This window comes from Pradoshia sp. Z5_111 (assembly GCF_058267535.1).
In genome coordinates, this window is the sequence record NZ_JBZCPQ010000004.1 from 346,028 (window position 1) to 395,735 (window position 49,708).

Here is a 49,708-nt window from a genome sequence, read left to right on the forward strand (position 1 = left end):
GTAATTTGATGGTTATCACTCAGCTTTGAGGCTGTCAATAATCCAATTGCTCCTCCCCCTATTATCCCAATCCTCATGTTTTCCTCCAAGTGATCTTTTGCAATAATTTTAACATTAGCAATGTATGATGGAAAGATAACTACACCTAGTTTTGAATTAACATCATTTCGGCTGAATTATTTATGGATTCACTTCTATTTCTTTTTCGATTTACCGAAAGCATACATCGTCCAAGTACTCATTCATTCATCCAACCAAACGTAGCCTTTAGATAATTAAAAATTATGATTTTTCTATACATTTAGCTATAATGGAAATATAAGTATAAACTTTTCACATACATTTAAGGGGGCTATGAAGTGAGTGTAAAGGTCGAGAAATTACGCGTTAACTACCGCACGCTTGAAGAATTCAAGAAATTTAAGGAATATGGTTTGCAAGAATTATCCATGCTTGAAGATTTGCAGGCAAATCTTATAGAAGATAATAGCGAATCACCTTTTTACGGTATCTATTTTGGGGATAAATTAGTTGCCAGGATGAGTCTTTATAAAATCGATGCCAGGTTTGATAAATATTTTGACCCTCCACAGGATTACTATGAAATATGGAAGCTTGAAGTTTTACCGGATTATCAAAAAAAGGGATACGGCTCCATGCTCGTTCAGTTCTCCAAAGATCTTGGCCTACCAATCAAAACAAACCCAAGAGTCCATTCCCGTACTTTTTGGGAAAAACAGGGCTTCGAACCCGTAGAGTATGATATGGAAAGAGATTTAGGGGAGAACCCACTGATTTGGCAGCCTAATAATGATAAATAAATCTACTTTAAGCTTTCCAGCGAGAAAGCTTTTTCTTTTCATTTAACATTAATAGAAGCACACCTTTTAAAAAGGCATGCTCCTATAACAATCCTCATTTTTCCTCCGATAATTGACGTGCCCGATTCAGTAAATCAAGCAATCCACGGTAATCCTTCTCCATCTGTTTAAATCGTATTTCTACTGTATCTCTCTCTTGAACTAAATAATCGGCATGCTTTTTTAACTCTGAATATTCCAGCAGTAATTCCTCAGGCGAACGGAATGATCGTTCTTCCAACCTACTCTTTAAACTGGTTAAATAGGTAATAACTGTATCTAAAGAAAGATTAAGCTCAGCATCACCCTTTATTCCGACCAAGATTTCTTGATCCTCACGATGTGGCTGCTCCGCCTCCAATTCCGCAGTCCCTATCGATTTTTTAAGATCTTTACGTACCTTTTTAGCCAGCTCTATCCCTTCCGAATATTGTTTACGGACATAAGAATTCCATCTAAAGCCACACGCAGCCGGAGTTCTCGACAACCCTTTTCCAACCTCTTCAAATGCTTTTAATTGCGTGCTTCCCTCACGGATATGCCGTAATACGACCTCCGCCAAATATACATCCTCATCCTGCGACCATCCATCCTGTCTCGAACCTGTCATCCTCTATTCCCCCCAATAAGCATTCATAATATTTATTCATATGCGTCTGGTAGGAAAGATAGAATAAACAAGATTCTATTAACATGATAATCGGCTTCTTATTGAGACTTTTTCTGAAATTGTTGCACAGTCTGCATATGGATTGGTAATACCCATAAATCAGAACATCGTTTAATCTCTTCTTGCATCCGTTTATACAGATCAGATGCTTTCCTTTTGCGGATAGTTATACTTTTATATGCCATCAATGCCTCAATATCATTTTTAATAATAGGCTCAATAACGCTTAAAATGGTTTTCTCGTCTATTTCTGACACAATACCATTTACAAATCCATTTGAGTACGCTTCTTCTTCAGAAAACTTCCGCCCCGACATCAACCATTCCAGCCCCTTAGATTCTGCTACCTTTTCAAGCAAAAGAGCTCCACCTCCCCACCCAGTGGTTATTCCCTGCCCAATTTGAATAAAGCCCATCAAAGTTCCTTTTTTTACATATCGAAAATCACATGCTGTAGCCAGTTCTAATCCACCGCCCACAGCCGGCCCATTTAAAAAAGCCAAAACGGGCTTCGGCAAAGTAGCTATTTTATATAAAATTTCTCCCATACGCGATAACATGTGATAAGCGTTCTTTTGATCATCAAGAAGATGAAAAACCTTTAGATCACCACCCGAACTAAAAACATTACCGGCTCCAGTTATCACCATGGCCTTACTGTCATCATCCGTTTTCACATGTTCGATAGCCTCTTCCAATAAATCCATAACCTCAAAATTTATGGCGTTCCTAACATGCGGCCGGTTTAGCGTAACAAGCAAATACCCCTCTTTTTTCTCCACAATCACTTCTTTCACCGCGAATCCCCCTTAAAAACAAAAAGAACACAGGTTTCCCTGTGTTCTCTCAAGTTGATTATTTATTTACAACTTCTTTTCCTTTGTATGTTCCACATGCTTTACAGATACGGTGGGATAATTTCATTTCACCGCAGTTTGGGCATTCAACCATACCAGGGACTTGAAGTTTGAAATGCGTACGACGCAATCTCTTTCTAGTTTTCGAAGTTCTTCTGAAAGGTACAGCCATGTTTTACACCTCCTTAAAAAACGATGGTTCTATGGAAGACTTATGTAGTCTTTCATTTTTCACTGTTATCATCATTGTTGTCAAAAAAATGGGCCAACTTTGCCAGTCTTGGGTCAACCTTTTTAACTTGCTGGTCCTCTAAGATTAATTCCCAGTCATCTCCAGCTAGCGGAGCAGCACCTACAGGATGATCCGTATCACAGAATACCTGCAATGGAATCTCCGTGAGAATTATTTCTTTGATTACTGGCGTAAGATCCACTACATCTCCCTCAGCCACATGATATTCTCCATCCTCAATCTCCATACCTTCATATTGATTAAAAAGATAAGTCTCTGTTGTTTGAACATCGATTGGGAATGGGACATCAACTAAGGTTCTTGAACATGGTAATGTTAATGTACCTGATATTTTCAGATGAAAAGTAACTCGATTAGAACTCAAGTCAGCTTTCCCAAATACACGAATTGGTGAAATATCACGAATTTGTGGATCCGCCTTTTTCAGTTCAGAAAGATCTGCTGTCTCATCTACATTAAAACCATTGTCGCGAAATTTTTGCAGTTGTGGAATTGTCCATTTCATATTATATCACCTCAAGGCAACAAAGGTAATTATAGCTTTGGTAAATTCATTTGTCAATGTTTTTTCTTTACAGCCATATGCGATACCCTCATGCAAATTTTAAGCGCTTATTTAACTATTTTACCCGAAAAGTTTCATTTTGAAAACAGAATTAATCTCGTATAAGATTATGGCATGCTTGCTTCCTGATTCCTCCATCATATACTATTAAAAAAACAACCATTTATCAGGAGGTGTACAATATGAATGCCCTGGGACTTGTAGTAGAATATAATCCTTTTCATAATGGACATTTATATCATTTACAACAAGCCAAAGCTATTACAAAAGCTGATGTGACTATAGGCGTAATGAGCGGAAATTTCCTTCAGCGAGGGGAGCCAGCCCTGGTGGATAAATGGACAAGGGCTTCCATGGCCTTAAAGGCTGGTATTGATCTAATCATCGAGCTTCCATTTGTTCATGCCGTCCAAAAGGCAGAATATTTCTCCGAAGCAGCTATCTTATTATTAGAAGAAGTTGGCTGTCAGTCTGTTTGTTTTGGGAGCGAGCAAGGAGAAATAGAACCCTTTATAGATACATATTCAATTATTCAGGAAAATTCTAAGGAAATCGATCAATGGATACAGCACTATAGCAAGGAGGGATACAGCTACCCCAAGGCTGCTTCTCTGGCCTTTTCGGAATTACAAGCGCGTCATCCTTCTATGCTTTCTTTAGACCAGCCAAATAATATCCTTGGGTATCACTATGTATCCGCAATTTTAAAACACAAATTATCCATCGAGCCAGTGACCATTAAACGAACCGGTTCGGGGTATCACGATCCAACTCTCATGCCAGGCACAATAGCCAGTGCAACTGGTATACGGAAAGAACTAATGGAAAGCGGTAAACTGGATGCTATCTCATCCTTTGTTCCGGATACAACATTTGCCCATCTCCAAGCTTATACAACTGAGCAGCGCACGTTACATAATTGGGAGCTGTATTGGCCATTTTTAAAAGTTAAATTAATCACGACGCCCGCAGAATCTCTTGCCAAAATTTACGAAATGAAAGAAGGTTTAGAGAACCGACTAATTGAAGCCGCTGAACGCGCCAGTAATTTCATGGAATTTATGTCATTAATTAAAACGAAGCGATATACCTGGACTCGGCTGCAAAGAATACTAACCTATACGCTATTAAATTTCACAAAAGATGAAATGCCAAAAGACCTGACTCCACCTTATATACGCGTGTTGGGCTTTACAGCTGCCGGGCAGCACTATTTAAAAAGTATAAAAAAAGAAAAGGGAAATCAAATCGTATCACGCCTAGCAGCCTGTAAAAATCCATTAATAAATATTGATAAGCGAGCTGCCATTGTTCATGCTGCCGCTCTTCCCCCTGCTATTGCTATGAAAGCTCAAAAACGTGAATATATGTCACCCATCGTCTTAGCTGATTGAAAAAACGAAGCCATTGATTCACTGTCCGAATCAATGGCTTCTTCTTTAAAACCAACTTCTCTTATTTCATGCTTTTTAAATAATCCAGTGCATCATCAACTGTGTCCACAGGAACAATAATCATATCTGTTCCAATCTCTTCTGCTGTTTTTACAGCTAATTTATAATCTGATTCCTCAGCACCTTGTTGATTAGGGGCAAAAAACACTTCCGCATCCGCATTATCAGCTGCTACAATTTTCTGATCAATACCACCGATAGGACCGACTGTTCCATCATCAGAAATGGTACCTGTTCCTGCTATTTTCTTCCCTTTCGTATAATCCTCTTCCGTTAATTGATTAAAGATTTCCAAAGTAAACATTAACCCAGCAGAAGGTCCTCCAATGCTATCTGCGTCGATCTCGATTTCTCGGTCCGTTTCAACACTTCGATCTTCGACCAAGGTAATGCCCACACCAACCTTTCCAGTTTCCTCCAGCATCTCCAATTGCAGTGTCTTAACAATATTTTTATTATCACGCTTAATATCTAATTTTACTTGGTCTCCAGCTTTTTTCGAGGAAATATAGTCTATGAAAAATTCACTTGACTCGATTCCACTTCCATCGACTTTAATAATTCGATCTCCCGGCTTCAATACTCCATCTGCAGGTTTACCCTTGGCAATCTGCAGCACGTATATTCCTTCTACTTTCACTTTGGCTTCATAGCCTGCTTTTTTATACCCGTTCAGGATTGCAGATGTTTGGGAATCATCCATTAGTTTTAATTGTCTAACCGTATATTCTTCATCGGTTTCATCCTGGCTTCTGATTTCTTCCAGTTCATATATTTTATGATAATCTGCTATTTTAGCCCATGCATATGTATAAATATTCGCTCTGCCCATTCGGATTGTTGTCAGCATAAAAGAGCCGTCCGCTTCACTTCCATCTTCAACCTCTACAAATTGCTCCAGTGTCTCCGCCGACCCAGGGGTGGAAACATAATAAGGCAATTTATAAAATGCAGCCAGAAATGCCAACAATAAAACTGCGATCCCGATTTTGCCTATATTAAGTTTACGGTTATGCTTCATCTTTTTTCTCCTTCCAATGCTGTATGACCTGTTTAATCTCCGGCAGTCTTTTTCTTGCTTCTTGCTCCCCAATCATAATAATTTCCTGAATGTTTGTAAATGCCAATGAACTAAAAGACTCAACAGGGGGCTGAATCATTACATCAGCGTTAATCCCTTTAATTTTGACAATTTCCATTTGCAGTATATCTAAACTTTTAAAAATAACATCGTATATAGACCCAATATCTGCATCTCCTTTTGTTGCGGAAACATTGCTTGCAATCACGATATCCGCTCCCATTTCTTTCACAACCGAAACAGGGACCCGATCCATTAATCCTCCATCCACAAGCAATTTACCATTGATTCTTTTAGGTACGAAAATGCCGGGTATTGATATACTGGCTCTTACCGCTTCATATACAGGACCTTCCGTAAAAATAACTCTCTCTCCTTTTTCTATATCCGTTGCCACTATCGCTAAAGGAATTGAGAGATCCTCTATATTTTGATTTTTTGTAAATAATCGAATGTATTCCTCAATCTTTTTCCCAGCTACAAATCCTAATCTCGGTACAGTCAGATCCATAAAGTATTTTCTTTTAAATTGCAATGAAACTTTTTGTAACAGGTCTAAGTCTGATCCACTTGCATAAAAACTGCCTATTAAAGCCCCCATACTGCTCCCGGCTATGTAATCGATGTTTATACCTTCACTATTTAGCACTTTTAATAAACCAATATGTGCAAATCCCCTTGCACCGCCAGAGCCAAGCGCTAATCCAATTTTAGGTTCCATTTCTTTTGACTCTCCTTTATCCGTACTGATTCCAAGCATGCTCCTTTAACAGGAGTATTAGTTCTAAATTATTTTCCTATGAGTATATTTTGATATTGGGGACAACCCAGCCATCTGAAAAAACTTCTATTCATTTTACTAAATATATTTTAGCACCAGATTATTTACCACGCTTAAATTCAATAAGGGAAGGGATATAAATTGGATAAATCAATCTTAAAATCAATGCTTTTTGCATTAATTGCAGTTATTATGGCAGCTGCATTGATCTTGATGCCACAGGAAGCCTTCGAAGCCTCTGTTCGAGGGTTGAATATTTGGCTTGAAATTGTCTTTCCTTCCTTATTGCCTTTTTTAATTATTGCAGAAATGTTGATTGCATTTGGTGTAGTAAAACTACTGGGTGTCTTTTTAGAGCCTCTCATGCGGCCATTATTTAAGGTACCAGGTGCAGGAGGGTTTGTATGGGCAATGGGACTTGCATCTGGTAATCCATCTGGAGCAAAACTAACAGCCAGACTAAGAGATGAAGGTCAGCTATCGAGAATAGAGGCTGAACGATTAGTGTCGTTTACAAGTTCATCAAATCCATTATTTATTTTCGGTGCTGTATCTATCGGTTTTTTTAATAATGCTAAACTTGGAATACTATTAGGGTTAACCCATTATGCAGCGAATATTTTTGTTGGTTTAGTAATGAGGTTTTACGGGAGAAATGAAGAGAAAAACAAACTTGACCGCAGCAAAAAAGATACAACTATTTTCCCGATCATGACAGCTTTAAAAAGCATGCACCGCACCCGTCTAAATGACCAGCGGCCATTTGGAAAAATTTTAGGAGATGCAGTTAATTCCTCCATACAAACACTTTTGATGATTGGAGGATTTATCATCATTTTTTCCGTGATTAACAAGCTATTGTTTCACTTACATATTACCGGCTTCTTTGCATCCATTTTCAGCAGCCTGTTTCATACACTTCACCTGCCGTCCACTTTAAGCATTCCTTTTATTTCGGGGTTATTTGAAATCACGTTGGGATCACAATTAACAAGCCAAGCTGGTGGTGCAACATTATTGACACAAGCAATCATTGTAAGTGCTCTACTCGCATTTGGAGGATTCAGTATACAAGCTCAAGTTGCCAGCATCTTAGCTGAAACGGATATACGCTTTAAACCTTTCTTCCTCGCACGCATTATTCATACGTTTTTTGCTGCGATTCTTACAGTGATCTTATGGAAACCCGTATACTTGCGGTTATCTACTTCTGAAAATACATCAATTACCGAATTTGTTTTTTCAATGGAAACGCAGGGATTATCCAGCACTATCCTGAATTTCTTCCTTAACTACGGTGCATTAATTACTATTCTTTCTTTGGCCGGCTACACCCTTTTATTATACATACAGTATAAGAAATCCATATAAAAAGCCAATTCCTATTAAAGTAGGATTGGCTTCTTTTTAACAGTAAATTGATAGATTGAGCATATTTTATTCAGACATCTTTATTCTCAGCCGTTTTTGTACACATTCAGGAACAAGCTCTGAAACATCTCCACCGTACTTCGCTACTTCTTTAACGATCGAGGAGCTCAAAAAGGAATATTGATTATTTGTCATGATAAAAAATGTTTCAATTTGATCGTTCAATAACCGATTCATAGATGTGATTTGCATCTCATACTCGAAGTCAGAAACAGCTCTCAACCCTCGGATGACTGCATTAGCATTTCTTGCCTTAGCATAATCCACGAGCAACCCCTGAAAACTGTCCACTTTCACATTTGGTATATGAGCAGTTGCTTCTTCAATGATTTGCACTCTTTCCTCCACCGTAAATAAAGATTTTTTAGCAGAGTTATGAAGGACACCGACATATATTTCGTCAAATATGCGTGCTCCTCTTTGAATAATATCAAGATGTCCGTATGTTATAGGATCAAAACTTCCAGGACATACAGCTATTTTCTTCACCATTCTCCCCCCCATTTCTTCATAGATATTTAACGTTCGAAAAAGGACACAGCAGTAATACCATACTTTTCAACACGGAACTTAGTAAAATCGCCAATTTTTTCAGGCAATGTTAATTCTTCTCCATGTTCACATATTATCATACCGTCTTCTTCCAATAATTCCGCACTTTCAATTTCTTCAATAAGAGCAGGTATCATCGTAGCTATTTTATAGGGAGGATCCATAAAAATGAGATCAAATTGAGCTTTTCTCTTTCCAAGAGCTTTTAGTGATCTCAGTGCATCACTCCTATGAACCTCAGCTTGATTTTCGAATTTACATGCACTGATATTCATTTTGATAATTTGAATAGCTTTTGAGTCTTTATCAACAAAAACTCCTTTTTCCATTCCTCTGCTCAAGGCTTCAAGCCCAAGGGATCCGCTTCCCGAAAATAAATCCAGGACCGCTCCACCTTCAAAATATGGTCCTACAATATTAAATAAAGATTCTTTTACTTTGTCCGTAGTTGGCCGAGTTGTCATGCCTGGAACAGCCTTTAATGGCCTTCCCTTACAAGTACCTGAAATGACTCGCATAATCTGTCACCAAATTTCATATGTATTCAACTTTCTAAAATATCCTACCATAAAATCTTGATTTCACAAATAGAAATCAAATTTCTGCTAACAATGAATAGTTCAGTTCGATTTGGTCATACTACTAACAACAACATCTTCAGAGGTGTTGTTGCCAACCGCGGAGAAGACTTACGTTTCCCCATAAGTTCTTCCTCCGGTTTCTCCTCTCCCTTTGCCTTCTGCGTTTGTAAAAGCGCGTAGAAGGAAGCCCTGGCGCCCTTGTGTGCCAGGGCTTTTCTTTTGGGTGAATTAACTGCCACCTATTTCCACAGTGAATAAGTTTCAAAAATAACTAATTTAATTAAAAGACCAGTTGATGCGAACACTTATTGGGATACAGTAATATTCCTGATGTACTTGACCGGATTATGATACACTTATCAATATCCGATTTACAGGAGGAAATACAAGAATGAATCAACGTTTTATAGAATTAGGACCCGGATATTCTGACCTTTATGAGCTATTGGAATTAGCAAAGGCTAATCAATATCGAATCAATCATTTTTTAAGCTTACAGTCAGATGGACCCAGCGGTAAAGTCATGTCGTTTGTATTGATTATGAAAAAATCAAGCTATGGCGATTTCATCCCAATTTATATTTGCAGAGAAGGAATACCTGTCCTAGATAATAAGCCAAGCAAGCGTTATGAACTATTTGACCAGGCAGCTAAGGAGCAAGGTAAAGAAATTATAACGTTGGAAGTCAGACATTCATCTACTTTTGCTGATCCTGACCTTTATTATCAGTATTTAATAGGTATTCTGCGCATGAATCGTTTTTTACCCCCATGGCAATAAAGAAAAACCGGACCCATCAGGATCCGGTTTTTCTTTAAATACCTATTCTATATTCTTCCTTTTCTTTTTCATGCTTTTTACTCTCAAATTCAGTTTTAATAAAAGGTTTTTGAGAAAATTCAACTTTTTTGACAAAAGCATAGGAAGATAATTTTTCTGAAACTGCTTCTATTTCGTCCATATTTACATATAATACGGCATATTTTAATTTGCGGGAAACATAATGCAGATTGCCTGTTTTACGCAGAGTTTTCACTTGTTTTAGACTATGTAGCCAAACAATCAGGCTTTGCCTTTCTACAAACATATACATACCCCTTTAGGATGCAATTTATATTTAGTGTACCATATTACTAAAAGGTGTATCAATATTTAGAGAGAATGGTATGTAAGATCTACTGAACAAATCGGAGAGATTTGCATCCAACTGAATTATATCCTTGGCAAGACTGCCTTATCAGAATTTATAACAAAAATGATTGGAGTACTTTAAATGAAACAGCATAGTTATATCTAAGTACGCAATAGAAAAGATACCAGCTCCACTTTCCTATGGAGGATCGAATAGGTTTATCATACACCCTTAATACTTGTTTCTAAAAAAACGTTTATTTTAGTTTTACAGAATTCTAATGTCGGCCATATACACAAAAAGACAACCCCATTTGATTCTGGGATTGCCCTTTTTTTATCTCGTTCCCGTTAGGAACATCCACAACTTCCCCCGCTGCCACAACCTCCGCTACAGGAGGATTCAAAAAACGGATTTCCTGTCGGGACTTTTATATGAGGGGATACTGAATGACCAATCAGCATACTAATTTCATCAAGTATTTGCTGTAAGTTTGTTTCAGCCAGTTTATATTCAATAATAGATGGATGAAGGTCCATTTCCCTTTTAGCCTCACGAATTGCTTTAGAGACAGTTCGATAATCCGGATGGTATCTTCCGAAACGCTGTACTTCCTCGTAAGCATCCTTTAAAGAATTAAACGCTTGAATTTTTTTCTGGGCCATTTGATCCTTCTTCATCTGATGTAAACTTAAAAAGTATTGCTTAGCTATATCTGAGTTCATTATATCTTTAGCCAATTGTTCAGCTTGGTCAATGATTTCAACCGTTTCAATAGTAGCAAGCATAAAAATACTCACCTCCAACCTTATCATACCACGTAATATCCAAGGATGCTATAACTTAGAAATATTATCCACCTATAAAAGTAGCAATTATGGCTTGTCCCCTATTACTTTGGTAAGTAGAAGAAGTAATTCGCAACTAAACCTCCCTTACTTCATCTACTCTTACAGAATGTCCTCATTTCTTTAAACAACGTTATTCACCATTATTCATTGATTGAAACATTGAAACCATCATTGAAGCCATTTGAACGCTGTTTGAAAGCTGATGAACCCGATCCGGAATCGTTTTTTTAAAAAAGTACTTAGCTTCAGTATCAAATTTCGAAAAATCCTGTGGATTTCTGCACAAACGTCTGTACCAGATTGGTTGTTGCCTCAAAAAACTCAGTAAATCTTCATCTGCCTCAATTAATTCATAGATATCTTGTCTCAAACTCTCACTCCTATCTACCTAATCTTGCCGAAATTTGAAAGGATGATTATTCTGGACGGGAGGTGGTGCACTTTCTGATTGTCCGGAAGATTGAAATTGAGAGATGACTCCCTGAACCACTCCTAAAACCTGACTAAAATTCCCAATTTGTTTTTGGATTTGATCAGGGTCCATTTTTTTAAGTTGATTAAAAAGCTGTGAAATAAACTCGCCCTTATCTGTTTTTTCAGTTTCTTCCTTCATATTTTTTTCCTCTTTATATTCATTCCACACTTCATCCTGATCACCAAGCAAAGACCAATCTTCATAAATTTCCTGCCATGTTTTCTTACCCATCCTTACATCTTTTACGATTTTCGGATTACTCTTAAGAAAAAGCTTAAAATTCTGGACAGAAGGATGCAATTTGGAATCATCCATTTAATTTCACCTCACCACATGACATACGCCTAGGGTAGTATATGTTTCGATAGATAGATAAGTGATGCATATTTCCAAAGAATTCCGTGCATAGACTTCATTTATATAAATAATATTTACACACAAAAAAAGAGCACTGAGGAGAAATACTTTCCTTCAGTGCTCTTTTTTGTATCATTTAATCAGTTAACGCAACAAAGTTTTGTGTATAGTATCTTTTATATACTCCCACACCAAGGTGCGTAAAATCTTCATTTAACATTATATCTCTGTGCCCTTTACTATTTAACCATCCTTCAACAGCCGCAATTGCATCTGTATACTGAGCAGCTATGTTTTCGCCAGCTGAATAGTAAGAAACACCGCCTTCCTTCAGACGATCACCAACATCTTTATCATCGGGTGATACATGATCAAAATACTCATTCACCATCATGTCTTCGCTATGTTTAAATGCCACAGCAGAAATTTTTTCATCAAATTCAAGGGTACCTAAGTCAAAACGTGTTCGAATGATGTTTGTCAAATCAAGAATTTGCTGCTGACTTCCTTCTTCAACCAGCTTCCATTCTTCATCCGTTAACTCTTCAGGTTCATGTAATTCTCCACGGTATGTCAGCTCATATGGCTTATGCATAATCAATGTCTTTGCATCCATAAACCGCACGCCTGATACCTGACCGAGAATTTTATCCAAATAAACCTGAGCATACATATCTCCAAACTTGATTAGAGGGCGATAATGAAGATCTTCTTCCGACAACTCAAAACGATATTCAGTGCCTTTCCAGTTCATTTCAATATAACTATTCATATTCAATTCCTTATATAAGGACTCCACTGTTTGATCAATAAAGAATGGATATAAATTAACATCTTCTGCTGAACTGTATAGGGTTACAATTTTTTTATCCTTTTCGTTTACGCCAAATTGTATATACTTACTTAATGTATCATTATAGATCCACCAATTATATCCATAAGCTGAAGGATCAATACGATCAGGCTCCCCGTATTCATCCAGTAACTGATTACTAGTTTTACCAATCCATTTAGATACACCCTGTTCAGGTCTGGATTCATTATCTGTTAACTCTCTAATCTTATCAGAAGTTTCCATGGTATTTTCATTAACGGAATTTTGATCAATGATAGCTGTATTTTCTTTGACATCATCTTTAACCGTAACATAGATGCCGAAGATTATTATTAAAATTAAACTAAAGAAAACCCTAAAGACCAATTTCAGAGGTGGTCCCTCCTGTCATTCTTACTTTATATTTTTTTATTATACCATTAGAATTCAAACAAACCTATCACTTAGATGTAAACAATGAAAAATAAGTATAATATAAACATTTTGAATAGCAAATTGAACGAATTTACCTTTCTGCCTCTATAAAAGAACAATTTATTGCAGATAAGGTAAATTAATACTAAAATTAAAATGAGAATTTCCAAAACTTGTTTCATACTGAAAAAGGCATTTTCTAAAAGGGGATAGGAGGAAATAAGATGAGATTTGAAAATACAGGACTTGAAAAATACCAAGTGAACCTAAACAGACTGGATGAGGTCATGAGTGAGAACGGTTTAGTCAGAGCCGAACAATGGGATTACGAACGCGTTTCCTACGACAAGAAATATGAATTAAGGGATGGTACTTTCTATTTACGCGTCTTTGGATATGCGGTCGAAGGTGACGTGGGTGCACATCGCGCAACCATACAACTCATGACACCAGTCCTTGGGAAGCATTATTATCCACATGGTGTCGAATATGGAGAAACAGAGAAATTTCCAACATCTCTTCAAAAACAATGCGAGACAGTTCTTGCGGCAGTGAAAGCTGAACTCGATATATTTGTAGAAGTGGAATAAAGGTTAACAAATAAGCCTGCAGATTGTGTGATTTCCGCAGGCTTATGTTATTTTTCTTTTCATTAAATAATAGTCTCCCTCCACTCTCTCTGCTTTAAAACCGTACTTTTTTAAGGTCTCCTTATAATAAGAACGCTTATCTCCTATTTCTGTTTGGATCATTTGGGCAATTCCTATTTTATGAATATAATAGAAAAAGCCCTCCATAACTTCAGAAACAAACTCTTTTTCTGTCTGAGCATCTGTAAAGCTTAAAGAAAAGGTTAAGTTTTCACCTTCTCCCTCCAACTCCAATTCTCCAATGAATTTTTGGCTTTGCAAATCAATAATAAAACAGATCCACCAACCTGCATCCCCACCTTCCAATTCATATAATTCTATTAAAAGAGGAAGTATACATTTCACTCGGTCAGATGGGAAAGATTCAGGAACAATTACCGGCGATACCATTTTGAAATCATATGGGTACAAAATAAGAGACTTTGCCAATGAGATGGAACAGGGGAAGATAAGAATGCGATTAGTTCTAATTTGTTTCATTACCGCACCTCCGATTAATTGCCTCTAAATAAAACCTATGATAAACATCAGCCATTCCTGAGAAAATATTTAACTACACCATTTTTACGACTCATGTAAAAGAAAGAAACGAAAAAAGGTCATCTCTAATTCTATGAGACGACCCGTTTTACCTATGCAACTTTTATTTTTTATGAACCAATAATCGCTTTAAACACACTTGTTGTTTTACCACCTTCGTATATTACATAAAGCAATAAATATACAGTGACACCAGCAACCGCGTTCACCATCCAAATGACACTTGTAGGCGGAGCAATTTTTCGATGTTTCTCAATCTTCCCTTTAAAACCATAATACAGACTGATAATCCCCATTACGGCTCCAATTGTAGCCAATGTAATATGTGAGATTAAAAAGATTGTATAGTAAATTTTTATTGAATCAGGTCCTCCAAATGCCGTGTTCCCTATAAATAACGTTCTGCTTGCATAAATAATAAAGAACACAATTGCAAAAATAGCTGCCCAAAACATTAATTTTTCGTGGACCTTTATATTCCCTTTTTTTACTTGCCATACTCCAAAGCCTACAAGGATTGCGCTGATTACGATACAAGCCGTGCTGATCGTAGGCAGGACTGGTAATGAACTGCTCATAATGGTGGAACCTCACTTTACTTATTCTGTTAACTCTATAATTGTAAAATATTAAATTTTAAAACTCAAATTATAATACAGTATTCACTAAAGTTTCACTTTTATTAATTAGTTCCCTAAGTGCGGATTCGCTTCCATAAAACGTTCTGTCTCTGCATCCGCCTGTTTGGTATCTTCTTTAAACCAAGTGAAGAAAGTTGTAGCCAGGATAATTCCATATACTATTTCTTGAATTATTTTCATAATGACACCGCCTGTTTGCTGATCTTCAACAGCCGGCATATTGATAAACATTTGAGGACTGCTTAAGTCCAATGCGGATAAGGTACCGGCAGGAACACACAGTTTCATTGCCTCCATCCACACAGCTGGATCTGCATAAGTTGCATACATGGGATCTTTAGAAAAGATGATAAGCGCACAGGCCGGTGTAATTAATATTCCATTGGCAAAAATATAGCCAATTTTCTTTAATCCTGATAATCTTTGGCTTTCTTCAATTTTATTAACTAGATGCCACCACATGAACAGCGAGGAAATAAACAATACCACAGTGAAAAGCCCATGAAGCAACATATTGACTTTGACGATATCAAAAATGGATGGAACATGGTAAAAAGAAAACAGCCCATTAAAGAAAATCAAAGTGATTAATGGTTGTGTAATCATTAAAAACCATTTTTTAAATACGAACTTTTTTAGTAACCAATCAGGCAATCCCAATAGAAAAAATGGCGGAATTACTAAAAATAAAAAAGCCATTTGAACCATATGAACTGTGAAAGAAAGATGTCCCAACAAATCTATTGGCGAACCCTTTATCATGTATAAAAGAATCATAGCTATCGAGAAGTATACAGCTTCTTTCTTTTTAAATTGGTCACCTGCTTTAAAATAGGTGATATAAAAATAGAAGGCTATGATCAATAGTGTCACGAGGAACAGGTAAGGACTCCACAGGGCCCTAAATCCAAATATATCTAATTCCATTTATCTCACCTCATAATTAGTTTTCCTGCCCAGAAATTCACAAGAAAATATCGAATAACCCAGAAATCATATAGTTCTAGTTTCTAAAAAAAATCGGCTTAACAAGTTAAGCCGATTCCATCTTTAAATCCACACAATTAATACAAATGCAAGGATAGTAGTCACACCGATCAGTAACCCGGTATACATAAATCCTGCCATCGTTCCATGACCTTCTTTATTCATATGCATGAAATAATAGAGCTGAAAAATGACTTGGATTACTGCAAGCAACAAGATGAATGGTAAAACGAACCACTTGGAAAATCCATCATAACCTACTGCAAAGAACGCAATTAAGGTAAGAAAGATCATCATAATAAATGTAATAACCTGCATCTTCATATCTTCCGCATTTTTCTTACGTCTATATTTAAGAGCTTCCTTACTAAGATGTGTTTTAGGTTGATTTTCCATTTAACATCACCCCACCATTCCCATTAAGTAAACGACTGTAAATATGAATACCCATACAACATCGATAAAATGCCAGTACAGACTCGCAACATAAAATTTCGGTGCATTATACAGATTTAAGCCACGTTTCGAATTACGGAGCATTAAGGTAATAATCCACAATAATCCAAAGGTAACATGGGCACCATGGAAGCCGACTAATGTGTAAAAGGCGGATCCAAATGCAGAACCTGTAAATGTATGATGGTATTCATGCACATAATGATTAAATTCGTAAATCTCTAAGCCCAGGAAAGCAGCCCCTAATAAAACAGTGATTAACAGCCAAAACTGCATTTGTTTAAAATCATAGTTTCTCATATGATACATCGCATAGACACTGGTTAATGAGCTGGTTAACAGCAGCATAGTAGCAATAAACGCCAGTGGCATATCAAATAAATCTTTGGCTAGAGTCATTTCCTTATTAGGTGGTACACTATCTTTCAAAGCTAAGTATGTTGCAAATAATGAAGCAAAAAGCACTGTCTCTGCAGCGAGGAAAAGCCAAAAACCTAAAAATTTATGCTTTCCGTCATCTGTGTGTTTCTCAGGGTGAGATGGCCATGTTTCTGGTGTGAATTTTTGCCCTGCATTCATTACACCTCAACCCCCTTATCATTTTTAGCATTAGGAGATACCAAATCTTCTTTGTGGATATGATATCCATGATCATCTTTAACAGAACGGATGAGCATCGCTGTAAAGGTAATTAACAAACCAATCACCATTACCGGAACTGTCCATTCTTTATCCGTTGCATTATAAAGCGCCCCAAATGCAGCAACAAACAATCCAAAAGAAATAATAACAGGAAGAATTGAATTGTTAGGCATATGGATATCACCAAGAGGTTCAGCCGGTGTCATCGCATTTCTGCCTTCCATTTTTTCAAGCCACCATGCATCATATCCTCTTACTAATGGTAATCTTTCAAAGTTGTATTCAGGAGCCGGTGAAGAAATTGCCCACTCAAGTGTACGTCCGTCTTGCCATGGGTCATTACCGACTTTAACATTTTTAACTGAAGTAACTACGATATTAACCAATAATATAATGACTGCTACAGCCATCATGAATGCACCGACAGTAGATATTAAGTTGCCATTATCCCATCCCTGTCCGTCCAAATAAGTGAAAACACGTCTAGGCATTCCCATTAATCCAAGGAAATGTTGAACAAAGAATGTTAAATGGAATCCGATTAGGAATAACCAGAATGTGATTTTACCCATGAATTCATTCAATACTGTACCGAATATTTTTGGCCAGTAAAAATGTGTACCTGCCAACAAGGCCAGCACTACTCCACCGACGATAACATAGTGGAAATGGGCAACAACGAAATAGCTATCATGATACTGATAGTCAGCCGGAGCTGCGGCATTCATAATTCCCGTTACTCCACCCATTACAAAAGATGGAATAAATGCAACGGCGTATAACATAGGGGTCGTAAACGTAATCTGACCACCCCACATCGTGAAAATCCAGTTGAAGATCTTTATACCAGTCGGAACAGCTATCGCCATTGTTGCTACTGCAAATATCGCATTTGCGACCGGTCCAAGACCAACCGTAAACATATGGTGAGCCCATACCATGAAGCCTAGGAAACCGATTAAAATGGTTGCAAAGACCATAGATGAATATCCAAATAATCTCTTTCTTGAGAATGTTGGAATAATTTCAGAGAATATTCCGAATGCCGGAAGAACCAAAATATATACTTCCGGATGTCCAAAGATCCAGAATAAATGTTCCCAAATAATTGTATTTCCACCCAAAGCCGTTACAAAGAAACTGGAACCAAACATACGGTCAAACATCATTAGTGTCAAACCAACTGTAAGCGGCGGGAAAGCAAATAGAATTAAGGCAGATGCCACAAATGTTGTCCACGTGAAAAGCGGCATACGCATAAACGTCATTCCAGGTGCTCTCATATTAATAATCGTGGCCAGGAAGTTAATTCCCCCTATTAACGAGCCCATACCTGATATCTGAAGTCCAAGTATGTAAAAATCTATACCGTGACTTTCAGAAGCCAACGATAGAGTTGCATAAGATGTCCATCCTGCATCAGGCGCTCCGCCCATAAACCAGGATAAGTTTAAAAAGACTCCTCCAAAGAAAAACAACCAAAAACCTAATGAATTTAAAAATGGAAATGCTACGTCTCTAGCACCGATTTGCAGCGGCATAATCGCATTCATAAATCCAAGCAATAAAGGCATGGCGGCAAGGAAAATCATGGTTGTTCCATGCATGGTAATAATTTGGTTAAACATTCCACCGCTGATAAAATCATTCTCTGGCTTTACAAGCTGAATTCGTATAAACATTGCCTCAAGCCCACCCAGCAAGAAGAAAAATCCACCTGCAAAGATATAGAGCTTGGCAATTTTCTTATGGTCAACAGTCGTTAAATAATCCCAAACGACACTAAGAAACCCCTTTTTTTGAGCAATAGTACTCACGTTTTAACCTCCCCTTTGAAAACTAGCAAACTCTTATTTTTGCGATAAGGTTTCCAGGTACTTAGTAAGCGCATCGATTTGTGAATCAGAAAGCTCTCCGTAAGTGTCAGTCATTTTGTTTCCTTCTTTAACTGACTCCGGATCCTTAAGCCACTTCTTCACATTTTCTTCATTATTTTCCAAATAACCCGCTACTACTTCACGATCAGCAAAGTTTGATAGATTAGGTGCTAATCGAGCCTGCTCCGGTCGCTGATCATTGGAATCGATCGCATGACAACCGATACAGCTTTTATTGAAAATTTCCTGGCCTTCCCTTGCTGTTGCATCAGTAAGTTTTACTTCCGTGTGCTTTGTTTCTTTCATGCTGGCTACCCATTGGTCAAATTCATCCCTTGGCAAAGCTTTCACTTTGAAATCCATTAATGCATGGGAAGCCCCACATAATTCAGCACATTTTCCATAAAAAATCCTGCCGGCTTCTTCACTTTTTCCATCATCAAACTCAAGCCAGAAGCTATTTTCTCCCTCTGTATTCGTATCAAGCTTACCCCCAGCTGAAGGAATCCAGAAGGAATGCTTTACATCTGACGCTGTTAAATTAAAGTAAACCTTTTCATCAGTTGGAACAACAAGTTCTTGCCCTGTCATGATACCTTCGCCAGGATATTCAAACTCCCACCAGTAATAATTAGCCCTTACATTTACAGTTAAGGCTGTAGGATTCCCATCCTTATCCTTTTCATCCTTGGCAGATACATCTGCAAAATCAAATGTATAATAAATCGTTGGAACTGCAAGGATGATTAATAAAACAATCGGGATAACCGTCCAAAGTATTTCTAATTTGTGGTTACCCTCAATTTGCTTAGGGATTGAATTATCTCCCTTTTTACGACGAAATTTTAAAATTGCAAGTACAAAAAGAATAACAACAACAATGATTACCAATACCATAATGGCAGTACTGAGTATCATTAAATCATACTGTTTCTTCGCTACCTCACCTGCTGGATCCAATGCTGATAGATACGGCTTTCCACAACCCGAAAGTATTAGCATCAAAACAGCAATTAAGGATGCAATGCGCCATTTTTTCATAGCAAATAATTACCCCTCTTTCGTAAAAAATTTCTTCTTTCCAAAGGAACATCTTATATATTGAATTTCTTTAAGAAAGAACCCCCAATGTTAAAAACGATTAATTAAAGAAACAATGACCATTGCCACAAAAGAAATAGTCATATAGTTTAATGAATAAATGAACATCTTATTGGCCCACTTTAAATCTTCTTCTTTGGAAAACTCCTTTTTTAATGAGAATCCCTTTAAAGTTAATATAAGCCACCCTATATTAAGAATTGTTGCCAAAACTACAAAAGAAACCCCGATTGGTTTCAGTATAAATGGAATTGGAAACAATAATGCTACCCATATAAGCATATGAATCTTCGTTTCTTTAAATCCTTTTACTACAGGCAGCATAGGAATTCCAGCCGCTCTGTATTCCTCCGTCCGCTTCATAGCCAATGCGTAGAAATGTGGAGGCTGCCAGACGAACATTAATAAAAATAATCCCCAGGCAATAGGATGTAATCCTGGATCAACGGCGGCCCACCCGATTAGTGGCGGTATAGCACCCGAAAAACTGCCGATTACAGTATTTGAGACAAACCGTCTTTTGGACCACATTGTATACAGCAATACATAGGCCAATACCCCAATTAACCCCATAAAAGCTGCCATTGGAGTAGCCATTAATAGAATCAATAATCCAGTTACCACAAGTGCCAGACCCATATACAAAACTTTTATAGGGTTCACCTTACCAGTAACTGTTGGGCGCTTCTTTGTACGAGACATAAACACGTCGATATCCCGATCTATGTAATTGTTTAAGCTGCCAGCGCCTGCTATTATTAGTGCTGACCCTACAATACCATATAGAACGAGATCAAGATTTCCAAGGAAACTCTGGTCAGTAAAATACAGACCGAGCCAAATACCTGCAAAAACAGTAATTAAATTTGAATTGACGATGCCTACCTTTACTAATACCAAAAAGTCCTTAAATGCTGTACTGTTCATATCTTTCTCCACGTCTAGTCCCTTCTGGTTTTCATACGAGGTCTGCGATGCCGGTTTAGGTTTCATGCTGTTACCTCCTATCTGAATAGTAGATTTCCAAACTTTTAGTTTCAAGCGATATATTCACAATTTATAACAGTGATATTTATATAGAAAAATTTGCCTAATATATATTTAAACACAGATTACACTTCTATTGTGAAAATAATTTGTCCATTTTTTGTCATAAGTGTGACCTAATCATTATATAGTGGTAATTTTATCCTGTAAATATATTTTTGTAACATTGTAAGTATGAAAACCTTATTTAACCAATTAAATCCCCTCTCTATTTCTAACAAACTCTTCTTTAAGTTTCAACTATAAACAATTACATGAATTTTCAATTATCACTAAATAAATAATTTCTTTGACTATTTAGAAACTTTTCTTTGAAATTATTGTAAAAATTATTTATGATATGTTAGTAATGATTATCAAACTTTGTAATATTTACCTCATTATACGGTTCCATTTATTAGGAAACAAATGTTTAAGCTTACTATTTTATAAAAACAAAGCAGGTGTTAGATTTACATGCAAAAATCTTTGAAATGGTTTGCCGTTATGACTTCCTTTGTCATGCTTGTGATCTTAATCGGCGGTGCGCTCGTCACAAAAACAGATTCGGGTTTAGGATGCGGACGCTCCTGGCCACTTTGCAACGGAGAATTGATTCCCACAGATATCACGCCCGCACTACTAATCGAATTCGCACATCGTCTTTTTACCGGCCTTGGATCCTTCATGGTAGTTGGATTAGCAATCTGGTCATGGAAAGCCATTGGACATATTAGAGAAACCAAATTTCTTGCTCTCCTGTCTATTGCATTTCTAATCATTCAGGCATTGCTGGGAGCTGCCGCCGTCGTTTGGAGTCATTCTGATTTCGTGCTGGCTTTGCATTTTGGGATATCACTCATCTCTTTTGCCGCCGTTCTACTTTTAACTTTACTTATTTTTGAAGTTGATAAAAAGTTCGATGCGGAGAAGCTGATAATCCCGAGGAAAATGTCTATTCACATTATCGCTCTATTTATTTATTCCTATATTGTTATCTATACCGGTGCGCTGGTGCGTCACGCAGAAGCAAGTCTCGTCTGTCCGGAATGGCCCCTTTGTTTTAATGATGGTACTATAGTCCCTCATAATATGTATCAGTTCATTCAAATGGGGCATCGTGCTGCTGCAGGCCTCATATTTATCTGGATTTTATATATTTTCGTCTATACTTGGCGCAATTATCGCCATATAAAAGTTTTATACTGGGGATGGACGCTCTCCCTTATTCTTGTCAGTTTACAGGTTATAGCAGGTGCTTTTATCATTTATACCCGTTTAAACCTGTATGTAGCCCTCTTACACGCCATATTGATTTCTTGTTTATTTGGAGTTTTTTCCTATTTTATCCTACTTGTAACGAGATCACGGAAAAACAAAGCTGCAGAAGCCTTGAATCCATCTGATAGGAAAACAAGCTGATTAGACTGTATAAAATCATCCTTTTGCATCACATTATACAAACCAGGGAAATAATCCAGAACATAAAAAGGAACGTGAGTTAAAAATCCACGCTCCTTTTTACTGTGTTTTAGTTTTATTTATCAAGCACAATCAACAAATCGCCCGTCTGTATGGCGTCTCCATCATTAACATAAATCTCTTTGATAACTCCGTCAAATGGTGCCTGAACGGTTGTTTCCATTTTCATTGCCTCCGTTATGATTAAATGGTCTCCTTTTTTGACTTTTTGTCCATGAGACACTAATACCTTCATCACGGTTCCAGGCATTGTTGCACCAATATGGTATGGATTGGAAACGTCCTGCTTTGGTTTCGACTGAATAAGGGTTTTAACACTTTCGTCCTTAACTACCACTTCTCGAGCCTGTCCATTTAGTTCAAAATAAACCATTCTTGTGCCATCTATACGTGGCTCACTAATTGAAATTAGCTTTATAATTAAGGTTTTTCCCTTTTCAATTTCCACTTCTATTTCCTCTCCGATGGAAAGTCCATAGTGGAACGTTGGTGTATTTAACTTTGTTATATTGCCATACTCACTATTCGAGTACACATAATCAAGGAAGACTTTTGGATAAAGTGCATAAGCGAGTGCATCAAACATCGTAACTGGACGTTTGATTTTCTCAAACAACTCTTCCTTTATTTTCTCAAAATCCACGTCCTCAAGCAATTCACCTGGGCGAACTGTAATAGGAGATCTATTTTTCAGGATCACCTTTTGAAGTTCTTTAGGGAAACCACCATATGGCTGACCCAAATATCCGCTGAACAATTCAATAACTGAATCAGGGAAATCGATTAAATGGCCTTTCTCCAACACACTGCTTTCTGTCAAATCATTTTGTACCATAAATAAAGCCATATCGCCTACTACCTTGGACGAAGGAGTTACTTTGATAATATCACCAAACATCATACTAACTCGATGGTACATATCTTTAACTTCATCCCAGCGTTCACCTAAACCAACTGCTTTCGCTTGCTGCTGAAGGTTGGAGTATTGACCACCTGGCATTTCGTGTACATAGATTTCTGTATGGGGAGACTTCATGCCACTTTCAAAGTCAGCATAGTAACTTCTGACCCCTTCCCAATACTCTGATAACTCTTCAACTGGCTTAATATCGATTTGCGGCTGTCTCTCATGACCCTCTAATGCATAATAAAGAGAATTCAAGCTTGGTTGTGAGGTAAGTCCAGCCATTGATCCAAGAGCCGTATCAACGATATCCACACCGGCATCAATCGCTCGTGCATACTGATAGATTCCATTCCCGCTCGTATCATGTGTATGAAGATGGATCGGTATGTCAACTGCATCTTTCAACTCTGAAATCAGTCGATAGGCTGCTTCCGGCTTCAATAAGCCTGCCATATCTTTAATAGCTAATAGATGTGCTCCCTGTGCCTCTAGCTCTTTAGCAAGATTTCTATAGTATTGTACATCATATTTTTGCCTGCTTAGATCGAGTATATCACCTGTATAGCAAATCGTTGCCTCGGCAATTTTTCCTGATTGGCGAACATAGTCAATTGTCTTCTCCATTCCCTTAACCCAGTTAAGGCTATCAAAAATACGGAATACATCTATTCCCGCACAGGCAGATTTTCCAACAAATTCCCGGATAACATTATCAGGATAATTCTTATAGCCAACTGCATTAGATGAGCGCAGGAGCATCTGGAATAATACATTAGGGATTTCCTGTCTAAGCAATAATAATCTTTCCCATGGATCTTCCTTTAAGAACCGGTAGGCTACATCAAATGTTGCCCCGCCCCACATTTCAAGTGAAAACAGATTCGGCATAAGCTTTGAGGTTGGTGCAGCAATCTCTTGTAAATCCTTCGTTCTGACTCTGGTAGCTAAAAGTGATTGGTGTGCATCCCTGAATGTAGTATCTGTAATCAACACATTTTTTTGCTCTTTAACCCATTTAGCCAGTCCCTCAGGTCCCAATTGATCCAATAATTGCTTGGTTCCTGTCTTAGGCACTAGAAAATCATGAATTTGGGGAACTTTTGGTTTTTCGAAAACTGGTTTCTCCTTAACACCTATGCCCGGGAACCCATTGACAGTCACATTAGCGATATAATTCAGCATTTTGGTTCCACGGTCTTTCCGGTTAGAGAAAACAAAAAGCTCAGGTGTTGTATCGATGAATGATGTATCGTATTCTCCTGCAATAAATTTTTTATGCTTTACCACATTTTCAAGGAAAGGAATATTTGTTTTAATTCCTCTGACACGGAATTCTCTTAAATTACGCAGCATTTTTATAGCTGCCTGATCGAATCTGGTAGCATGAGTGGATACTTTAACAAGCAAGGAATCATAATACGGTGTAATAACCGATCCATGAAAAGCATTACCAGCATCCAGACGAACACCAAATCCTCCGCTAGAGCGATAAACTGCAATTCGGCCTGTATCCGGCATAAAATTATTTAAGGGATCTTCCGTCGTCACCCTTGCCTGAATGGCATATCCATTAATATGTATATGATCTTGTTCAGGTATATTTAAAGAAGCACCGTGTAAACTGTGTCCCTCAGCTATGTTAATTTGAGATTGAACAATATCAATACCCGTAATCATCTCGGTGATTGTATGTTCAACCTGGACACGAGGGTTTACCTCGATAAAGAAAAATTCGTCTCCAGAAACAAGGAATTCTACCGTACCTGCATTTACATACTCTACATTCTTCATTAACTGAACGGCAGCGTCACATATCCTTTCTCGTAAGGAATCTGTAAGTGACACACAGGGTGCTACCTCGACTACTTTTTGGTGACGGCGTTGCACAGAGCAGTCCCTTTCATACAAATGAACAATATTTCCGTTTTGATCACCCAGTATTTGAACTTCAATATGCTTGGGGTTCTCAATAAATTTTTCTACGTAAACTTCATCATTGCCAAAAGCCGCTTTTGCCTCTGATTTTGCTCGATTATAGGCTTCTTCTACTTCCTCTGGATCACGAACAATGCGCATTCCCCTGCCGCCGCCTCCAAGTGAAGCTTTAATAATAATCGGGTAACCATTAATTTCTCCAAACTTCGTAACTTCCTCCAAACCAGAAACCGGTCCTTCACTTCCTGGAATAATGGGGATACCTGCTATTTTCGCTTGCTCTTTTGCCTTAACTTTATCTCCAAACATATCGAGATGAGTTGTTTTTGGACCAATAAAAATAAGTCCCTCTTCTTCACATCGTTTTGCAAATTCGATATTTTCAGAGAGGAAACCGTATCCAGGATGTATAGCATCTACATCACTCATCTTAGCAATCTCAATAATTCCTTCAATATCAAGATAGGCATCAATCGGCTTTTTGCCAGTACCAACTAAATAGGCTTCATCTGCTTTATATCGATGATAGGATTTATAATCCTCTTTTGAATAAATAGCAACAGTTTTAATATCCAATTCACTACAAGCACGAAAAATACGGATGGCAATTTCTCCGCGGTTGGCAGCCAATACTTTTCTTATTTTTCTCATCCTGAGCACCTCACAGCTTCCCGAAAATTATGACAATATAGTAATTTGTTGTAAAAATAATGAGTAAGAAGATTATTCTTACTCATTATTTTTAGCAGCTTATCCCTGGAATGTCTCCCCTTTTTCAACTGGTTCCTTTTTGTAGGCTGCATCATATCTCGTCATCATAGAGACATTGACGAGTAATCCGACAGATATCAAAAGAATAATTAAGGAAGAACCACCATAACTGATAAATGGTAAAGTAACCCCAGTAATCGGTATTAAACCAGCTACTCCTCCTAAATTAACCATAGCCTGAATTCCAATCATACTGGAAATACCTACTGCTAGCATACTCCCAAATGGATCATTCGATTTTATCGCGGTATGAATCCCTTTTAATACAATCGTAGCCAAGCATATAATAACAAATCCTACCCCAATAAGTCCTAACTCTTCAGAAATAACAGACATTATAAAGTCAGTGTGCGGTTCAGGCAGATACCCATATTTCTGCGTGCTTTGTCCAAATCCCACACCGGTAATGCCGCCATTGCCGATTGCCACATAAGAATTGACCAACTGATATCCTTCATATTTCTCACTGGAAAACGGGTCTAAAAATCCAACGAAACGTTCAAGCCTTTTTGGAGTAAAAATCTTGTCTTTAAAAAGGAAAATGATCGGTGTCGCAACAAGAATAGCTCCGAACAAAATCGATAGCAGTTTACCTAAACTCTTAAAATTCATACCAGAGCATAAGATAATCGTACAAGAACTCATAAAAAGAATGAATGCCGTCCCGATATCCGGCTGCAAAACAATCAATAAACAGATAACTAACAAGAATAATAGTGGTGGTACGACACCCTTATTAAAGACATTGATATATTTTTGTTTATTCGAATAGACTGCTGATAAGTATATAATCATACCTAACTTAATAAACTCTGATGGCTGCAAACTCCCTAGCGCTCCAAGCTTAAACCAGCTCTCTGCATTTCCGGCGGTGTGGCCAATAAAATTTAAAGCAACGAGAGAGATAATCGAGCCTAGTACGATGATCACCAAAAACTTTTTATTTTTAAAAACCGGATAAGGTATAGCAGCTACAACGAAAAACAGGATAAACCCGATGATTAGATGCCTAAATTGTTTTATGTAGAAAAAATCGCTCGGAAGTCCAAATCTTGACACAGCCGTAACCATACTGGCGCTATAGACCATTACAAGACCAAAGATACTTATAGCGATAATGACAGCGATGAGAGTAAAATCATACGATTTTAAAATACGTTTTATCATATAGGTCTCCTTGAATAAATTTCATTTTTAAAAATATGCTTGTTTAAAAATTATATAAAGAAAAACAAAAAAACTCAAACAACATCGGCATCGTTTGAGTTTCGACTGCTACTTATTTTCTTAAGGAAGCATCATGAAGAGCAGAAAGTTCTTGTTCAAGGAATCCCAATAGCTCTTTACCGTCTTTCTCTTCTATTAATCCCAATCGAACGGCAAAGTCAATTTCTCTGGAGAGACCAAACATTTGGGTATCTAAAACTTCTTCATATAACGGACACTGAGGCATAGTCAAATTGTCCATTTGCACCTTTATTAGTTTAAATATTTTATCAGCGTCAGCCTTTAACAATGCGTAGGCCTTTTCTTGATGATTGACAAGGATATCAGATGTCAATGTGCAACCCCCCATTATGGCCCAATGAACCAATCTATTATAAAATTCTACCCTTAAAATCGTAAAATTGCAAGAAAAGGTAATGTCAAGGAGTTTAGTTTTTTCTAAAAAAAGATAACCTTCCTGCAGCGAATTACTGTACATACTCATTCAGCAGCTATAAGATTAAAATTGGAAAGGAGAGTCAATTATGAAAGATATTCTACAAATAAAAGGGAATGTAAAATTCCCGATTTATCTCGACCCTGGCACTTGGATTTTTGATGACAGGAAATTCGATCTTGATGCTTGGCATCCAGAAAACAATCAGGAAGAAAATCTAGAACACGAGACTTATTTAAAACAGGTATCATCTCAATGGGATAAAGAAATCATTGAAGGGGCATCCCCACCGCCAAATAAACCTGTAATAAAAACGAAGAAACAGCAGCTTACTGAAAACAGTTTCGGGATTGTATTAAAGCCTTTTTTCTTGAACACTGAACCTGACAGTACTTCTGCCACTATTATTGTACATACGGAAAATTCTGATTTAGCATTCTCTTTTGAGGAAGCGCTTCAACTCGTCGCTGGCTTTTCTATTAAAGGGCGACCAATCAAATCGGATGAGGGTGGACCTATTCATATTTACCACGGAGATGGCTCCAACCGGCAAGCACCCATAAAAAACGTAACAGGTTTTACAATTCAATAAAGAGTTCAGGAGCCGTATATACACCTATATGGCCCCTGATAGCTACGATCTACTAAACACAAACACTTTAAATGATTTGGAGCAGAAAGTATCCAACACATTCCCGTTAGGATAATTAAGATAGAAGAAAAACTCACTCATAATAAATCTGCCGCTAATTGAGCTAATCCGGAACGTTCTCCCTTCACTAAATTCACATGACCTGCGATGGCTTCATTCTTAAATTTTTCCAAAACATATGTCAATCCGTTGTTCCATTCATCCAAATAAGGATGATCGATCTGAGCAGGATCTCCCAGTAAAATAATCTTACTGCGCTCACCCACACGTGTCAGTATGGTTTTCACTTCATGTTTAGTAAGATTCTGAGCTTCATCCATGATAATAAAGCTATCCGGTAAGCTGCGCCCTCTTATATATGTTAAGGCCTCCACCTCTATTGAATTAATACCAGCCAAAATAGAGTCCAATTCACCTGGCTTTTTTGTGTTAAATAAAAATTCGAGATTGTCATAGATTGGCTGCATCCACGGACGTAGTTTTTCTTCTTTTTCACCAGGCAAGAAACCCAAATCTTTCCCCATGGGTACAATTGGCCTTGCAACAAGCAATTTATTATACTCTCCCAGATCCTCCGTTTGAAGCAGACCTGACGCCAGTGCTAAGAGCGTTTTCCCTGTACCTGCTTTCCCAGTTAATGTGACTAACTGGATATCACTTCTTAATAATAATTCAATTGCCATATGCTGCTGCACATTTCGTGGCTTTATACCCCATACATGCTCCTGATTATATCGAAGCTTTTTTATCCTTTTTTCATGTCCGCTAATAATTCCTAAAGCAGAAAGTGATGTGATTTCTGTACATTTCATAATGACGAATTGATTTAAATATATTCCCTCTGCTATGTCTGCAGGAATTGGTATCTCTCCCTTGGAATAGAATTCATTTATCTCAGCTCGGGATACAAATATCTCGATAAAGCCAGCGTACATCTGATCCTCATTGATAACTCGGTCACTCAAAAAGTCCTCTGCTAAAAGTCCAAGTACATCAGCCTTTACCCGCATTAGAATATCTTTACTTACTAATATTACGCTCCGCCCATGTTCTTTCGCCTGTTCTTCCAGCGATAGATTTTTTGCAATCGCCAATATACGATTGTCATTTGTTTTTTCAGCAAAGTATTCTGCGACATTGTGGGGGGAGCGATGATTCATCTCTATTTTCAACATCCCACCATTCGATAAAGGAATTTTATGATGAAGCTTACCTTTTGTGCGCAGCTGATCAATCAGCCTTGAAACATAGCGAGCGTTTTTCCCTACTTCGTCCAAGTTCCGTTTTTTTGAATCAAGTTCCTCCAATACTACTGCTGGGATGATGACCTCATTATCCTGGAATGAAAAAATCGACATTGGATCCTGCAATAATACATTTGTATCTAGAACATAAATTTTTCTCAAAATATATCCTCCTGTGTCATAATTTCATTTACTATCCAGAGCTTTGCAATACCCTGATTCGAGTTATTGCAAATACATTATCTAATAAGCACGAATCGTATTTTTTCAATTTTAATCAATAATAGCCGGATAGAATTTTGTTTTAATGGATGGACAAATCTGATGCTCAAATATATGTATTTACATACAAAAATAGAAGAAAATAACCCATTTCCTTTGAATTGTTTTATTCTTTTCAGTTTTATGAAATTTTAATCATTCATCTTATCCGTTTCACATACCATGACCATTCCATAACCATGTATGAAGAATTCTTATATGGTATAATGACTATACATGCAATAGATTGGGGTGTCCTTTAATGCGAGTTAAATGTGTGATCTGTGATAAAATCGAATCAATTAATGATGAAACACTAATGGCTAAACGACTTAGAAATCGTCCAATTCATACATATATGTGTCAGGAATGCAATAAACGTATAGAAGAACGAACAATTGCACGAAAAAGCACTGGGAATTTCAGATTATATCGAGCGGCTAAAGAAGAGGATACATGGTAAAAGCATTGACCTGAAAAAAATGGGCTGTTTACATGTAATCTAAAAAAAAAAACAGAGAAGAATGAGATTACTCATCTTCTCTGTTTTTTTATGATGGATAATTACGGTAATGATCCGGATTCTGGAGGATTTGATTAAGCATAACCTCAATCATATCCTCCGGAAACCTGAATTCATTTATGGCCCCCTCATTTTTATAGGAGACTATATACCAACCGTCACTTTTTTTATAGCGATAGTCTGATATTCCAAACTTTTCCTGCAAGGTATGTTCGAACCAGAGGACTGTTTCATTTGCTGCGGTATCTTCAGGTCGATGATCAATGACAACTTTTATCGTTAACCAATTATAGATCGCATCCTGAACAGAGTTCATTTGCACACCCCTTATTCCGCATTTACCTCGTTTTTCATTTCCTTACGGAGTCTATATTTATAAATCCCCAGAAAAGCAGTAGCCACTAACAGAACTTCTGCCACGGGCAAAAATAGTGCCAAAAACGTCAAAAAGCTACATCCAAAGGCCATAATGGCATAGACTACTATACTTTTCCCAAGACTTAATTTTCTGGCAAACCCCAGTTTATATACTATTCCGCAAAGTATTACAATCGTCAAATAGAGAGCCCACACCCCTATTTGTGAATATTGTGGGTCTCCTATTCGAAACAAGTCTGCAAAGAACGGCAGGTTATTTGTAATATCCACTTAAAACGCTCCCTCTCCCCAAAGGTAAAAGTTATTCAGCGAATTTCTTTTTCTTAGCTGCTTTTTCACGTTCGTTTTTATCCAAAATCTTTTTACGTAAACGAATGGATTCTGGTGTTACTTCACAGTATTCATCATCATTTAAATATTCCAATGCCTCTTCAAGTGACATGATTCTCGGCTTTTTCATCGTAACTGTATTATCTTTTGTAGCGGAACGAACGTTTGTTTGTTGTTTAGCACGAACAATATTGACAGTTAAGTCATTTTCACGATTATGTTCCCCAACAATCATACCTTCATAAATTTCAGTACCTGGCTCTACGAAAATAACGCCGCGGTCTTCAATTTGAATGATACCGTATTGAGTAGCTTTACCTGTCTCGATGGATACAAGAACACCTTGTCTTCTTCCGCCAACCTGACCTGCCTGCATAGGCTGATAGGAATCAAATGTATGGTTCAAAATACCATACCCACGTGTTAATGTTAAGAATTCAGTTGTATACCCGATTAATCCACGGGAAGGAACATTAAATACTAGACGTACTTGTCCGCTTCCGTTATTGACCATATCAAGCATTTCGCCTTTTCTTTCACCTAATGATTCCATGATTGCACCTGTATATTCCTCAGGAATGTCAACTTGAACGCGTTCCACAGGTTCACATTTAACACCATCAATAACACGGATGATTACTTCAGGCTTAGACACTTGAAGTTCATATCCTTCACGGCGCATATTTTCGATAAGAATGGATAAATGTAATTCTCCGCGTCCGGAAACAATCCAGGCATCCGGAGAATCAGTAGGATCCACACGTAAACTTACATCTGTTTGGAGCTGGCTCATTAAACGCTCTTCGATTTTACGTGATGTTACCCATTTACCTTCTCTTCCTGCAAATGGACTGTTGTTTACTACAAATGTCATTTGTAATGTAGGCTCGTCTATACGCAGAACTGGAAGCGGCTCCTGAACATCAACTGGGCAAACTGTTTCCCCTACGTTAATGTCTTCCATACCGCTGACAGCAATCAAATCGCCCGGTAATGCTTCTTCTACTTCCACACGCTTTAATCCCTGGAAGCCGAATATTTTAGTTACGCGGAAATTTTTCGCGGTTCCATCAAGTTTCATTAAAGATACTTGTTGTCCAACTTTCATTGTGCCACGGAAAACACGGCCAATTCCAATTCTTCCTAAATAATCACTATAATCCAGCAAAGCAACCTGGAATTGCAGAGGTTCTTCACGATTGTCTACAGGTGATGGAATATTTTCTACGATTGATTCAAATAAACACTCCATATTTTCTTCCTGATCAGCCACATCAGGGCTTAAAGAAGCGGTACCGTTAATCGCTGAAGCGTAAACAACCGGGAATTCCAATTGTTCTTCAGTAGCACCCAATTCAATAAACAAATCAATTACTTCATCAATTACTTCCTCAGGACGAGCAAAGTCACGGTCAATTTTGTTAACAACAACGATTGGCGTAAGTTTTTGTTCTAATGCTTTTTTCAGTACAAAACGGGTTTGCGGCATACAACCTTCATACGCATCAACGATTAAAAGAACACCGTCTACCATTTTCATGATACGTTCTACTTCTCCGCCGAAGTCTGCGTGTCCAGGTGTATCCAATATGTTAATACGTGTATCCTTATAGTTAACGGCAGTATTTTTCGCTAAAATTGTAATACCGCGCTCTCTTTCAAGATCATTGGAATCCATTGCTCTTTCAGCAACTTGTTCATTAGAACGGAATGTACCTGCTTGTTTTAACAATTGATCGACCAAAGTAGTTTTACCATGGTCAACGTGAGCGATAATCGCTATATTTTTGACGTCATTTCTGTATTGCAAACTATTTCAACTCCCAGATTTTATGCTTATCGAAACCAACCTTGTCATTATAACATACTGAAACTAGAAAGCTGCATTCGTATTGTGTACAATGAATATGAAGATTGGGGTGATTACATATGAATATTAAATTTATATTTATGCTGCTAGCAGTTCTCGCAGTAACAAGTTTATGCGGAATTGCTATATCCATCGCTGAAGGAAGTGCGGTGGCCATTGCCCTATGCCTGTTAGCTTTTATCGGCATTATGGGTAGCGGCTTTACACTAAAAAAGCGTTGGCGAGAAAAACTTTAGACTATTCTTTTAACTAAACAATTTTACCGCAATATCCTAATTTAAGCAATAAAAAAGCATCAGATACTGATGCTTTTTCTCTTTTATAGCCATTAGGATGATAAATACTGCTCGAGAATCACTCCATGTAAAGCTGGCGAAGCCACCAGGAATGAGCTCTTCCTAAGATAATGGATCGGGTTGCCTTGCAAATCTGTCACTTTTCCACCCAGTTCTTCAATAATCACGGCTCCACCCGCAAAATCCCATGGCGCCAATCTCATGGATATATAAGCGTTCATTCGTCCAGTAGCAACATAGGCAATTTCAATGGCTGCAGATCCATAGGACCTGGTCCCTCTAATATCTTTGACAAGTCTTCCCGTCAAATTCTTATCAATTTTTTTATTGTCCGTCAGCCAAATTGGATTTAAGCCTACAATAGATTCAGGAAGTGGAACTTCCTTTATCTTAGGAATCTCCTTATCATTGAGAAAAGCTCCTTTTCCCTTTATACTGTGATACAGTTCATCATGGACTACATCATATATTAGCCCAATCTTTCCAATACCATTTTCTATTATACCTATTGATATCGCAAAATTTCTTTGCTGGTGCACAAAATTCATTGTTCCGTCTATAGGATCTATAATCCAAACGACTCCATCCAATGACTGTAAATCATGGCCAGAGCCTTCTTCACCGAGAATTTGATGAGTAGGAAAGTGTTCAGATATTCTTTCTTTGAAGAATTGCTCTATTTCCATATCCATATTAGTGACTAAATCATTTACATTTGATTTTGTGTTAATATCTAAAATCGATTCAAATGAGTTAATAATCTTTACCCCTGCTTCTTTAATCCATTGAACCGCCATATCATGAATGTTGGACCAATCTGCCATTTTTCCCACCTCAATTAAAATCTTTTCATTAGTATGTATATTAATTCCAGTTTAATTCTAAGACAATCAAATAACAAGAAAAGACGAACATCATGAACGAGAACATGCAGTTCGTCTTAATCAATCAAAAAAAACATATAATAATATCCATTATTAAAGTGCTTTTAAGCGTAAAAGTTCTTTTCTTATTCTTTCTAGTTTTTGCTTAGAACGATTTTTTTGTTTTTCATCATCCTGTTGAATAGCTTCATATAAGGTAGCCAATTCATAATCCAGTTCCATCCGGAGAACTGCTTTTCTATGTTTCTCGACTTCTTGTGCTTTCAATTTGTGATTAACTACCTGTTTCATAAAAATCCTCTCCTTGCATTTATTTTAAGAAAATTCAGAAATTTAATTGTACTTTGTACTATAGTATGTTATTTCGGGATTATTGCAACCAAAATAGACAAGGGCCTAGTTACATATGCATAATATTATTTGGCCCCTCCATTCTTATGCTAAAATAAGATAGAATAGGAGGTAATAAATATGGTTATAAAAGGTTTCACAAATGAAGACTTTAATGTATTTACAATAGATGGTCTCGACCAACGAATGGATGCAATCAAAACCTTAATCCGTCCCAAATTTGAAACATTAAGTCAGATTTTCACAGAAGAATTATCTGTTTTAACACAAGATCCAATGTATCCCCATATTGCAAAGCATGCTCGTCGTACGATTAACCCGCCGAATGATACATGGATATCTTTTTCATCCAATCCACGCGGTTACAAAATGCAGCCACATTTTCAAATTGGTCTGTGGGAAACCCATTTATTTATTTGGTATGCAGTTATTTATGAAGCCAAAGATAAAGCGCAAAAGGGACAACGATTGGCTAGCCAAACTGAAACGATAAAAAATCTTATCCCATCTGATTACGTGTGGTCTATTGATCACATGAAGCCTGAAGTTATTCCCCACAGTACATTATCAAACGAAGACTTAAACGGTATGTTTAATCGTTTACAAACAGTCAAGAAAGCTGAATTATTATGCGGCTATCAAATTCCACGCGAGGAAGCTGTTCAGCTTTCCGGTGATCAATTAGTTGAAATTATTCATGATGTATTTGTACATTTAATACCCCTGTACAATGTCTAATAAACTCGAAAAAAACATCACCCCCTTTAGCACTATGCTAAAGGGGATAATGTTCTTTATCGGCTTATTTTTATAAATCCTTCATTAGCACTGTTTTTTGCTCGCTTAATTACTTGATAGGAAGAGTAGCCACTCACTTCTTCAAACTCATTGCACAGTTTCTTTTCCTCAGACTTAGAAGGAACAATTCGTTTAAATTCATTGTAAAGATTCATTAACTGTTCCCTTTCTATCCCGTTCTCATAAGCTTTCTCGATTCCTTGAAAAAAAGATATGACCTTTACGATCTCATCAGTGGACCATTCATAATCAATCGGATATTGATAATCCATATGTATCACCTCTTATGTTGTAATTGCTTTCCAGCGTTCTCTTATAACTTCTGCTTCCGCTAGCATTCTACTGAACAATTGCTCTACTGTTGGCTCATCCTTAATTATACCAACAACTTGTCCAGCCCAACCAAAACCAGCTTCTGAATCTCCATTATATATAAATGCTTTGTTTCTTTCACCACTAATATAATCTTTTAAATCCTCATATGTACAATTATTATTCTCCATTCCAAGGATAATATCCGTATACGGATTATGAATGGCTCGTCCTGGAGCACCCAAGCTCTTTTTAATCACTACTGTGTCCTTTTCAGAGCTATCTATGATTGCTTGCTTATAAGCGGCATGAGCATGTATACATTCTTTCGTAGTAATAAATCTTGTCCCCATTTCTATACCTTCAGCACCCAGGGCCAGCGCTGCCATTAAACCTCTTCCATCACCGATTCCTCCAGCAGCAATAACAGGGATGGAAACATGATCGACTGTCTGAGGTACCAGAACCATTGTACTCAACTCATCTCTTCCTATATGGCCTCCACCTTCATGACCAACCACCATAACTGCGTCTGCTCCAAGTTCTTCAGCTTTCATAGCATGCCTTACCCCTGCAGTCAATACGAGTGTTTTTACTCCAGTACCCTTAAACATCTCTAAAAATTCCTTCGGGTTTCCCCCTGTAACAGAAACAACTTTAACTCCTTTGGAAAGTACCACTTGAACAAATTCTTTATAGGATTTTCCGTGGTTACCAATTGCAAAATTAACTCCAAACGGAGAAGAAGTCATAGAACGGACCTTATCAATTTCATTAGCTAAATCCTCAGGACTGCTCAATGACATAGCTGTAATTTGGCCAAGTCCACCTGCTTTTGAAACGGCTGCTGCCAAGTCAGCATAGGCTAGATATGCCAGACCCCCTTGAATTATTGGCAGCTCTATGCCGAGCAATTCTGTTACACGTGTTTTCCACATAAAACACCCTCCTTTGTCGTTATGATTGCTCTCACACAACTGCATTATTTGATTCGCTTCTTAATTAGGAAGTGATGCCAATCATTTGTGTATCATTAATTTATCATATAAAGAATAGATAAAGAATACACCGTGTTCATGCGAGTAAATTTAAAAAAGACAACCCCTGTTAATTGAAGGTTGTCATCGCTAATGTTTACTTTTTATAGTTTTCAAGATTAAATGATTATAGTTTTTGAAATGAACCGGTTTTGGTCTAGTGACTATTCTTGATCACAACTGTGGCAATCAGTGCATGTTGCATACAATACTGTTACTTTTTCATCTTCAAAATGATCGATTGTATTGTTGCATCCTGTACATACGATTGTACCCATTCATTTCATCTCCTTTTTTAAATGTAAACACCTTCCAAGAAAGCGTTTTAATTCCATAAACTAATAATAGTATAACTCATTATATATTTCAAGCCTAAATTGTATGTCACATTAAAATATTTTTCGTTTAATTGTGTATAATATATTATTAATATGACAATTGGACACTCTTATCCTTCATATGTATCAGTAAGTGTAATATCAATATATAAACGGTTATATCGGCTATTATTCTAATAATTTTATCCATGAATTCCTCCATTACCGAAATTAAACTCATTTACAAAACAAGTAAAGCGTTTTCACTTTCACTTGTTATCCATTTTCAGGTAATGATAAACTAATTAAAATGAATTCATTCAGGGAGGTTCCTATGACTTTATCAACGTTCATAAAAATGAAGGGATCCATAAAAGATGACATTACTATTGAGGACATTAAACAATTAATCAATCATTATAGACAATCAATCTCACATACATCCGAACAATTAGCATGGGATTATAGTAAAACTGCATTTCCTTATATTTTGAAAGAAACAGACGAAGGGAAACATAATTGGTTTTATTTATACTCAGAGGAAAAGGACTATCACATGATAGGCATTGGAGTGGATTATGAATATATACAAACCCCTGATGAAAATGATCAAAGAGTCCCTTATATCCAAATCAGTTTATCTCAACACTCTACAATTGGTGATAAATCGAAGGCTAATGAGTTTGCAAAATTTTTATCAAAGAAATTAAAAGGGGAGCTTCATTTATTTAACGGGAGAATCATCCATTATAATCTAAAAAAGTAGAGCCTCTTTATATTGGTATTTTAGACGGCTTATAACCTTTATGTATCTAATCGTGATGATCTAGCTACTTAGTAGATATAGCTGTCTTAAAAGTCTTAAAATCATGAATCATCTATCCAGCAAATTAGTTGGACAAATCTGATTTTGCCGTTCGTTCCATTGCGCGCTTCAGCCACTCGCTTTCCGCGGGGAGGAAGGCTTTAGCCTCCGTTACTTCCCGCAGGAGTCGGTGGCTTCCGCTCCATTCCACTAAGTTTAATATACAGAAGTAACCAATCTATTTAAAACAAATAAAAATCCGACCTATTAGGCGAAATATTTATTAAAATATCACCTAATAGGTCGGATTTATCATTGACTGAAATACTTATATCCCAGCATCAGAACTTTTTCATTAAAAAGACTTTATTTCACGAGGATTTATCACCCTATACCCCATTGCACGTAATCCTTCAACTAATTCCGGCATTGCCTCATTAGTCCATTTACGGTCATGCATAAGCAGGTTTGCTCCCGGATACAATTCTTTGCTAGTGAGCATAATTTTCACTAAAGCGTCCTTATCTTGGTACTGTTTTTCCCAATCGTATCCTATTGTCCAATTCATTAACTGCATTTTTTCTTCTTTGGCTATTTGTTTGGAGAACTCTGTATTTTGCCCATATGGAGCTCTAAAAAACCTGGGCTTTTCCCCGGTAATATCTTCCACCATGTCATTCACTTTAATGATTTCTTCTCTTTGCGTCTCTTCATCCAATTCTGGCAGGACGGCATGGCTGTATGTATGGTTACCGATTTCAAATCCCATATCATAGATTTTCTTTAATATCTTTTTTTGCGCATCCGACTCCAAAAAATGCCCGTTAACAAAAAATATAGCAGAGGCATTCATTTCTTTTAATTTTTTAGCCATTGCTAAACTATATTGATCCGGCGCATCATCGATGGTTAATAGAGCTACTTTTTTCTCACCATCTTCTATAGGTTCAATTTTCCAATTTGTTAGATTGACCTGATAGTTTTGTGAAATCTCTTCTATCGGCTTCGCTGCTGTTTCTTTAGGTACCTCTTTGTTAATTTCAGCTTTATTAGGCTTTGTTCCCTGATTCGATTGTGTCTGTTCTACACTTTTCTCAGGTGTATCTTCTTTCGCCTTCTCTTCTTCTCCGCAACCAGATAGCAACAGAACCATAGATGTAAGCAACGCTATAGCATATCTCATGAAATTCCACCTTTCGACAACCTTATCCTATATTTTACCACTTTACCGACAAAATAAAACACCCCTATCCAAAAAGGAAAGGGGTGTAAAAATAATTATTTATTTAATAATGTGGATTGGACTTCCCATCGCAACTTCTGCTGCTTCCATTGTGATTTCTCCCAATGTAGGGTGAGCATGAATAGTCATAGCGATGTCTTCAGCAGTCATTCCAGCTTCAATTGCAAGGCCAAGCTCTGCAATCATATCAGAAGCACCAGGTCCAGCAATTTGAGAACCGATTACTAATCCGTCTTCTTTGCGTGTAATTAACTTCATAAATCCTTCGGCAGAATTTAATGCTAAAGCACGTCCGTTTGCTGCAAATGGGAATTTAGCAGCAACGATCTCTAAGCCTTCTTCTTTTGCTTGAGCTTCAGTATAACCAACTGTTGCAAGTTCCGGTTCAGAGAATACAACTGCAGGAATACCAAGATAATCAATCTCAGCTGCATGTCCTGAAATAACTTCAGCAGCGATTTTACCTTCATAAGAAGCCTTATGAGCTAATTGAGGGCCAGAGATGATATCACCAATCGCAAAAATGTTACTTACAGATGTACGGCATTGTTTATCGGTTTTGATAAAGCCTCTTTCATCTAATTCAATTCCGACTTGCTCTAAACCAATTTCATCAGTATTAGGCTTTCTTCCAACTGTTACTAATAGATATTCAGCTTCTACTTTTTTCTCTTCGCCTTTTTCTTCGTAAGTAACAATTACGCCATTTTTAGTTTCTTCCACGCCTTTAGCTTTAACTTTTGTGAAGATATCTACATCTTTCTTCTTCAAGTTACGTTTAACGATAGAAGACATTGGTTTTTCGAAAGCAGCCAAGATTTCGTCCATACCTTCTAGAATGGTTACTTTAGTACCAAAGTTAGCATATACAGAACCAAGCTCAACTCCAATTACTCCACCACCGATAATAGCCATGCTTGCAGGGATATGATCAAGGTTTAAAGCACCAGTGGAATGAATGACACGATCAGAATATTTAAATGTCGGTAATTCAATCGGTCTAGAGCCTGTTGCGATAATAGCGTTTTTAAATGTATATGTTTGAGCGCTATTTTCAGTCATAACACGGATGTTATTAGCGTCTACAAAGTAAGCTTCACCTTTAACGATGTCCACTTTATTACCTTTAAGTAATCCGCCAACGCCACTTGTTAATTTTTCTACTACAGTACCTTTCCAGGCTTGAACTTTAGAGAAGTCTACTTTTACGTTTTCAGCAGTGATACCAAGATCTTCAGAATGTTTGGCATCATGATAACGGTGACCTGCAGTGATTAAGGCTTTGGAAGGAATACATCCAACATTTAAACATACGCCTCCAAGGTCTCCTTTTTCAACGATTGTTACTTTTTGTCCAAGTTGCGCAGCACGGATTGCTGCCACGTAACCTCCTGGACCAGAACCGATTACTATAGTATCTGTTTCAATTGGAAAATCCCCAACTACCATGTCTTATCCCTCCATCAATAATAATTCTGGATCATTTAATAAACGTTTAATGTGATTTAATGCATTTTGACCAGTAGCTCCATCAATCATACGGTGGTCAAAGCTTAAAGATAATGATAATACAGGAGCAGCTACAATTTCACCATCACGAACGATTGGTTTTTCTGCAATACGTCCGATTCCAAGAATCGCAACTTCTGGGTGGTTAATAACTGGTGTGAACCATTGTCCACCGGCAGAACCAATATTTGAAATTGTGCAAGAAGCACCCTTCATTTCATTAGGAGCTAATTTACCATCACGAGCTTTTCCAGCAAGTGTGTTGATTTCATTAGAGATAGCAAACATAGATTTACGATCTGCATCTTTAACTACAGGTACAAGAAGTCCTTTTTCAGTATCAGCTGCGATACCGATATTGTAGTAATGTTTATGGATGATTTCTTGTGTAGCATCATCAAGGGATGTATTTAATGCTGGATACTCTCTTAATGCGCTCGTCAAAGCTTTTACAACATAAGGAAGGAATGTTAGCTTAATTCCTTTTTCAGCTGCAACTTCTTTGAATTTCTTTCTATGAGCAACCAATTTAGTCACATCTACTTCGTCCATCAATGTAACGTGTGGAGCTGTATGTTTAGAGTTAACCATCGCTTTAGAAATAGCTTTACGAATTCCACTCATTTTTTCACGAGTTTCAGGATATTCTCCTGCAGGAATAGCAGCTGCAGCTGGTTTAGCATCTTCTTTGGCAGCAGGAGCTTCTTGTACTGACGCACTTTCTTGTCCACCATTCATAAATGCTTGGATATCTTCTTTTAATACACGGCCATTTTTGCCTGTGCCTGTAACCTTGTGGATATCCACACCGTTTTCTCTAGCAAATTTTCTAACAGATGGCATAGCGATTACACGTTCACTTGCAGTTTCTTCTGCTTGTGGTTGTGAACCTGCACCTGTTGGAGTATCTGAGTTAGCTGGAGCAGCTGCATCTTTCTTAAGATCTTGTCCGCTTTCTAACGTAGATTGAACTTGAGCTTCAGTTTTTTCTTCACCATGCTCATCACCTTTAAATTGTACATCTTCATAGCCTGGTGCATCAAAAGTTACAAGTACATCACCGACTACTGCTACAGTACCTTCTTCAACTAATACTTCTTGAACAGTACCTTCTACTGGAGATGGAATTTCAACAACAGATTTGTCGTTTTGCACTTCACAAAGTACGTCATCTTCCTGTACTTTATCACCTGGTTTAATAAACCATTTTACTATTTCGCCTTCATGTATACCTTCGCCGATATCCGGGAGTTTAAATTTAAAAGCCATAGCTTTTCATCCTCCTCTTTCTTTTCAGTTTTTAAAGTTATGTTGTGTTAGTCAGAAAATGCTACTAAAGCATCCCCTGTTATGTTAAAATTCTAAAACTTTTTTTGCAGTTTCAAGTACATCTTTATGATTTGGCAACCATATAGGCTCTGCTTGAGAGAATGCAAATACTGTATCAGGTGCAGTTACACGCAATACTGGTGCTTCCAGGCTTAGAATTGCACGGTCGTTGATTTCTGCAACAACTTGAGCAGCAATACCTGCTTGTTTTTGTGCTTCTTGTACAACAATTGCACGTCCAGTTTTCTCAACAGATGCAATAATTGTATCAATATCAAGCGGACTGATTGTTCTTAAATCGATTACTTCTGCAGATACACCTTCTTTTTCAAGTTGCTCTGCAGCTTTAAGTGATTCCTGAACCATTGCGCCATAAGTAATAATAGAAAGATCAGTACCTTCACGTTTCACGTCAGCTTTACCTAATGGAATTGTATATTCTCCTTCAGGTACTTCTTGACGGAAAGAACGGTATAATTTCATGTGTTCTAAGAAGATTACCGGATCGTTATCACGGATAGCAGAGATTAACAAACCTTTTGCATCATAAGGTGTAGATGGAATAACCACTTTTACACCTGGTGTTTGAGCCATTAAACCTTCAAGGCTGTCTGCGTGCATCTCTGGTGTATGTACACCACCACCAAATGGTGAACGGATTGTAATTGGTGAAGTATAAGTACCACCGGAGCGATATCTCATACGAGCCATTTGACCAGCAATAGAGTCCATAACTTCGAATACAAAGCCGAAGAATTGGATTTCAGGAACAGGACGGAATCCTTGCAATCCAAGTCCAATTGCCAATCCACCAATACCAGATTCAGCTAAAGGGGTATCAAAGATGCGGTCTTCTCCAAACTCCTTTTGTAATCCTTCAGTAGCACGGAAGACACCACCGTTTACTCCTACGTCCTCACCAAAAACGAGAACTTTAGGATCATTACGCATTTCAGTACGTAATGCATCAGTGATGGCTTGAATCATCGTCATTTGGGCCATGGCTTATTTCGACTCCTTTTCTTTGTAAATTTCATATTGTTCTTCTAGGTTGTATGGAAGCTCTTCATACATATTCATAATTAAATCAGTTACTTTTTGTTTTGGAGTATTATCCGCTTCTTTAATAGCAACTTTGATATCTTCTTTTGCTTGTTCAATTACTTCATTTTCTTTCTCTTCGCTCCATAGTCCTTTTCCTTCTAGGAATTTACGGAAACGAACAAGTGGATCTTTTTTCTCCCACTCGTTATCAAGGTCAGCTGTACGGTAACGTGTTGGGTCATCACCAGCCATTGTATGTGGACCATAACGATAAGTTAAAGTTTCAATTAAAGTAGGACCTTCTCCATTGATTGCTCTTTCGCGTGCCTCTTTAACTGCTGTGTAAACAGCCAATGGATCCATACCGTCTACCTGAATACCTGGGATACCGGCAGCCATTGCTTTTTGAGCGATTGTTTTAGCAGCTGATTGTTTTTCAACCGGTGTAGAAATCGCAAAGCGGTTATTTTGAACGATAAAGATTGCAGGAGCTTTAAATGCACCAGCAAAGTTAATTCCTTCGTAGAAATCACCTTGGGAAGCACCGCCGTCACCTGTGTATGTGATTGCAACAGATTTTGCTCCATTTTTCTTCATACCAAGAGCTACACCTGCACATTGGATATATTGTGCACCAATAATGATTTGTGGGGAGATCACATTAACATCTGCAGGAATTTGATTTCCAGCAAAATGTCCACGGGAGAACAAGAATGCTTGTGTCAATGGAAGACCATGCCAAATCATTTGTGGTACATCTCGGTAACCAGGTAAAATGAAATCTTCTTTTTCCAAAGCAAATTGAGATGCCAATTGTGAAGCTTCTTGTCCAGCTGTCGGAGCATAGAAACCAAGACGACCTTGTCTATTTAAAGAGATTGAGCGTTGATCAAGAATACGAGTGTAAACCATTCTTCTCATTAATTCTTGAAGCTGTTCATCGCTTAAATCAGGCATAGCTGATTTATTTACGACTTCTCCCTCTTCATTTAAAATTTGCAACGTCTTGAACTGGTCGCTTACGCTTTCCAACTGCTTCTCTGCCTCAAAAAGGACTTTTTGTTGTTTAGAAGCCATAGGATTCACATCTTCCTTTCTATAAATGGTTAAATATCCATCTTTAAATTATCATAATGCCAGTTTTCCATACCTAAACCATTAGATAACTGTATTAGTTTTCTCTGGATAAAAAAGTAGTACAACTGTATCAACGGTTTCAGTTTACACGATTTAAATAATTGCCGTCAATTTATATGTTTCGAGTATGTAAACATTTTCACAAACTTTCAACAAAAACAAACTGTTATACAGTAATATTTTTTTATACTAATACAGATTGTAGAAAAAGCGCTTACAAAGATGAACTTTCTGTATTTATAATCCCCTATAGTAATATAGACAAAACAAATAACTGTATTGAACAGACAATCCAAAAAGTATAAAAACTAAATAACCATTTTAAAATTATAATAAAACTAATCATACCCGATGTTTCTAAAAAATCAATTAGCTTTGATTACTTAACAAAACATACCAAAACGTATCAAAATGATTTAACGCCAACCTAGAACTTCTATAAAAAAAGCCATCACTCCTGATGGCTTTTTCTTATTCTGTATCAACATCTAGTTTTGCGCTTTTGTAGAAAGCAATCTTTTGTTCATTATATTCATTCGTTAAGTCATTAAATTTTTTATTTGAGTTCATTAGTGAATTATACGTTTCATTAATTACCTCAATTTGTTTCTGTAGATCTTCTTTGGTTACATCCTCTTTTTTAAAGAGTGTGTATAACTCATTCTCCTGTGTAAGACTCTTTGTATAATGTTTATACAGTTCATCATACTCCTTATATCTGTTCGTCATTGTATCCTTTAATTCATTCGCTTTTGCTTTTAAGGAAGAGTCTTCAAGATCGTTTATATGGTCATTGAAACCCTTAAATTGTTCCTTAGCCTTATCAATAGCTGCTTTTTCCTTTTTCATTAACGCTTGTCTTTCTTCTATTCCTTTGATGGCATCATTTGATAATGATTGTATTTCTTCTATTTCTTTCATACCCAGTTGTATAATCTTGCCGTACAGTTCATTATCTTCTTCCTCTAGCTTTTGAAGCGGCTCTTGTTGTTTTTGGAAGTCTTCCTCCAATGCAGCCACTTCTTCCAGAGTATCATAAATTTTCTCTTCCGGACTGCTATTGTTTAGACATCCTGTTAATGCAAGGATTACTACTAATATTCCTGTAAGTGTAATAATTTTTTTGTATTTTTCCATGATTAGCACTCCTATCTATCCCTACTTTACTATAACGAAATGGAAATATTTTGACAACAAATAACATATATAATAGGAGTAATACCCCCGAAATCACTTAGTAATCTGGATATAAGGTCATATATTGTTGTATGATGGCTATTGATTAATTCCCAAACTTAAAATACAGTACTACGTAAAGATTAATAAGGCTATTAGACCCCATACATGTTTGTTAAGATTGCAGAAGTCTTAATTAACTTTTTATGCAAGGTTTGATAGACTATAAAGTATAAATGGACAGTTTTATGAGGTGAAATAATGATTACAATGCAAGATATTATTAGAGAAGGACACCCTACTCTACGCAAAAGAGCGGAGGAAGTACAAATTCCGCCTTCCAAAGAAGACCAGGAAATTCTCAAAAGCTTAATGGAATATGTACAAAACAGCCAGGATCCAGTAAAAGCAGAAAAATACGGTCTACGTCCTGGGGTTGGACTGGCAGCTCCTCAAATTAATATTTCAAAACGAATGATTGCTATTCACGCTACAGACGATAAAAATAAGCTCCATAGCTATTCCCTCTTTAATCCAAAAATTATTAGCCATTCTGTTCAGAAGGCTTATTTGAGTGCTGGAGAAGGTTGTTTATCAGTAGATCGTGCCATACCAGGCTATGTTCCCCGTTACAATAAAGTAAAAGTACATGCTTATACGCTTGAGGGGGAAGAGATCACTTTAAGGTTAAGTGGTATGATGGCCATTATTATTCAGCATGAAATTGATCATTTAAATGGAGTTATGTTCTATGATCATATAAATCCTAAAGATCCATTTGCCCACTTAGACAATGCGGTAGCCATTGAAAAATAAAAACCGGTGATTAATCACCGGCTGAGACTGTAGACATTTTTCCTATTTAGGGTGGTCTACAGTCTTTTTTTGTTCACTTATTGATTGCTACACCGCTCTACCCTATCCGAAGTCTTTTATGTCTGGTCAGTTGATGATCACTCAATAAATTTATATAAGCTTTAATTCCTTTAAACCATAATAAATCCCATCTAAATCTACACTTTTTGTAATAAAGTCCGCTTCTTTCTTTAACAGCGATACGCCATTTCCCATAACCACACCGGTACCGGCTGCCTTAATCATCTCTAAATCATTTAATCCATCTCCAAAAGCATAAACCTCATCCATAGAGAATCCCTTGCGCTCAATCACATACTCAATTCCTTTAGCTTTTGACCCTCCATTTGGTACTACATCCATTGCATATGGATGCCAGCGTATAAATTGCAGATCCGAATAGTTCCCTTCATAAAGAGGCGTATGATGTTCCTCACAAAATAAAAGAGCTTGGTAAATTTCATGATTTTTATAAAAGTCTCCCTTTTCCTCAGGATGTGGAAAATGAAGAGATCCCATACTCTCTTCTATTAATGGATCATGTGTAACGTTGGCTTTCATTGTTTTCTCATTCATATAGATCATGGAATGCCCATTCGCCTTTGCTTCACTCGTTAATTTTTCTAATTGAGATGGAGATAGAGGGTTTTTATAAATCATCTCATGCTCAAAAACTACATATTGGCCATTAAAGCTAACAAAAGAGTCGATTTCCAGTTCATGAATAAGATGACTGAACATGAAAGGTGCCCTTCCTGTTGCAATTGCAACGTATGTCCCATTTTTTTTTAGTAAATGGATTGCTTCCTTAGTGGATTCCGGTAATTTCTTTTCAGAATTTAGAAGTGTCCCATCAATGTCAAAAAATACAATTTTCCCCATAAACATTTCCTCCCAGATGCGCAATACTATTTTTAACGTATTATTATTTACAATCATACTATCATAATAAATAGCAAACTTCTGCATGAGGAATCTCCACAACAGGAAAATAGCGGGATTTGTTAACTTGGCTATTCAGGAAAATTAGTAACGGTAAAAGAAATTAGTTATACTTAGATTAAGAATCAGGCGCGAATGTCAATAAATTACAATATAAGCTTTTGAATCCAAGCATATACTATTTATAAGTGGGACGATAAATTTATTTTACGTTTAGGTGCTTATATCTCGCATGCATATTTACCAAACGCTAAATTACCATTAAAATAATAGATAAAGGAGATGGTCAGCCATGTTAAAAAAGCTCAGAAAAAAGCTTCTCAAACAATGGAAAGACCTGATGGGCAGGAAATCAATTGCATAATTTTTTGAAAAGCCCTTCAAATATCCTTGCGGAGGGCTTATTCTATACGGTAAAGTAGATAACAGTCCTTATTGAAAATTGTTTAAACATGCAAATGTTAGGAAATTTTCTTATAATAGAGATGCTGAACTGTTTAGACCGACAGTCAAAGATGAATATCAATAGATAAGGTGGCCTGGTTGTTGCTCCTTGCCACCTCTTTATTTATAAATTTTACAAGAGTAAGTTAGGAGAGATTTACATGATTTTTAAAGTTTTTTTTCAGGAGAACGCAGCAGAGACACCCGTTCGCGAAAATACTAAATCTATTTACGTTGAAGGGGAATCGGAAAGAGATGTCCGTCAAAAGTTAAAAAGCCTTCCATACAATATTGAATTTGTTCAAGTTCTTAAAGATGAATATTTGGAATTTGAAAAACAAAATCCGGATTTCCGTATTATGGAGACCAAATAATATATGAAATTTGTCAAGAACGATCAAACAGCTGTTTTCGCCCTCGGAGGGCTAGGCGAAATCGGCAAAAACACATATGGCGTTCAATTCCAGGATGAAATTATCCTAATTGACGCTGGGATAAAGTTTCCGGAGGATGAATTACTTGGCATAGATTATGTCATACCGGATTATTCCTATATCGTTAAAAACGCGGACAAGATTAAAGGTTTGTTTATTACTCATGGTCATGAGGATCATATTGGCGGGATACCTTATTTACTAAAGCAAGTCAATATTCCACTTTATGGTGGCAAATTGGCAATTGGATTAGTAAAGAAGAAATTAGAAGAACACGGTTTACTTAGACAAGCCATTATCCATGAAATTAAAGAGGACGATGTAATCAAGTTCCGGAAAACTTCTGTTACTTTCTATCGTACTACTCACAGTATCCCGGATGCATACGGCATTGTGGTAAAAACTCCACAAGGCAATATCGTACATACCGGTGATTTCAAGTTCGACTTTACTCCGGTTGGAGAACCTGCCAATTTAACCAAAATGGCTGAAATCGGTCAAGAAGGTGTTCTATGCCTTCTCTCAGACAGTACGAATAGTGAAATTCCTAATTTCACTATGTCTGAGCGTAAAGTTGGCGAAAGTATACATGATATATTCCGAAAAGTAGAAGGACGCATTATTTTCGCAACCTTTGCTTCTAATATTCATCGCCTGCAGCAAGTTACAGAAGCAGCTGTACAAAACAACAGGAAAGTAGCCGTTTTTGGTCGCAGTATGGAAAATGCCATCGAAATAGGACTTCAACTTGGTTATATTACCGCACCAAAAGAAACATTTATTGATACTCAGCAATTAAACAGATTACCAGCAAACGAAGTAACAATTCTTTGTACAGGTTCACAGGGTGAACCGATGGCTGCCTTATCCAGAATTGCAAATGGTACTCACAGACAAATCCAGATTAATCCTGGTGATACAGTTGTATTCTCATCATCACCAATACCAGGTAATACGGTTAGTGTATCACGCACCATTAATATGTTATTCCGTGCTGGAGCCGATGTCATTCATGGTCCTTTAAGTAATATTCATACATCTGGCCATGGTGGACAAGAAGAACAAAAATTAATGCTCAGATTAATGAAACCTAAGTTCTTTATGCCAATCCACGGAGAATACCGCATGCAGCGAACACATGTACAAACGGCTGTGGATTGCGGTGTCTTGGAGGAAAATTGCTTTATCATGGACAACGGTGAAGTGCTGGCACTTACTCAGGATAGCGCGACCGTTGCCGGCAAGGTACCTTCAGGCAATGTCTATATAGATGGTAGCGGAATTGGGGACATTGGAAATATCGTCCTGCGCGACCGTCGTATTCTTTCAGAAGAAGGCCTTGTGATTGTCGTTGTCAGCATCAATATGAAAGAGTTCAAAATTGCTGCTGGACCGGATATCATTTCCCGCGGGTTCGTCTATATGCGTGAATCAGGAGATCTGATTAACGAAGCTCAGAACCTTATCACACAGCATTTGAACAAGATCATGGCGCGTAAGACTACACAATGGTCTGAAATTAAAAATCAAGTTACAGATACACTCGGACCTTTCTTGTACGAAAGAACCAAAAGGCGCCCGATGATTCTGCCTATTATCATGGAAGTATAAAAAGCAAAACGCGAGTACCTTTTTGAACTGCCCCGTAAAAGTTAGACATCAATCTAACTTTTACGGGGTGTTTTTTATGGCTAATTTTAATTCAGAAG

At 37.3% G+C, this 49,708-nt stretch carries 55 protein-coding genes (1 of these 55 only partly in view); 14 read left to right on the forward strand and 41 right to left on the reverse strand.

Annotation, left to right across the window (positions count from 1 at the left end):
• Nucleotides 1-77: the start of a 2-dehydropantoate 2-reductase gene (locus tag AC4D4A_RS11180; RefSeq protein WP_490995969.1), read on the reverse strand. 823 nt of this gene lie to the left of the window's left edge; 77 of the gene's 900 nt are visible here — the first part of the coding sequence; its start codon is at nucleotides 75-77; the stop codon falls past the left edge of the window.
• A gap of 282 nt (nucleotides 78-359) precedes the next feature.
• Here AC4D4A_RS11180 and AC4D4A_RS11185 point away from each other — a divergent pair, with 282 nt between their 5' ends.
• The gene (locus tag AC4D4A_RS11185) at nucleotides 360-821 is read left to right on the forward strand and encodes an N-acetyltransferase (RefSeq protein WP_139891303.1); all 462 of its coding nucleotides are present in this window, start codon (nucleotides 360-362) and stop codon (nucleotides 819-821) included.
• A gap of 94 nt (nucleotides 822-915) precedes the next feature.
• Here the strand turns inward: AC4D4A_RS11185 and AC4D4A_RS11190 are convergent, their stop codons facing one another.
• The 4 genes from AC4D4A_RS11190 to AC4D4A_RS11205 form a co-directional block, all read right to left on the reverse strand.
• The gene (locus AC4D4A_RS11190; RefSeq protein ID WP_490995970.1) at nucleotides 916-1,470 is read right to left on the reverse strand and encodes an RsfA family transcriptional regulator; all 555 of its coding nucleotides are present in this window, start codon (nucleotides 1,468-1,470) and stop codon (nucleotides 916-918) included.
• A 98-nt stretch (nucleotides 1,471-1,568) separates the two neighbouring features.
• Nucleotides 1,569-2,327 (reverse strand): enoyl-CoA hydratase/isomerase family protein, encoded by a 759-nt coding sequence (locus tag AC4D4A_RS11195; RefSeq protein WP_490995971.1) that lies wholly within the window; start codon nucleotides 2,325-2,327, stop codon nucleotides 1,569-1,571.
• Between the two features lie 58 nt (nucleotides 2,328-2,385).
• On the reverse strand, nucleotides 2,386-2,559 hold the full coding sequence (gene rpmF / locus AC4D4A_RS11200; protein ID WP_066100735.1) for a 50S ribosomal protein L32: 174 nt from the start codon (nucleotides 2,557-2,559) through the stop codon (nucleotides 2,386-2,388).
• Between the two features lie 52 nt (nucleotides 2,560-2,611).
• Nucleotides 2,612-3,145, reverse strand: coding sequence for a YceD family protein (locus tag AC4D4A_RS11205; protein WP_490995972.1), 534 nt, complete (start codon nucleotides 3,143-3,145; stop codon nucleotides 2,612-2,614).
• 242 nt (nucleotides 3,146-3,387) lie between these two features.
• On the opposite strand from AC4D4A_RS11205, the gene AC4D4A_RS11210 reads away from it, so the two are divergent.
• Nucleotides 3,388-4,599 carry a nucleotidyltransferase gene (locus tag AC4D4A_RS11210; RefSeq protein ID WP_490995973.1) on the forward strand — a complete coding sequence of 404 codons (1,212 nt, stop codon included), beginning with the start codon at nucleotides 3,388-3,390 and terminating at the stop codon, nucleotides 4,597-4,599.
• 61 nt (nucleotides 4,600-4,660) lie between these two features.
• Here the strand turns inward: AC4D4A_RS11210 and AC4D4A_RS11215 are convergent, their stop codons facing one another.
• Both AC4D4A_RS11215 and AC4D4A_RS11220 read right to left on the reverse strand, forming a co-directional pair.
• On the reverse strand, nucleotides 4,661-5,680 hold the full coding sequence (locus AC4D4A_RS11215) for a SepM family pheromone-processing serine protease (protein WP_490995974.1): 1,020 nt from the start codon (nucleotides 5,678-5,680) through the stop codon (nucleotides 4,661-4,663).
• Nucleotides 5,670-6,461: a patatin-like phospholipase family protein gene (locus tag AC4D4A_RS11220; RefSeq protein WP_490995975.1), complete on the reverse strand. Its 792-nt coding sequence runs from the start codon at nucleotides 6,459-6,461 to the stop codon at nucleotides 5,670-5,672. The genes AC4D4A_RS11215 and AC4D4A_RS11220 overlap by 11 nt, the downstream gene beginning before the upstream one ends.
• 201 nt (nucleotides 6,462-6,662) lie before the next feature.
• Between AC4D4A_RS11220 and ylbJ the strand changes: the two genes are divergently transcribed.
• Nucleotides 6,663-7,892, forward strand: coding sequence for a sporulation integral membrane protein YlbJ (gene ylbJ, locus AC4D4A_RS11225; RefSeq protein ID WP_490995976.1), 1,230 nt, complete (start codon nucleotides 6,663-6,665; stop codon nucleotides 7,890-7,892).
• Nucleotides 7,893-7,958: 66 nt separating this feature from the next.
• Here ylbJ and coaD read toward each other — a convergent pair whose 3' ends face one another.
• Together coaD and rsmD are read right to left on the reverse strand one after the other, a co-directional pair.
• Complete coding sequence (coaD, locus tag AC4D4A_RS11230; RefSeq protein WP_490995977.1) at nucleotides 7,959-8,441, reverse strand: pantetheine-phosphate adenylyltransferase; 483 nt, start codon at nucleotides 8,439-8,441, stop codon at nucleotides 7,959-7,961.
• A 29-nt stretch (nucleotides 8,442-8,470) separates the two neighbouring features.
• On the reverse strand, nucleotides 8,471-9,022 hold the full coding sequence (rsmD, locus tag AC4D4A_RS11235; RefSeq protein WP_490995978.1) for a 16S rRNA (guanine(966)-N(2))-methyltransferase RsmD: 552 nt from the start codon (nucleotides 9,020-9,022) through the stop codon (nucleotides 8,471-8,473).
• A gap of 454 nt (nucleotides 9,023-9,476) precedes the next feature.
• Here rsmD and AC4D4A_RS11240 point away from each other — a divergent pair, with 454 nt between their 5' ends.
• A complete protein-coding gene (locus AC4D4A_RS11240) occupies nucleotides 9,477-9,866 on the forward strand; it encodes a DUF7147 family protein (protein WP_490995979.1) in 390 nt (129 codons plus the stop codon).
• A gap of 34 nt (nucleotides 9,867-9,900) precedes the next feature.
• Here the strand turns inward: AC4D4A_RS11240 and AC4D4A_RS11245 are convergent, their stop codons facing one another.
• The 5 genes from AC4D4A_RS11245 to AC4D4A_RS11265 form a co-directional block, all read right to left on the reverse strand.
• On the reverse strand, nucleotides 9,901-10,173 hold the full coding sequence (locus AC4D4A_RS11245) for a YlbG family protein (RefSeq protein ID WP_066100758.1): 273 nt from the start codon (nucleotides 10,171-10,173) through the stop codon (nucleotides 9,901-9,903).
• A gap of 395 nt (nucleotides 10,174-10,568) precedes the next feature.
• On the reverse strand, nucleotides 10,569-11,006 hold the full coding sequence (locus AC4D4A_RS11250; protein WP_490995980.1) for a YlbF/YmcA family competence regulator: 438 nt from the start codon (nucleotides 11,004-11,006) through the stop codon (nucleotides 10,569-10,571).
• A 193-nt stretch (nucleotides 11,007-11,199) separates the two neighbouring features.
• On the reverse strand, nucleotides 11,200-11,439 hold the full coding sequence (locus AC4D4A_RS11255; protein ID WP_490995981.1) for a YlbE-like family protein: 240 nt from the start codon (nucleotides 11,437-11,439) through the stop codon (nucleotides 11,200-11,202).
• Between the two features lie 18 nt (nucleotides 11,440-11,457).
• On the reverse strand, nucleotides 11,458-11,859 hold the full coding sequence (gene ylbD, locus AC4D4A_RS11260) for a spore coat protein YlbD (protein ID WP_490995982.1): 402 nt from the start codon (nucleotides 11,857-11,859) through the stop codon (nucleotides 11,458-11,460).
• Between the two features lie 178 nt (nucleotides 11,860-12,037).
• Nucleotides 12,038-13,102, reverse strand: a complete 1,065-nt coding sequence (locus AC4D4A_RS11265) for a CAP domain-containing protein (RefSeq protein ID WP_490995983.1) — start codon at nucleotides 13,100-13,102, stop codon at nucleotides 12,038-12,040.
• Between the two features lie 272 nt (nucleotides 13,103-13,374).
• Here AC4D4A_RS11265 and AC4D4A_RS11270 point away from each other — a divergent pair, with 272 nt between their 5' ends.
• Nucleotides 13,375-13,740 (forward strand): YugN family protein, encoded by a 366-nt coding sequence (locus AC4D4A_RS11270; protein ID WP_490995984.1) that lies wholly within the window; start codon nucleotides 13,375-13,377, stop codon nucleotides 13,738-13,740.
• 42 nt (nucleotides 13,741-13,782) lie between these two features.
• Here AC4D4A_RS11270 and AC4D4A_RS11275 read toward each other — a convergent pair whose 3' ends face one another.
• The 8 genes from AC4D4A_RS11275 to cyoE all read right to left on the reverse strand — a co-directional run bounded on the left by AC4D4A_RS11275 (nucleotide 13,783) and on the right by cyoE (nucleotide 21,037).
• A complete protein-coding gene (locus tag AC4D4A_RS11275; protein ID WP_490995985.1) occupies nucleotides 13,783-14,280 on the reverse strand; it encodes a hypothetical protein in 498 nt (165 codons plus the stop codon).
• 170 nt (nucleotides 14,281-14,450) lie between these two features.
• A complete protein-coding gene (locus AC4D4A_RS11280; RefSeq protein ID WP_490995986.1) occupies nucleotides 14,451-14,918 on the reverse strand; it encodes a DUF420 domain-containing protein in 468 nt (155 codons plus the stop codon).
• 108 nt (nucleotides 14,919-15,026) lie between these two features.
• Nucleotides 15,027-15,908 carry a cytochrome c oxidase assembly factor CtaG gene (ctaG, locus tag AC4D4A_RS11285; protein WP_490995987.1) on the reverse strand — a complete coding sequence of 294 codons (882 nt, stop codon included), beginning with the start codon at nucleotides 15,906-15,908 and terminating at the stop codon, nucleotides 15,027-15,029.
• A 123-nt stretch (nucleotides 15,909-16,031) separates the two neighbouring features.
• Complete coding sequence (gene ctaF / locus AC4D4A_RS11290; protein ID WP_066100781.1) at nucleotides 16,032-16,364, reverse strand: cytochrome c oxidase subunit IVB; 333 nt, start codon at nucleotides 16,362-16,364, stop codon at nucleotides 16,032-16,034.
• Between the two features lie 6 nt (nucleotides 16,365-16,370).
• Nucleotides 16,371-17,003 carry a cytochrome (ubi)quinol oxidase subunit III gene (locus AC4D4A_RS11295; RefSeq protein WP_066100784.1) on the reverse strand — a complete coding sequence of 211 codons (633 nt, stop codon included), beginning with the start codon at nucleotides 17,001-17,003 and terminating at the stop codon, nucleotides 16,371-16,373.
• The gene (ctaD, locus tag AC4D4A_RS11300; protein ID WP_490995988.1) at nucleotides 17,003-18,883 is read right to left on the reverse strand and encodes a cytochrome c oxidase subunit I; all 1,881 of its coding nucleotides are present in this window, start codon (nucleotides 18,881-18,883) and stop codon (nucleotides 17,003-17,005) included. The genes AC4D4A_RS11295 and ctaD overlap by 1 nt, the downstream gene beginning before the upstream one ends.
• 33 nt (nucleotides 18,884-18,916) lie before the next feature.
• Nucleotides 18,917-19,984 (reverse strand): cytochrome c oxidase subunit II, encoded by a 1,068-nt coding sequence (gene coxB, locus AC4D4A_RS11305; RefSeq protein WP_490995989.1) that lies wholly within the window; start codon nucleotides 19,982-19,984, stop codon nucleotides 18,917-18,919.
• A gap of 90 nt (nucleotides 19,985-20,074) precedes the next feature.
• Nucleotides 20,075-21,037: a heme o synthase gene (gene cyoE / locus AC4D4A_RS11310; protein ID WP_490995990.1), complete on the reverse strand. Its 963-nt coding sequence runs from the start codon at nucleotides 21,035-21,037 to the stop codon at nucleotides 20,075-20,077.
• 510 nt (nucleotides 21,038-21,547) lie between these two features.
• On the opposite strand from cyoE, the gene AC4D4A_RS11315 reads away from it, so the two are divergent.
• Nucleotides 21,548-22,492, forward strand: a complete 945-nt coding sequence (locus AC4D4A_RS11315) for a COX15/CtaA family protein (RefSeq protein WP_490995991.1) — start codon at nucleotides 21,548-21,550, stop codon at nucleotides 22,490-22,492.
• A 115-nt stretch (nucleotides 22,493-22,607) separates the two neighbouring features.
• Here the strand turns inward: AC4D4A_RS11315 and pyc are convergent, their stop codons facing one another.
• The 3 genes from pyc to AC4D4A_RS11330 form a co-directional block, all read right to left on the reverse strand.
• Nucleotides 22,608-26,045: a pyruvate carboxylase gene (pyc, locus tag AC4D4A_RS11320; protein ID WP_490995992.1), complete on the reverse strand. Its 3,438-nt coding sequence runs from the start codon at nucleotides 26,043-26,045 to the stop codon at nucleotides 22,608-22,610.
• Nucleotides 26,046-26,144: 99 nt separating this feature from the next.
• A complete protein-coding gene (locus AC4D4A_RS11325) occupies nucleotides 26,145-27,332 on the reverse strand; it encodes an FtsW/RodA/SpoVE family cell cycle protein (RefSeq protein WP_490995993.1) in 1,188 nt (395 codons plus the stop codon).
• Nucleotides 27,333-27,444: 112 nt separating this feature from the next.
• Nucleotides 27,445-27,741 (reverse strand): Fpa/YlaN family protein, encoded by a 297-nt coding sequence (locus AC4D4A_RS11330; protein ID WP_373925453.1) that lies wholly within the window; start codon nucleotides 27,739-27,741, stop codon nucleotides 27,445-27,447.
• A 175-nt stretch (nucleotides 27,742-27,916) separates the two neighbouring features.
• On the opposite strand from AC4D4A_RS11330, the gene AC4D4A_RS11335 reads away from it, so the two are divergent.
• A complete protein-coding gene (locus tag AC4D4A_RS11335; protein ID WP_490995994.1) occupies nucleotides 27,917-28,420 on the forward strand; it encodes a peptidyl-prolyl cis-trans isomerase in 504 nt (167 codons plus the stop codon).
• A gap of 137 nt (nucleotides 28,421-28,557) precedes the next feature.
• On the opposite strand, the gene AC4D4A_RS11340 is transcribed toward AC4D4A_RS11335, so the two are convergent.
• On the reverse strand, nucleotides 28,558-29,886 hold the full coding sequence (locus AC4D4A_RS11340) for a PhoH family protein (protein ID WP_490995995.1): 1,329 nt from the start codon (nucleotides 29,884-29,886) through the stop codon (nucleotides 28,558-28,560).
• Between the two features lie 361 nt (nucleotides 29,887-30,247).
• Here AC4D4A_RS11340 and AC4D4A_RS11345 point away from each other — a divergent pair, with 361 nt between their 5' ends.
• A complete protein-coding gene (locus tag AC4D4A_RS11345) occupies nucleotides 30,248-30,448 on the forward strand; it encodes a YlaI family protein (RefSeq protein ID WP_490995996.1) in 201 nt (66 codons plus the stop codon).
• An 88-nt stretch (nucleotides 30,449-30,536) separates the two neighbouring features.
• Here AC4D4A_RS11345 and AC4D4A_RS11350 read toward each other — a convergent pair whose 3' ends face one another.
• The 3 genes from AC4D4A_RS11350 to typA are packed head-to-tail and all read right to left on the reverse strand — an operon-like array spanning nucleotide 30,537 to nucleotide 33,026.
• Nucleotides 30,537-30,824: a hypothetical protein gene (locus tag AC4D4A_RS11350; protein ID WP_490995997.1), complete on the reverse strand. Its 288-nt coding sequence runs from the start codon at nucleotides 30,822-30,824 to the stop codon at nucleotides 30,537-30,539.
• Nucleotides 30,825-30,835: 11 nt separating this feature from the next.
• Complete coding sequence (locus AC4D4A_RS11355; RefSeq protein WP_490995998.1) at nucleotides 30,836-31,156, reverse strand: YlaH-like family protein; 321 nt, start codon at nucleotides 31,154-31,156, stop codon at nucleotides 30,836-30,838.
• A 31-nt stretch (nucleotides 31,157-31,187) separates the two neighbouring features.
• Nucleotides 31,188-33,026 (reverse strand): translational GTPase TypA, encoded by a 1,839-nt coding sequence (gene typA / locus AC4D4A_RS11360; protein WP_066100821.1) that lies wholly within the window; start codon nucleotides 33,024-33,026, stop codon nucleotides 31,188-31,190.
• Between the two features lie 119 nt (nucleotides 33,027-33,145).
• Between typA and AC4D4A_RS11365 the strand changes: the two genes are divergently transcribed.
• Nucleotides 33,146-33,322 (forward strand): DUF5325 family protein, encoded by a 177-nt coding sequence (locus AC4D4A_RS11365; protein WP_490995999.1) that lies wholly within the window; start codon nucleotides 33,146-33,148, stop codon nucleotides 33,320-33,322.
• A gap of 92 nt (nucleotides 33,323-33,414) precedes the next feature.
• Here AC4D4A_RS11365 and AC4D4A_RS11370 read toward each other — a convergent pair whose 3' ends face one another.
• Complete coding sequence (locus AC4D4A_RS11370) at nucleotides 33,415-34,206, reverse strand: inositol monophosphatase family protein (protein ID WP_490996000.1); 792 nt, start codon at nucleotides 34,204-34,206, stop codon at nucleotides 33,415-33,417.
• A gap of 153 nt (nucleotides 34,207-34,359) precedes the next feature.
• Complete coding sequence (locus AC4D4A_RS11375) at nucleotides 34,360-34,557, reverse strand: YkzI domain-containing protein (RefSeq protein ID WP_490996001.1); 198 nt, start codon at nucleotides 34,555-34,557, stop codon at nucleotides 34,360-34,362.
• A gap of 180 nt (nucleotides 34,558-34,737) precedes the next feature.
• Here AC4D4A_RS11375 and AC4D4A_RS11380 point away from each other — a divergent pair, with 180 nt between their 5' ends.
• Nucleotides 34,738-35,355, forward strand: a complete 618-nt coding sequence (locus AC4D4A_RS11380) for a DUF1054 domain-containing protein (protein WP_490996002.1) — start codon at nucleotides 34,738-34,740, stop codon at nucleotides 35,353-35,355.
• Nucleotides 35,356-35,411: 56 nt separating this feature from the next.
• Here the strand turns inward: AC4D4A_RS11380 and AC4D4A_RS11385 are convergent, their stop codons facing one another.
• From AC4D4A_RS11385 to AC4D4A_RS11395, 3 genes are all read right to left on the reverse strand, one after another.
• Nucleotides 35,412-35,687: a UPF0223 family protein gene (locus tag AC4D4A_RS11385; RefSeq protein WP_490996003.1), complete on the reverse strand. Its 276-nt coding sequence runs from the start codon at nucleotides 35,685-35,687 to the stop codon at nucleotides 35,412-35,414.
• A 12-nt stretch (nucleotides 35,688-35,699) separates the two neighbouring features.
• Nucleotides 35,700-36,665, reverse strand: coding sequence for an NAD(P)H-dependent flavin oxidoreductase (locus tag AC4D4A_RS11390; RefSeq protein WP_490996004.1), 966 nt, complete (start codon nucleotides 36,663-36,665; stop codon nucleotides 35,700-35,702).
• Between the two features lie 263 nt (nucleotides 36,666-36,928).
• A complete protein-coding gene (locus tag AC4D4A_RS11395; protein WP_490996005.1) occupies nucleotides 36,929-37,042 on the reverse strand; it encodes a GapA-binding peptide SR1P in 114 nt (37 codons plus the stop codon).
• Between the two features lie 373 nt (nucleotides 37,043-37,415).
• Here AC4D4A_RS11395 and AC4D4A_RS11400 point away from each other — a divergent pair, with 373 nt between their 5' ends.
• Complete coding sequence (locus AC4D4A_RS11400; RefSeq protein ID WP_490996006.1) at nucleotides 37,416-37,847, forward strand: DUF1885 family protein; 432 nt, start codon at nucleotides 37,416-37,418, stop codon at nucleotides 37,845-37,847.
• A gap of 394 nt (nucleotides 37,848-38,241) precedes the next feature.
• On the opposite strand, the gene AC4D4A_RS11405 is transcribed toward AC4D4A_RS11400, so the two are convergent.
• The 6 genes from AC4D4A_RS11405 to AC4D4A_RS11430 all read right to left on the reverse strand — a co-directional run bounded on the left by AC4D4A_RS11405 (nucleotide 38,242) and on the right by AC4D4A_RS11430 (nucleotide 45,285).
• On the reverse strand, nucleotides 38,242-39,069 hold the full coding sequence (locus AC4D4A_RS11405; RefSeq protein ID WP_490996007.1) for a polysaccharide deacetylase family protein: 828 nt from the start codon (nucleotides 39,067-39,069) through the stop codon (nucleotides 38,242-38,244).
• 99 nt (nucleotides 39,070-39,168) lie between these two features.
• Nucleotides 39,169-40,578, reverse strand: coding sequence for a dihydrolipoyl dehydrogenase (gene lpdA / locus AC4D4A_RS11410; RefSeq protein ID WP_490996008.1), 1,410 nt, complete (start codon nucleotides 40,576-40,578; stop codon nucleotides 39,169-39,171).
• A gap of 3 nt (nucleotides 40,579-40,581) precedes the next feature.
• On the reverse strand, nucleotides 40,582-41,907 hold the full coding sequence (locus tag AC4D4A_RS11415; RefSeq protein WP_490996009.1) for a dihydrolipoamide acetyltransferase family protein: 1,326 nt from the start codon (nucleotides 41,905-41,907) through the stop codon (nucleotides 40,582-40,584).
• Nucleotides 41,908-41,991: 84 nt separating this feature from the next.
• On the reverse strand, nucleotides 41,992-42,969 hold the full coding sequence (locus AC4D4A_RS11420) for an alpha-ketoacid dehydrogenase subunit beta (protein WP_066100851.1): 978 nt from the start codon (nucleotides 42,967-42,969) through the stop codon (nucleotides 41,992-41,994).
• Between the two features lie 3 nt (nucleotides 42,970-42,972).
• Nucleotides 42,973-44,088, reverse strand: coding sequence for a pyruvate dehydrogenase (acetyl-transferring) E1 component subunit alpha (pdhA, locus tag AC4D4A_RS11425; RefSeq protein ID WP_490996010.1), 1,116 nt, complete (start codon nucleotides 44,086-44,088; stop codon nucleotides 42,973-42,975).
• A 531-nt stretch (nucleotides 44,089-44,619) separates the two neighbouring features.
• Entirely contained in the window at nucleotides 44,620-45,285 is a 666-nt protein-coding gene (locus AC4D4A_RS11430) for a YkyA family protein (protein WP_490996011.1), read from the reverse strand.
• 300 nt (nucleotides 45,286-45,585) lie between these two features.
• On the opposite strand from AC4D4A_RS11430, the gene def reads away from it, so the two are divergent.
• A complete protein-coding gene (gene def / locus AC4D4A_RS11435) occupies nucleotides 45,586-46,140 on the forward strand; it encodes a peptide deformylase (protein WP_490996012.1) in 555 nt (184 codons plus the stop codon).
• A gap of 150 nt (nucleotides 46,141-46,290) precedes the next feature.
• Here the strand turns inward: def and AC4D4A_RS11440 are convergent, their stop codons facing one another.
• Nucleotides 46,291-47,061: a Cof-type HAD-IIB family hydrolase gene (locus AC4D4A_RS11440; RefSeq protein WP_490996013.1), complete on the reverse strand. Its 771-nt coding sequence runs from the start codon at nucleotides 47,059-47,061 to the stop codon at nucleotides 46,291-46,293.
• A 665-nt stretch (nucleotides 47,062-47,726) separates the two neighbouring features.
• Here AC4D4A_RS11440 and AC4D4A_RS11445 point away from each other — a divergent pair.
• Nucleotides 47,727-47,939, forward strand: a complete 213-nt coding sequence (locus AC4D4A_RS11445) for a DNA-dependent RNA polymerase subunit epsilon (RefSeq protein WP_490996014.1) — start codon at nucleotides 47,727-47,729, stop codon at nucleotides 47,937-47,939.
• 3 nt (nucleotides 47,940-47,942) lie between these two features.
• Complete coding sequence (gene rnjA / locus AC4D4A_RS11450) at nucleotides 47,943-49,610, forward strand: ribonuclease J1 (protein WP_490996015.1); 1,668 nt, start codon at nucleotides 47,943-47,945, stop codon at nucleotides 49,608-49,610.
• Nucleotides 49,611-49,708: the final 98 nt, after the last annotated feature.

Bases quoted from the DNA above. Each gene is read 5' to 3' on its own strand.
- AC4D4A_RS11280 (WP_490995986.1), bottom strand. From the start codon at position 14,918: ATGAGCAGTTCATTACCAGTCCTGCCTACGATCAGCACGGCTTGTATC.
- AC4D4A_RS11430 (WP_490996011.1), bottom strand. From the start codon at position 45,285: ATGGAAAAATACAAAAAAATTATTACACTTACAGGAATATTAGTAGTA.
- ylbD (WP_490995982.1), bottom strand. From the start codon at position 11,859: ATGGATGATTCCAAATTGCATCCTTCTGTCCAGAATTTTAAGCTTTTT.
- rsmD (WP_490995978.1), bottom strand. From the start codon at position 9,022: ATGCGAGTCATTTCAGGTACTTGTAAGGGAAGGCCATTAAAGGCTGTT.
- AC4D4A_RS11445 (WP_490996014.1), top strand. From the start codon at position 47,727: ATGATTTTTAAAGTTTTTTTTCAGGAGAACGCAGCAGAGACACCCGTT.
- def (WP_490996012.1), top strand. From the start codon at position 45,586: ATGATTACAATGCAAGATATTATTAGAGAAGGACACCCTACTCTACGC.
- lpdA (WP_490996008.1), bottom strand. From the start codon at position 40,578: ATGGTAGTTGGGGATTTTCCAATTGAAACAGATACTATAGTAATCGGT.
- AC4D4A_RS11220 (WP_490995975.1), bottom strand. From the start codon at position 6,461: ATGGAACCTAAAATTGGATTAGCGCTTGGCTCTGGCGGTGCAAGGGGA.
- ctaF (WP_066100781.1), bottom strand. From the start codon at position 16,364: ATGGAAAATCAACCTAAAACACATCTTAGTAAGGAAGCTCTTAAATAT.
- AC4D4A_RS11385 (WP_490996003.1), bottom strand. From the start codon at position 35,687: ATGGATTATCAATATCCGATTGATTATGAATGGTCCACTGATGAGATC.
- AC4D4A_RS11350 (WP_490995997.1), bottom strand. From the start codon at position 30,824: ATGAACTCTGTTCAGGATGCGATCTATAATTGGTTAACGATAAAAGTT.
- AC4D4A_RS11370 (WP_490996000.1), bottom strand. From the start codon at position 34,206: ATGGCAGATTGGTCCAACATTCATGATATGGCGGTTCAATGGATTAAA.
- AC4D4A_RS11345 (WP_490995996.1), top strand. From the start codon at position 30,248: ATGCGAGTTAAATGTGTGATCTGTGATAAAATCGAATCAATTAATGAT.
- AC4D4A_RS11415 (WP_490996009.1), bottom strand. From the start codon at position 41,907: ATGGCTTTTAAATTTAAACTCCCGGATATCGGCGAAGGTATACATGAA.
- AC4D4A_RS11190 (WP_490995970.1), bottom strand. From the start codon at position 1,470: ATGACAGGTTCGAGACAGGATGGATGGTCGCAGGATGAGGATGTATAT.
- AC4D4A_RS11365 (WP_490995999.1), top strand. From the start codon at position 33,146: ATGAATATTAAATTTATATTTATGCTGCTAGCAGTTCTCGCAGTAACA.
- AC4D4A_RS11420 (WP_066100851.1), bottom strand. From the start codon at position 42,969: ATGGCCCAAATGACGATGATTCAAGCCATCACTGATGCATTACGTACT.
- pdhA (WP_490996010.1), bottom strand. From the start codon at position 44,088: ATGGCTTCTAAACAACAAAAAGTCCTTTTTGAGGCAGAGAAGCAGTTG.
- AC4D4A_RS11205 (WP_490995972.1), bottom strand. From the start codon at position 3,145: ATGAAATGGACAATTCCACAACTGCAAAAATTTCGCGACAATGGTTTT.
- AC4D4A_RS11325 (WP_490995993.1), bottom strand. From the start codon at position 27,332: ATGATAAAACGTATTTTAAAATCGTATGATTTTACTCTCATCGCTGTC.
- AC4D4A_RS11440 (WP_490996013.1), bottom strand. From the start codon at position 47,061: ATGGGGAAAATTGTATTTTTTGACATTGATGGGACACTTCTAAATTCT.
- AC4D4A_RS11295 (WP_066100784.1), bottom strand. From the start codon at position 17,003: ATGAATGCAGGGCAAAAATTCACACCAGAAACATGGCCATCTCACCCT.
- AC4D4A_RS11240 (WP_490995979.1), top strand. From the start codon at position 9,477: ATGAATCAACGTTTTATAGAATTAGGACCCGGATATTCTGACCTTTAT.
- AC4D4A_RS11400 (WP_490996006.1), top strand. From the start codon at position 37,416: ATGACTTTATCAACGTTCATAAAAATGAAGGGATCCATAAAAGATGAC.
- AC4D4A_RS11395 (WP_490996005.1), bottom strand. From the start codon at position 37,042: ATGGGTACAATCGTATGTACAGGATGCAACAATACAATCGATCATTTT.
- AC4D4A_RS11270 (WP_490995984.1), top strand. From the start codon at position 13,375: ATGAGATTTGAAAATACAGGACTTGAAAAATACCAAGTGAACCTAAAC.
- AC4D4A_RS11215 (WP_490995974.1), bottom strand. From the start codon at position 5,680: ATGAAGCATAACCGTAAACTTAATATAGGCAAAATCGGGATCGCAGTT.
- AC4D4A_RS11275 (WP_490995985.1), bottom strand. From the start codon at position 14,280: ATGAAACAAATTAGAACTAATCGCATTCTTATCTTCCCCTGTTCCATC.
- AC4D4A_RS11250 (WP_490995980.1), bottom strand. From the start codon at position 11,006: ATGCTTGCTACTATTGAAACGGTTGAAATCATTGACCAAGCTGAACAA.
- AC4D4A_RS11330 (WP_373925453.1), bottom strand. From the start codon at position 27,741: ATGGGGGGTTGCACATTGACATCTGATATCCTTGTCAATCATCAAGAA.
- AC4D4A_RS11245 (WP_066100758.1), bottom strand. From the start codon at position 10,173: ATGTTTGTAGAAAGGCAAAGCCTGATTGTTTGGCTACATAGTCTAAAA.
- rpmF (WP_066100735.1), bottom strand. From the start codon at position 2,559: ATGGCTGTACCTTTCAGAAGAACTTCGAAAACTAGAAAGAGATTGCGT.
- AC4D4A_RS11375 (WP_490996001.1), bottom strand. From the start codon at position 34,557: ATGAAACAGGTAGTTAATCACAAATTGAAAGCACAAGAAGTCGAGAAA.
- pyc (WP_490995992.1), bottom strand. From the start codon at position 26,045: ATGAGAAAAATAAGAAAAGTATTGGCTGCCAACCGCGGAGAAATTGCC.
- cyoE (WP_490995990.1), bottom strand. From the start codon at position 21,037: ATGAAACCTAAACCGGCATCGCAGACCTCGTATGAAAACCAGAAGGGA.
- AC4D4A_RS11380 (WP_490996002.1), top strand. From the start codon at position 34,738: ATGGTTATAAAAGGTTTCACAAATGAAGACTTTAATGTATTTACAATA.
- rnjA (WP_490996015.1), top strand. From the start codon at position 47,943: ATGAAATTTGTCAAGAACGATCAAACAGCTGTTTTCGCCCTCGGAGGG.
- AC4D4A_RS11210 (WP_490995973.1), top strand. From the start codon at position 3,388: ATGAATGCCCTGGGACTTGTAGTAGAATATAATCCTTTTCATAATGGA.
- coxB (WP_490995989.1), bottom strand. From the start codon at position 19,984: ATGAAAAAATGGCGCATTGCATCCTTAATTGCTGTTTTGATGCTAATA.
- AC4D4A_RS11315 (WP_490995991.1), top strand. From the start codon at position 21,548: ATGCAAAAATCTTTGAAATGGTTTGCCGTTATGACTTCCTTTGTCATG.
- AC4D4A_RS11335 (WP_490995994.1), top strand. From the start codon at position 27,917: ATGAAAGATATTCTACAAATAAAAGGGAATGTAAAATTCCCGATTTAT.
- ctaG (WP_490995987.1), bottom strand. From the start codon at position 15,908: ATGGAATTAGATATATTTGGATTTAGGGCCCTGTGGAGTCCTTACCTG.
- AC4D4A_RS11405 (WP_490996007.1), bottom strand. From the start codon at position 39,069: ATGAGATATGCTATAGCGTTGCTTACATCTATGGTTCTGTTGCTATCT.
- AC4D4A_RS11390 (WP_490996004.1), bottom strand. From the start codon at position 36,665: ATGTGGAAAACACGTGTAACAGAATTGCTCGGCATAGAGCTGCCAATA.